The organism is Geopseudomonas aromaticivorans (assembly GCF_019097855.1).
Lineage (GTDB): Bacteria > Pseudomonadota > Gammaproteobacteria > Pseudomonadales > Pseudomonadaceae > Geopseudomonas > Geopseudomonas aromaticivorans.
On record NZ_JAHRGL010000011.1, the window covers coordinates 1 to 57,671 of the forward strand.

Consider the following 57,671-nt stretch of genomic DNA (forward strand, 5'->3'; position numbering starts at 1 on the left):
AATGCAGGGGAAGCCCCCGGCAAATGCTCTTCGGGGGCAGGAAACTGAGTCCAGGGGGATGAAGTAGCCCGATTTTGGCCTGCCGAGCAGGTCTGTCGCGAATGGGGAGGGCTATTTCAGACCTTCCTTAGAGTTGGTGGGGCGTTTGAAATTAAAGTCTAGCCTTAAATAGATTAATGCTGGAAGGTTAGGCGAAGAGAAGCGATGGTTTTTTCAAGTCGTGGCGTAAAATGCCAAGCAAAGTTGACCGTTGCATAGTTGCCTATACTCTCCCCCGCAAAGCTGCGACATATCAAAGGAGTGGTCAGGATGAAGCTGCGTCGAATTGCAGTGTGCGCGGGAATGTTACCCGCCTTTTTTATGCCCTTGGCGCAGGCCCAAGAAGGAGCCGGCGATCTGGATCGCAGCAGCTTGCCGATTGCCGAACCGGGAAGGCCGCTCTACACGGAGCTGGATGCCCGCAACGCCAAGGCGCCTGCGCCGTTCAAGATCGAGGCGCCGGCAGGTGCCCCCAACGTCATCGTCGTGCTGATCGACGACCTCGGTTTCGGCGCGACCAGCACCTTCGGCGGTCCGATCGCCACGCCGACCCTCGATCAGCTGGCCGAGAACGGCCTGCGCTACAACAACTTCCATACCACCGCGCTCTGCTCGCCGACCCGTGCTGCCCTCAAGTCCGGGCGCAACCACCATACGGTGAACATGGGCTTCATCACCGATATGGCCACTGCCTTCCCTGGCTATACCGGGCAGATCCCCAACGCCACCGCGCCGGTGGCCGAGATGCTACGCCTGAACGGCTACAGCACTGCTGCCTTCGGCAAGTGGCATGAAACCGCCGCCTGGGAAACCGGTTTGTCCGGTCCCTATGATCGCTGGCCGACCCAGCAGGGCTTCGACAAGTTCTACGGCTTCCTCGGTGGCGAAACCAACCAGTGGGCACCCTACCTCTACGACGGGGTGACCCCGGTGCGGGTGCCGGAAGATCCCAACTACCACTTCATGACCGACATGACCAACCAGGCCGCGTCGTGGATCAAGTACCAGAAGGCGCTGACGCCGAACAAGCCGTTCTTCGTCTACTTCGCGCCGGGCGCCACCCATGCGCCGCACCATGCGCCCAAGGAGTGGATCGCCAAGTGGAAGGGCAAGTTCGACCAGGGCTGGGACAAGATGCGCGAAGAGACGCTGGCCCGCCAGATCAAGCTGGGCGTGGTGCCTCCGGATACCCAACTGGCAGCCAAGCCCGCGGCCCTCAAGGATTGGGACAAGCTGTCGGCTGACGAGAAGCGCCTGTTCGCCCACCAGGCCGAAGTGTTCGCCGCCTTCCTCGACTACACCGACCACGAGATCGGTCGCATGCTCAAGGCGGTCGACGATGTCGGCCAGGCTGACAACACCATGGTCATCTATATCGCCGGCGACAATGGCGCCAGCGGCGAGGGTGGCGAGAATGGCATGTTCAACGAGTACACCTACTTTAATGGCGTGAAGGAAACTGTCCCCGACATGCTCAAGGTCATGGACAAGTGGGGCGGCCCGGAAACCTATCCGCACATGGCGGCTGGCTGGGCGCTGACTTTCGACGCCCCCTTCGGCTGGATGAAGCAGGTGGCTTCCGACTTCGGCGGTACCCGCAACGGCATGGTGGTGCACTGGCCGAAGGGCATCAAGGCGAAGAACGAGGTGCGTACCCAGTTCAGCCATGTCATCGACGTGGCGCCGACCATCCTCGAAGCCGCCGGCCTGCCTGAGCCCAAGGTGGTCAACGGCACGCCGCAGATCCCGATGGAAGGCACCAGCCTGGTCTACAGCTTCAACGACGGCAAGGCAGCGGAACGCCACACCACCCAGTATTTCGAGATCAGCGGCAACCGCGCCATCTATCACGACGGCTGGTTCGCCCGCACCATCCACCGCGCACCGTGGGAAGGCAAGCCGCGCGCAGCCCTGGCAGACGACGTCTGGGAGCTGTATGACGTGCGTAAGGACTTCAGCCTGGCCAACAACCTGGCCGCCCAGCACCCGGACAAGCTCAAGGAAATGCAGGCGCTGTTCCTCAAGGAAGCCAGCGAGCACCATGCACTGCCGCTGGATGACCGTACCTTCGAGCGCCTGTTGCCGGCCATGGCCGGCCGTCCGGACCTGATGGCGGGTCGTACCTCGCTGACGCTGGCCGGGGGCATGACCGGCATGGCGGAAAACGTATTCATCAACGTGAAGAACCGCTCGAAGACCGTCTCCGCCGAAGTGGAGATTCCGGCGGCAGGCGCCAACGGCACCATCCTGGCCCAGGGCGGGCGCTTCGGTGGCTGGTCGCTGTACGTCAAGGATGGCGTGCCGGCCTACACCTACAACTACCTCGGTCTGCAGCAGTTCTCGGTCGCGGGCAGCAAGCCGCTGCCGGCGGGCAAGGCGACCCTGCGCTTCGAGTTCGCCTATGACGGCGAAGGGCTTGGCAAGGGTGGCCTGGGTACCCTGTACGTCAATGACCAGAAGGTGGGCGAAGGCCGCATCGAACGCACCCAGCCGAGCGGCTTCTCCGCTGACGAAACTGCCGATGTCGGCATCGATCTGGGCACCCCGGTGGTCGAAGCCATCGGTGCCGAGCATCGCTCCGCTTTCACCGGCAAGATCGACAAGGTCACCGTGCAGTTGAAGTGAGCCGCAGGAGCCCGCCCTGCCTGAAAAGGGCGGGTCTCCACGCTTCTCTGGTTCGACGCTCCGGCGTCAGGCAGACTCCACCGCAAGGTGGAGTTTGTTTTTCACCGCATTGACGAGGCCGCGCAGCCGTCGCGGCTTCACCTGCCAGTTCTTGCAATGGATTGTCCGCATGTCCTCGTTCCCCTCCGACCGTCCCTCATCGAAGCCGGCCCGCTGGCTGTGGTTGCTGCTCGGCGCAGTACTGCTGCTGGGCAGCGCCGGCTTCGTCTGGTGGTGGACGCAAGGGCGAGCACCCGAACCGCTCGCCGCCGCGCACTGGGTGGACGAGCAGCAATGCCAGGGCTGTCATGCTGAGGCCTTCAAAAGCTGGCAGGGCTCCCATCATCAGCGGGCCATGCAGCCTGCCAACCCGCAGACGGTGCTGGCCGACTTCAACGCGCCGCCGCTGCAGAACGACGTGGAAACCACCGGCTTCGTGCGCAAGGGCGACGAGTTCTGGGTCAACCTGCCGGGGGCGGATGGCCAGCCCGCCGACTTCAAGGTGGCCTACACCTTCGGAGTGGAGCCCCTGCAGCAGTACCTGGTCGAGCTGGAGGGCGGCCGCCTGCAGGCGCTCGGCGCCGCCTGGGATGTCGAGAAGCAGGCCTGGTTCCACCTGTATCCCAATCAGGGTGTCGACCATCGCGATCCACTGCACTGGAGCGGCGCGCAGCAGAATGCCAACTTCATGTGCATCGAGTGCCACACCACTGGCTTCGAGCGCCGCTTCGACAGCGACAAGAACCAGTTCGCCAGCCACTGGCAGGCACTGGGGGTCGGCTGCCAGAGCTGTCATGGGCCTGCCTCCAACCATCTGGTCTGGACGCGCAAGCCGGAGCGTACCGACCTGCGCAATCATGGCCTGGTGGTCAATCTGCGCGATGGCGGCAATCGCAGCGAAGTGGAAACCTGCGCCCGCTGCCACAGCCGGCGCTCGCCGCTGGGCGACGGCTATCACGCCGAGCGACCGCTGTTCGACGACTACCTGCCGGCCACGCTGAACGCGGGCCTGTACGAGGTCGACGGCAAGATTCAGGACGAGGTGTTCGAGTACGGCTCCTTCACCCAGAGCCGCATGCATGCCGCCGGCGTGCGCTGCTCGGACTGCCACAATGCGCACAGCGGCGACCTGCGCCTGAGCGGCAACGCGGTCTGCACCCAGTGCCACAACCCGGCCGGCAAGGCGGTTCGCGGCGAGATCCGGGCTGGTGGTCTGCTGGCCAAGCAGTACGACTCGCCCGAGCACCATCGCCATCAGCAGGGATCGGCGGGGGCGCAGTGCACCAGTTGCCACATGCCCGGTCGATACTACATGGGCAATGACCTGCGCCACGACCACAGCTTCAGCGTGCCCAACCCCGCCCAGGCTGTGGAGCTTGGGCATGCTGACGCCTGCCTGGGTTGCCATGCCGACAAGGATGCCCGCCAGGTAGCCCAGCAGTTCCAGGACTGGTTCGGCCAGACGGCGCCGCGCGACGGTGGCTATGCCAAGGCCCTGAAGCAGGCGCGTGCCGGGCAGGCCGGGGCGGCGGAGGCCCTGTACGCGCAGCTGGCGCGCACCGACCTGCCGGCTCTGCGCAAGGCGGCGCTGCTGGCCGAGGTGCCGCGCTATCCGGGGCCGGCGGCTGGACAGGTGGTAGCGACCGCGCTGCAGCATCCCGAGGCAGTGGTGCGCCTGGCGGCGATTGAGGTCCTGTCGGTACTGGCTACGCCGGAGCAGCAGGCCCAGGCGCTGGCGCCCCTGCTTGGCGACGGTCGCCACGCGGTTCGCCTGGCCGCGACCTGGCAACTGGCGCAACTGCCGACCGAGCTGCGCCAGGGACTGCCGCGCTGGTCGGCGGCGCTGACCGAGTACGAACAGGCGCAGCGCAGCCAGCTGGACCGTGCCGAAGCGCTGACCAACCTGGCCACGCTCTACCAGCAGACCGGCCGCCCCGAGCAGGTCGAGGCCAGTCTGCGTCTGGCTTTGCAGCGCAACGGCCAGTTCCATCCCGCCCGCCTGCTGCTGGCGCAGTGGCTGGAAGGGCAGGGGCAGCGTAACGAAGCGTTGCAGTTCCTGCAGGACAGCAGCGCGGCCTACCCGCAGGAGGCCAGTCTGCTGCATGCCCTGGGCCTCACGCGGGTGCGTGCCGGCCAGCGCGACACGGCGCTCGAGGCACTGCGCAAGGCGCAGCAACTGGCGCCGGACAACGCCAGCTATGCCTATGTGCTGGCCGTGGCTCTGCACGATGCGGGACAGCAGCAGGCCGCGCAGCAACTGCTGCTGCAGCAACTGGCACGCGATCCGGCCAACCGCGAGGTGCGCATGGCGCTGGCCAGCTACCTGCAGGCGGCGGGCAAGACGCAGGAGGTGGCGCGCCTGCTGAGCGAGCTGCAGCTCATCAATCCGTTCGATCCGTTGCTGCGGGGGAGCCGCTAAGGACTGGCCGGCGGCGGGATGAGTCGCCCCGGGCTTTCTATACTGTGGTGCACCTGCGCGCGGGCGAGCAGGCAGGTGAAGGCATGACGGTCATTCGGACTCGAAGAGGGACTTGCTGGATGAAAGGATGCTCCGTTGCGGCACTCTGCGTGGTGGCGATCTGCACGCTGTTCAGCGGCTGCACGAGCATCGGCCCGGGCACGGTGAGCCGTGACCGCCTGGACTACTCGTCCGCCGTGGGCGATTCGTGGAAGCAGCAGATGCTGCTGAACCTGGTGAAGCTCCGCTACGGGGATGCGCCGGTGTTCCTCGACGTCGGCCAGATCGTCGCCGGCTACTCCTTCCCGCGCAGCTTCGGTGCGGCCGCGGCGGTCAATCAGACTGACGGCACCCCGGTCATCACCAGCTCCGTGGGCCTGACAGCTGGGGCCACCTTCAACGACAGCCCGACCGTCACCTACACGCCCATGAGCGGCGAGCGCTTCGCTCGCTCGCTGATGACGCCGATTCCGCCCTCGGTGATCCTCAACATCATCCAGGCCGGCAACCCGGTGGAGGAGGTGTTCCGCACCTCGGTCCAGTCGGTGAACGGCATCGACAACCGCCGGGTCGGCCGTCTGTTCGTGCGCCGGGCCAACCCCGAGTTCTACGCCCTGCTGCCGAACCTCGAGCGGCTGCAGTCGTCGGGCGACATCGGCATGCGCCTTCAACCCGGTGCAGGTGAGCCGAAGCTGCAGATGATCTTCCGCCCGCGGACCGCCGCCGCCGAGGAAAGCGCGCGGCGCAACGTGGCGCAGCTGCTGGGCCTGGACCCGGAGGCCCGGGAGTATCAGGTCACCTACGGCACCGTCGCCAGCCATGATCGGGAAATCGCCCTGCTGACCCGGTCGATCTACGAGATTCTCGTCGACATCGCCTCGTACATATCGGTACCCGAGGCGCACGTGGCGGAGAAGCGGGTTCGGCCGACCACGGAAGGGGATATCGGACCCGGCGGGGCGATTGCGCCGCTGATCCGGGTGGCGAACTCTGCCGAGCCACCGGCCGACGCCTTCGTGGCCGTGCCGTATCAGGGCTACTGGTTCTTCATCGACAACCGGGACATCCCGTCCAAGCAGATTTTCTCGTCGATCATGTTCCTCTTCACCTTCGTGGAGACCAGAAGCAATGAAGCAGCGCCAATCCTGACGATTCCGACCACGCGCTGACGCGGCCTGAAAGGAGAGCACACATGAGGCACAAGACTACGGTAGTGGTGCTGCTCATCCTGTTGCTGCTGCCAGGTCTGGGAGCGGTCCACGCCAGCCCCCCGTCAGCGCAGCGCAGCCCGCTGCCGATGACCATCGGTTTCCAGTCGAACACCGACTGGCTGCTGCTGGTGGCCAGGGACCTGCATCTGTTCGAGCAGGCTGGCCTGCGCCCGAGCTTCGTCAAGTTCGTCGCCGGACCGCCGATGATTGCCGCTGCCCGGGAGCGGAGCATCGATGTGGCTTCAATCGGCAGCGTGCCCTTCATCAGCGGACTGACCCAGGGTGTCGACTGGGTGGTGGTCGGGATCAACCCGGAGAATGCCTACGGCGAGGGCCTGGTCGCGCGCCGCGGCAGCGGCATCGAAACGGTCGCCGATCTGGCCGGCAAGCGCATAGGCTTCTACCGAGGGTCGACTGCCCACTTCGGGCTGATGATGGCGTTGCGCCAGCTGGGCATCCGCCGCGACCAGGTCGAGCTGCTCGACATGTCGCCCGCCGAGCAGCTGAGCGCGCTGGCCGGCAACCGGATCGACGCCGCCATGGTGTGGGAGCCCTGGATGCAGCGGATGGTGCATGAGACGCAAGGCCGGCTCATCGTCACCGAGGGTGCGATGGGCATCTACGCTTCGGTGTCGGTCTATGCTGCCCGCAGCGAATGGCTCAGCAACAACCGGGAAGCGGCGGTGCGCTTTCTGCGCGCGCTGCTGATGGCCAGCGAAGTCATGCAGAAAGCCCCCGAAGTCGGAATCAGGGCTCTGGCCCGGGAGATGAGCATCAAGGAGGAGTGGGCCGAGGCGATCTACGAAAACTCCCCGCCGCCCGACCTGTCCCTGTGGGTGGACCCCCGCTACCGGTATTCGCTGGTCAAGGGCGCGGAGTTCCATCGCCGCCTCGGCTATCTGGTGACCTTCCTGCTCGAGGAGGAAGTCATCAGCGAGGAAGTGGATGTGCGCAACATCCTCGATGTGTCGGTGATCGCCGAGGCCTTGAAGGCGCCGGAAGCCGGCCGCTGAGGCCTCGGTCGACGCGGTTGGTCGTGGCGAAGCACTACTCCTCCTCGATGAGGGCCTCCAACCGCCCAGCGTTCACGGCCTCCACCAGGGCCGCGTGGTCCTTTTCCGTCTGATCGGCATAGGCGAGGGCAAAGTCGCCCAGTGCCTCGTCGAAGGCATCCGACTTGCCCAGATAGCCACTGATGGTCGCGGCATCCCCGGACTTGGCGTGGGCGCGGGCCAGGACCAGGCCACAGATCCCGGCGTAGCGTTTGAGTGTTGTGGCGGAAACGCCCTCCATGGGGACGGCCATCTTCATGTCGCGCAATTGGCGCACGAAAAAGTCCCGTCCCTGCCGGCCCCGCACCCAGCCCAGGAAGATATCGCTGGAGGACTGCATCAGCCGTTGCCCCATCACCACGCGCTGGCCCTGGTTTTCATAGTGGCTTTTACCGGCATAGGGCTCGAGGACCGAGCGACAGGATTCCTTGAACTGGAGGATCAGCGGATGGTTTTCTTCAGAGAAAAACAGCCCGATGAAACAGCGGGTGCCGACGCTGCCGATACCGACCACTTTCAGGGCGGCATCCACCAGGTGATAGCGGTCCAGCAGCACGCGGCGCTCATCGGACAGCGTTGCACGATAGGCCTCCAGCCCCTCGCGAATCTTGTCCATGAAATCGGGTTCGGCCACGTGGTACAGGATCGGCGGCTGATCGACTATGCGCGGGAGCCCGGCAACCTGGGTGGCCAGCTTGGGGAACACGCTTTCGCCCACCCGCTCGCGGGCTCTGTCGGCGAGTTGCTGGCGTATCTTTCGGGCCTTTTCATCGGGGGCCGTCTCGAGCAGGGTTTCGATATCCAGGCGCGAGTACCAGACCTCAAGCGGGTTCATCTTCGAGTATTCGCGCAGGTTTTCCCGATAGGCGCGCACACACGCCACTGCGCCGTCCCGTGACTCGCTATCGGATAGCCGGTTATCGCGACCGGCGACGACAAAACTGGCGGCCAGCCGCTTGATGTCCCATTCCCAGGGGGCGGGGAGGGTTTCGTCGAAGTCGTTCAGATCGAAAACCAGGTTGCGCTCCGGGGTGGCGAACATGCCGAAATTCATCAGGTGGCAGTCGCCACAGGCCTGCACCCGGATGCCGGTGTCGGGCGTGGTAGCGAGATCGTAGGCCATGAGCGCCGCCGAGCCGCGCAAGAAGGCGAACGGACTGCGTAGCATGCGCCCGTAGCGGATCGGCACCAGTTCCTGCACCCGATCCTCGTTGGATTTTTCCAGGATGGCGATGGGGTCGCGGTGCTTGGCCGGTGGCGTCCAGGCGGCGTGGCTGGTGCGCGGCACCTTGTCGCGCAGCAGCCGTCCGGCGGCTATCCGCTCGTCACGGGAGCGGAATACCGGGGCGGCCTCGGCTTCCTTGGCGGCTTTGGTCTTGGTCTTGCTGGTGGTTTTCTTCCCGGTGGCCATGCTGTTCACCTGCTGGATTGCTGTCGCACAGTTGCCGCGCTGTAAGTGTCGTCAGCTGGATGTCGTGTCTGCCGTCAGAAGCTAAAACGGTCTGCCCAGATAGAAATAAAAGCTGCTGTTGCCGTCTTCCGCTCGCCCGTAGCCAAAATAAACCGGGCCGAGCGGGCTGTCTGCGGCGATGAAGATACTGGCTGACCTGAGCCAGTCCTCCGAGTTGCCCGGCACCAGCGGCTTGCCGATCTGGCTGGCCTCGAGGGAAAAGCCGCTGTAGGCGCCCTCGAAGATGCTGCCTTCCAGGATGCGGTGGTAGTACATCAGCCGGCCGAACTTGAGTTCCTCGCCCGCCAACTGGCCGGTGGAGTAGCCGGAGCCGGTCAGGAATCCGCCCCACTGGAACTGGTCATAGCGCGGCAGGGAGTTGCTGCCGATGTTGTCGCCGACCTTCATCGCCAGGCTCAGGGTGTGGTTACCGAACGAGTACGCCGCGTTGGCATCGCCGTCCCACTTGGTGTAGTCGTCATCCGCGCCGAGCGTGTCGGTCGAGTCGAATACGTTCAGCCCGGCGCGCCAGCCCGAGCGAGGGAAGTGCACGCTGTCGAGCTGGTCGAGCTTCAGGACGGCCCGGAATGCCCCCTGCGCGATGCGCGACTCGCCCGGCGATAGAATTTCCGGGCCAGTGTCCAGTCGCGGCTTGAGCTGGCCGCCTTCCATGCCAATGCGCAGTTCGCCATAGCGGTTGAAGTGGCTGCCCACGTCCACGCCGGCGAGCATGGAGGTCATCTCGTAGCTCGCCACGCGGTCGTCGTCCCGGTACAGGTCTGCCGTGCGCCGTTCGATGAGGGCGTGGGGGGCGACGAAGAAGCGGCTGTCGGCGCTGAACGGCTGGTAGAGTTCGGTGTACAGGCCGCTGGTGTGGCCGAGCTGCACGTCGGTGCGCCACTCGGCGCCGCGGTCGTTGAGCCAGGTCTTGCGATAGCTGCCGAGGATGTTGAAGAAGGCGTCGCCGCTGAAGTCGCTGGACAGGCCCAGGCCGAAGCGCAGGTAGTTCGGCCCCCAGGTTTTCTCCACGGCATCCACGGCGAGGATCCGTTTGCCTGGCTCCTCGATGAAGCGATAGTTCACGTGCTCGAAGTCGTCGGTGCCGTAGAGGCGGCGCATGTCGCGGTCGAGGGTCGTCTGGTCGATCAGCTCGCCAGCCTTGGTGGCCATGGCCGCCTGCGCGGTCTTCGGGTTGACGCGTTTGAGGTTCACGAAGCGGATCTCGTCGACCGGGCGCAGGTCGGGCTCGATGGCAACCAGCTGGCGCTGCCGCAGCGCGGCGTATTCAGCGGGCGGGATGGATAGCTGGGCGAGTCGATCCCCGACCTTGCGCGCTGCCGCTTCGCCGATGGGGGCAATCTGCTCCAGATGGTCGAAATCCCCGGTCGAGAAGTCGCCTAGATCCGGGGAGATCAGCACGTCGGAGGGCGTCAGCGTCGCCAGCGAGGCCTGCACGTTCTGCTCGGTCAGGATGCTGAGCATCTGCCCGGATACGCCGAAGATCCCGGTCAACTGCTCTCGTTTCAGCAGCGGTGTTCCGACGTTGACCGCGATGATGATGTCGGCGCCCATCTCGTTGCGGGTGGTCTGGACCGGCAGGTTGCTGGTGAGCATGCCGTCGACCAGGATCATGCCGCCGAACTCTGCCGGCGCCACCGCGCCGGGTACCGACATGCTGGCGCGCATGACGTTGGCCAGTTCGCCCTCGCTGAACACCACGGCCTTGCCGGTGACCAGGTCGGTGGCCACGGCGCGATAGGGAATCGGCAGCTTGTCGAACTGGTAGTGGCCCTTGGCCTTGCTGAGTCGGCGCAGCACGGTCTCGAGCTGCACCCCGGTCACGATGCCCTTGCCGAACTTCACCTCGCCATTGTCCAGGCCGACCTCGGGAGTGAACAGAATCCCGTAATCGTCCTCCTTGCGGCGCATGGCGCGCTCCTGGCGCGGGGGGGCCTCCTTGAACAGCAGTTCGGTCGAGATACCCTTGAGGATCGTCTCCATTTCCGCGACGGAAGTGCCCGTCGCGTAGGAGGCGCCGACCAGCGCGCCCATACTGGTGCCGGCGATGCAGTCGATCGGTACGCGGTACTCCTCGAGCACCTTGATCACGCCGACATGCGCGGCGCCCCGCGCCCCGCCGCCGGAGAGGACCAGGCAGATCTTCGGGCGCTTTGGGCTACCCTCCGCGCGGGATGGCTCGACGGTCGGGGCCGGCACGGCCATGGCCGGCGGCATGCTGGCCATCGCCAGCCATAAGGCTGCAAGGACGATCCGATAACGACATTGCATCCCCATTTCTCCCTGTTTGCGCTGGTCCTGAGTGGAGCCGTTCACGGCTTTGTATCGAGGTCGTCGCTCGCTACGCCGGCCGGCGACGGGGCAGTCTCCTCGCGGATGCGCCTGGAAAAGTCCGCTGCGCGATCCGCGGCTTGCGCCCGGGCGTTGACGTGGACCCGCTGCTGCAGCTCGGCGAATTGCAGGCCGCGGGTGTCCAGGCGCCCTTGCTCGTAGAGGAATTCCGGCAGGTAGCCACTGGCCAGGATCTTCCAGTCGAAGGGCAGGTGGTTGGCGTTGACGCGGGTATTCATCCAGATGGCGGTGGTGCAGTTGGTGGTCAGGGTGTTGTAGAACTCCGGGCGCTCGTGCAGCGCATTGATGCGCTTCATGTACTCGAGGAACAGGCGCCGGCCGTTGTCGAGGTCGCCCTGCAGCCGGTAGACATAGACGTCCTCCGGCGGGTCGCGTCGATAGTTGGTGCGCAGGCGGATCACGTCGCGCTCGTCGGCCACCACGTAGTACAGCTCGTACTGGCGGAAGAAGCCCTTGAGGGTGGAATAGCCTTCGCCCTTTTCCTTGCGCGTCTCGATAGACACTGCCAGGTGATCGCTGGCGCCGAAGTCGAAGCTGAGGAAGATGTGCGCGATGGCGGGGCCCATCCAGTACACGGCGACCAGATCCACCCCTTGCAGCTTGCGCAGGTCGAAACGCTTGTCGTACCAGGCGGGCGTGTAGTCGGTTTCGCTGCGGTACTCGAAGTTGCGGATGTTGTGCACCGTGATCAGGTCGCCTTCGATGCTGGCATGCGGCAGCTCGGCGACGTCCGCCAGCCAGTCGCGCTGGTTGGAGGGCTTGATGCCGCTCCACCAGACGCCCAGCACGACGAGCACGACGAGATAGCTGCCCAGGGTGCGCCCGCGCCAGCGGCGCGAGACCAGGGCTATCAACGTCGCCAGCGAGGCGAGGCCGAAGGCGGCAGCCAGGCCGTTGCGCAGTGTTTCGTCGTGGGGCCCCGAAAACAGGATGGCCAGCACGCCCCAGCCCCCGACGGCAACAATTAGCAAGCCGAGCAGCACCAGGCCGACGATGGTTACGCTGCGGGTCCGAGCTTTTCTCATGAACGGCCTCCGCCGTGATGGTAGGTGCATCATCCGCTGCTGGTGGTCTGTGCGGTTCCGGGGGGAATGCGCTGGCGTGCGCGCATGAATCGAAATGGACTAATCGAACCCACAGGACAGGCCGCTACTGACTATTGGAAGTCTGGCGGGTTTATGTGGCATGTCCAATCGCGGAGTGCTGTTTGCGTGCCTGCAGGCAGAGCGGCGGCCTCGGGGACACGATCGAAGGCAAGGCGAGCGGCGCAAATCGTCGTTCCCGTCCACAGCGGCGAGAAGATTCGCCTGAGCAAGTCGGGTTCCAAACGCCTGGACTATGCTTTCCCGATTGGGAGTTGGTCTCGCCAAACCCGCTACAACCGGAGTGGTGCCCGCCATGAAAACATTCTTCGCCCCCTGCATCGCCGCGCTCTGCTCGATGGTGTGCCTGTCCGCCATGGCCGAGACGGTGACACCACTCCAGGGGCAATCGCCCGAGACGATCCAGCAGGACATCAGCGCCTGTCAGGCCCAGGCTGGCAGCACGAGCAGCAGCACGACGAGCCCGCAGGCCGGCGGACGTGCCCGTGGCGCCGTTGCCGGCGCGGCGGCAGGTGCGGCTGCTGCTGAGGTTCGTGGTCGTCAGCACGAGGAGGTGTATGATCGCGTCGACGAGGACGTCCAGCAGGAGTATCGGCAGAATCAGGCCAAGGAGACGGCAGCGGCAGGGGCGGTAGTCGGCGGCTCCCGACAGCGTCAGGAGCGCCGCAGTACTCGGCAGAGCAGTGCGGCCTCTTCTTCTGCCTATACCAGTTGCATGCAGCAGCGCGGGTATCAGGTCACGCCCTGAGCCGAGATACCTGCGATGCGCCCTTGCGGGTTAGCGGGCCGGTCCAGGCGCAATCACGGTAGCACGGCCAATTGCTCGACCCAGACCAGTTCGCAGGCGCCATTGCCGGTGTCTTCCCGGCTCAGGGAGCTGACCCAGCGGAAGCCGTCATCGCCGTCGACGCGCACCAGTTGGCCGGATAGGCGGATGCGCGCGCCTTTCTGCAAGCTGTCCAGCATGGCGGCTACTGCAGCGCTGGCCGGGATCATGTGCATGTTGGTGCTGTGTCTCTCGATTTCCCGTCGCGGAATTGGCAACTCGTCGGCCCGCCAGTAGTACCAGCGGTTGCTCTGGCGGATCTCGATCTGCCGGGATATGCCCGGGTCGGCCATTGGACCCCAGCCCAGCGCCAGATCGGTGGGCGAGACCTGTGCGCCGCGGTCGAAGCGGTAGTCCTCGCGGCCCAGCACCATGGCCTCCTCAAGCTGGAAGGGCTGCAGTGCCTGCAAGCGATGGTTGCCGACCCGCAGCTGGCCGCCGGCCAGGTCGCCGATCACCTTGGGCGTTTGTGGCGACGGAGTCAGCACGATCCACGCCAGCCACAGGCCGGCCAGCCATACGTTCAGTTTGAAAAGGCGCTGCAGGTTCGTGGCTCGCGGTCGGCGTGGAAGAAGAGGCCGAGTTTAACCGCAGCAGCGGAGCTAGAGCTGCGGCTTCGTGCTATGTTCCGCGCCTTGCAACGTGCTCTGGAATCACCGATGAAATTCATTCACCAACGCGAGCAGCTCAACGAGGGCGACCTGATCGTCATCGAGAGCTCGCAACCCTGCAACATCCGCCTGATGAACGACTCCAACTTCCGCTCCTTCAAGAACGGCGCCCGGCACAACTACATCGGTGGTCACTTCGACCGCTTCCCGGCGAGGATCAATGTGCCGAGCAGCGGCTTCTGGAACATCACCCTCGACACCGTCACCCGCCGCCCGATCAGCGTGACGCGCAAGCCGAAGCTGGAGTATTCGATCAAGATCGTGCGGCGCTCGGGCTCGAAGTAGCGGTGTGATGCCAGGTATGCCTGAGGGCTTCCCCGGTTAGATACCAGCGGTTGCGCCCAGTCTGCTTGGCCTTCTGCACTTGCGCGCCCAGATGTGTCTAGCGAGCAGATTGCGCTCCCAAACTCCACTGCGGCGAACTGGCGGGCCCCGGCGTTGCCGGGGTTCCCACCGTGTTCCTTCTTCAGTGTAGGGACTGTTCCGTGGTCGTCACCACGGAGATTACATCGTCGGCCGACTCGCGCCATCAAGCTCGAAGGAAACCGGGTTGAGGACCTTGTCGGGGGCGGGGCCCCGTCTCGTGCCGGGATTGATGTAGTTGCGCTGGATGATCTTGATCGCCTCTCCGGGAGACAGCAGCGTTTTGGGAATCTCTTCGCACCACGGATACAGGCCGCTGCAGTCCCGCGCAAAGTAGTACACGTAGAAATTCGTGTATGAGGTCGAAAGTCTGTCCTGAAACTTCTTCGCACTCTCTTCCAGGGCCGGATCGTCACGGTTCAGGAGGCCGACAAGAGCAGGGAACCAGTTGACCGAGAGGCTGGTGTAGGTGGCGTTCCCGGTTTTGGTGCCGAGAGTTCCCACTACCGCAATGACTTCGCCTCCGTCGATATGGTGTGTCGAGCTGATCTGGTAATCGGCATCTTGGGTATCGCCGAGGCAGTTCATCGGGCCTCGGGGCAGAGTGATCGGTGGCACAGGCGCTGGGGGGCCGTCATGCCCGAGGCAGTGCTGGCCGATGAGATCGATCCACAGGGACAAGCTCTGGAAGTCCGATGAAGCGACGTCCTGCCCCCAGTCTTCCTTTACGGCTGCCACCAGCTTCGCAAGGTCAGCCTCGAGGGTGTGTTCGTCGGTGTTCGCCGTCTTGGGCTCGTATTCCGGGATATCGAACGGCTTGTTCGCCGAGTCATACCGGGTGTCCCGGACTCGAAGGACAGTGAGCGGAAGCTGTTTGCGCCACTGTTCGCCAAGTGTGTCGTCATTCGGCATCGAATAGCGGATGTAGGTGATCAAGTCGTCCGCCTCGGACCCGTATCCCAGGCGGACCAGGCTCGGGGCGACCGGCTCCGTGAACACCTGGTTCGCCTCGACACCCTCCAGTCCGGCGAGCGCTTCGGTCATTGCGTTTGCCATATCCTCATCGGCAGTGATCACGAAGTAGCGCTGTTGTCCCCAGCTCTGCGTGCTCTGCTCCTCAATGACGACGTTGTTGGTACTGTCGCCGACGCTTGCGACCATCATCATCCGGTTGGGATTCGGCGATGCCCCGAAGACGATCGCCTGCAGATCCGGCGCGGGGCTCAGTATCTGATAGACCGGATCATCTTTGTTGAGGCTCGCCTCCCGGGTGAAGACGTTGGTCCCGATCCCGAAGTAGCGGGCCGGCGGGGGAAGCTCGGCGAGCACCACCAGCGCTTCCCGTTCACCCAGTCGGTAGTTGGGGGTCATGTTGCGCTGCCCTGCGGCGAGCGCATGGTGCAGGCTCTGGTCGACGAATTCGTCGCGCCAATGCGGGAGGAAGGCCAGGACGTAGGGGGCGGTCGGGTTGTTGCCGTAGCAGTTCCCGATCGTCTGCAGGGAAAACTTGCAGTCATCGGCCGACCACAGCTGCCAATAGCCCCGTGCAACCTCGTAGCCTCTCGCTTTGAGGGCGCCCTGAAAGTCCTGAACCTTCTGCTCGAGCGAAGGCGGGAGACGATTGGCTTTGCTTAACGGGTCCGTCGCGGCAGTGCCGGCTCCGGAAAACACGCCGAGGAGAATCGCGGCGCATACGGTAATGCATTTCATCTAACACCTCATTTCATTGTTCGAGGGCGTCTGAAATACATCCTTGTCTGAGGGCGGCTGAAACACCCCTTGCGTGAGTCCCAGCAAATTATGGGTCATAGCCCTGATTCTGCCGGATAGGTACGTGTCTTTTTCTCGAACGTTTCGATTGAAGACAACCATGAAATATTCGAAAAGGATCGTGCGCCGCTTGGAGGCGAGTGGCGGTTCGAGCCACAGGCCACACCTGTAGATACGACAAGGCCCGCTTCCGCGGGCCTTGTCACTTACGCTGTCACCATTTAGCTGTCATAGCCCAGGTTCGGCGCCAGCCAGCGCTCGGTCACGCTGAGATCCTGCTTCTTGCGCTTGCTGTAGCTCTCCACCTGATCCTTGTCGACCTTGCCGACGGCGAAGTACTGCGCCTGCGGATGGGCGAAGTACCAGCCGCTGACGGCGGCGGCGGGGAACATGGCGTAGTGCTCGGTGAGGGTCACGCCGCTGGTGCCTTGCGGGTCGAGCAGCTGGAACAGGGTGCCTTTCTCGGTATGGTCCGGGCAGGCCGGGTAGCCGGGGGCGGGGCGGATACCCTTGTACTGTTCCTTGATCAGCTCCTCGTTGCTCAGCTGCTCGTCACTGGCGTAGCCCCAGTATTCCTTGCGCACGCGCTCGTGCAGCCACTCGGCGCAGGCTTCGGCGAGGCGGTCGGCCAGCGCCTTGACCATGATGCTGTTGTAGTCGTCGCCCTTGTCCTGGTAGGCCTTGGCCAGCTCCTCGGCGCCGATGCCGGCGGTGACGATGAAGCCGCCCACATAATCGGTGACGCCCGATTCCTTCGGCGCGACGAAGTCGGCCAGCGACAGGTTCGGTTTGCCGTCGGGCTTGATGGTCTGCTGGCGCAGGTGGTGCAGGCTGGCCAGCGTCTCGCCGTTGGCGCCGTAGACCTCCAGGTCGTCGTCCTGCACCTGGTTGGCCGGCCAGAAGCCGAACACCGCCTTGGCGCGGATCAGCTTCTCGTCGATCAGCTTCTTGAGCATGGCCTGGGCGTCGGCGTAGAGCGCGGTGGCCGCTTCGCCGACCACCTCGTCGGTGAGGATGCGCGGGAACTTGCCGGCCAGGTCCCAGGAGATGAAGAACGGCGTCCAGTCGATGTACTCGGCCAGGGTGGCGAGGTCGATGTCGTCCAGCTCCTTGACGCCGGTGAAGGAGGGCACCGGGGCCTGGTAGCCGGCCCAGTCAAACTGCGGCTTGTTGGCTACTGACTTTTCGTAGCTGAGACGCTCGGTGCGCGAGCTGCGCGCGGCGGTGCGCTCGCGCACCTCTGCGTATTCCGTCTTCAGCTTGGCCACGTAGTCGGGCTTGAGTTCCTTGGACAGCAGGGTGGTGGCCACGCCCACGGCGCGCGAGGCGTCGGTGACGTAGATCACCGCGTCGTTGCTGTACTGCGGCTCGATCTTCACCGCGGTGTGCGCCTTGGAGGTGGTGGCGCCGCCGATCATCAGCGGCAGCGAGAAGCCCTGGCGCTGCATTTCCTTGGCGACGTGGACCATCTCGTCCAGCGACGGGGTGATCAGCCCGGACAGGCCGATGATGTCGCACTTCTCCTCGCGGGCGACCTGGAGGATCTTCTCCGCCGGCACCATCACGCCCAGGTCGACGATGTCGTAGCCGTTGCAGCCGAGCACCACGCCGACGATGTTCTTGCCGATGTCGTGCACGTCGCCCTTGACCGTGGCCATGAGGATCTTGCCCTTGGCTTCCGGCTTGTCGCCCTTTTCCGCCTCGATGAATGGGATCAGGTGGGCCACCGCCTGCTTCATGACGCGGGCGGACTTGACCACCTGGGGCAGGAACATCTTGCCGGCGCCGAACAGGTCGCCGACCACGTTCATGCCGCTCATCAGCGGGCCTTCGATGACCTCGATGGGCCGCGCGCACTGCTGGCGGAATTCCTCGGTGTCCTCGACGATAAAGGCGGTGATGCCTTTGACCAGCGCATGCTCCAGGCGCTTGCCGACCGGCAGGCTGCGCCACTCCTCGGTTTCGGCTTCCTTGACCGAGCCGTCGCCCCTGTACTGGTCGGCGATGGCCAGTAGCGCTTCGGTGCTGCCGGCGTGGCGGTTGAGCACCACGTCCTCGACGGCGTCGCGCAGCTGCTTGGGGATCTCGTCGTAGATCTCCAGCTGGCCGGCGTTGACGATACCCATGGTCAGGCCGTTCTGGATGGCGTGGTAGAGGAATACCGAGTGGATCGCCTCGCGCACCGGGTTGTTGCCGCGGAACGAGAAGGACACGTTGGACACCCCGCCCGAACTCAGCGCGTAGGGCAGGTGGTCGCGGATGTAGGCGCAGGCCTCGATGAAGTCGACCGCGTAGTTGTTGTGCTCGTCGATGCCGGTGGCCACGGCGAAGATGTTCGGGTCGAAGATGATGTCTTCCGGCGGGAAGCCGACTTCGTTGACCAAGATGTCGTAGCTGCGCTGGCAGATCTCGCGCTTGCGCGCGGCGGTGTCGGCCTGGCCGGCCTCGTCGAAGGCCATCACCACCACGGCGGCGCCGTAGCGCTTGCACAGGCGGGCGTGGTGCTTGAACGCCTCGACGCCTTCCTTCATGGAGATCGAGTTGACGATGCCCTTGCCCTGGATGCACTTCAGGCCGGCCTCGATCACTTCCCACTTGGAGGAGTCGATCATGATCGGCACGCGCGAGATGTCCGGTTCGCCGGCGATCAGGTTGAGGAAGGTGACCATGGCCGCCTTGGAGTCGAGCATGCCCTCGTCCATGTTGATGTCGATCACCTGGGCGCCGGCTTCCACCTGCTGCAGGGCGACTTCGAGGGCTTCGGTGTAGTTCTCCTCGCGGATCAGGCGGGCAAACTTGGCCGAACCGGTGATGTTGGTGCGCTCGCCGACGTTAACAAAGAGGCTGTTGCGGTCGATGGTGAACGGCTCGAGGCCGGACAGACGGCAGGCCTTGGGGATGTCCGGGATGGCGCGCGGCGGGTACTTGGCCACCGCCTCGGCAATCGCCTGGATGTGCGGCGGGGTGGTGCCGCAGCAGCCGCCGATGATGTTGAGGAAGCCACTGGCGGCGAACTCCTCGACCACCGCGGCCATCTGCGCCGGGGTTTCGTCGTACTCGCCGAAGGCGTTGGGCAGGCCGGCGTTGGGGTGGGCGGACACGAAGGTGTCGGCCTTGGTGGCCAGCTCTTCCAGGTACGGGCGCAGGTCCTTGGCGCCGAGGGCGCAGTTGAGGCCCACGGAGATCGGCTTGGCGTGGCGCACCGAGTTCCAGAACGCCTCTGTGGTCTGCCCGGACAGGGTGCGACCGGAGGCGTCGGTGATGGTGCCGGAGATCATGATCGGCAGTTCGACACCTTCCTCTTCGAACACCTGCTGCACGGCGAAGATCGCTGCCTTGGCGTTGAGGGTGTCGAAGATGGTCTCGATCAGGATCAGGTCGGCGCCGCCGGCGATCAGGCCGCGGGTGGCCTCGGTGTAGTTCTCCACCAGCTCGTCGAAGGTGACGTTGCGGTAGCCCGGGTTGTTGACGTCCGGGGAGATCGAGCAGGTGCGGCTGGTCGGGCCGACCACGCCGGCGACGAAGCGCGGCTTGGCCGGGTTCTCGGCGGTCTTGGCGTCGGCCACTTCACGGGCCAGGCGGGCGCCTGCCACGTTCAGCTCGTAGGCCAGCGCTTCCATGCCGTAGTCGGCCTGGGACACGCGGGTGGCGTTGAAGGTGTTGGTCTCGAGGATGTCGGCGCCGGCGTCCAGGTAGGCCTTCTCGATGGCCTGGATCACGTCCGGGCGGCTGAGCAGCAGCAGGTCGTTGTTGCCCTTGACGTCGCTCGGCCAGTCCGCAAAGCGTTCGCCACGGTAGTCCTCTTCCTGCAGCTTGTAGCTCTGGATCATGGTGCCCATGCCGCCATCGAGGATCAGGATGCGTTCCTTGAGGGCGTTCTGGAGGGCCTGGAGGCGGGCGGCGCGATCGGACATGGGGACTACCTGGAGAGGGTGGATCGTAAAGGCGGGAATGATAGCAAAGCTGCAGGGGATTGGCGTCGCAGCGGGATTTGCATGAATTTAGTTCATGCAGGCGGGCTTCCGGTGGCACCTGTCGGCCCTTCGGGTAGTGAAGGGCCGTAGATGTGCAGGTCGGGTGGCAGCGGTGTCGAGCGGGCCGTGGAGATGAAGGAGGCTTCTACTGGCGGAGCTGCTGTTCCTGCTGAGCTTCCAGGCGCGTGGCGGCCAGTACCGGCAGCGTGGCAGGCAGCAGGCGGGCGATGTTGCGTGCATCATCGAGGCCTCGGTGCTGGGTGCCGAGAAAGGTCAGGCCGGTCATCTCCAGGGCCCTGTTCAGGCCGACCCGCTTGCGGCCGATCACGCCCTTGAACTGGCGGTGGAACAGCTTCTTCAGGTTGTAGTGCGGCAGGCTGGCCAGGCAGCTGTCGATCTGTTGCTTGCGCCATTCGATCTCGAACTGCTGGCGATCGTAGTCGCCCCAGCTGAGCCAGCCTTGCAGGTTGTCCCGATGCTGTTGCAGCCAGGGCCCGAAGGTCGTTTGCAGCTGTTTGAGTGTCGGCGCACTGTCCACGTCGGACTGGCGGATGTGGGTCAGCTCGCGGCAGAAGGCGGTCAGCTGCGGGCGGCGGGTCGGCTGGACGAAACTCTGGAAGTGAGCCAGCTCGCGTCCCTGCTCGTCGACTATCGAGGCGCCGATCTCGATGATCTCCATCTCCTCGACCGGCCAGCCGTTCTTGTCCGTGGTGGCTTCCAGGTCGATCACCAGCCAGTGTTTCATGCTCCGCTCCTTGGTCTGTGCACGCCGAGTATGGCCGCAGCCTACTGTGGCGGCAAACCCCTGTGCTAGGCTCGGGAACTCGCTCACTGGAGGTGAATGATGGCGAAGGTCGCGTTTCTGGGGTTGGGGGTGATGGGCTATCCGATGGCCGGGCATCTGGCGCGCCACGGGCATGAGCTGTGCGTATACAACCGCACCGCGCAGACGGCGCAGCGTTGGGTGACCGAACATGGCGGGCGCAGTGCACCGACACCGCGTGAGGCGGTGGCAGGGGCCGAGTTCGTGATGAGCTGCGTGGGCAACGACGACGACCTGCGTTCGGTGGTGCTGGGCGCAGACGGCGCCTTTGCCGGCATGGCGCCGGGCAGTGTGCTGGTCGATCACACCACCGCCTCGGCCAGCGTGGCCCGCGAGCTGGCGGCCCTGGCGGCCGAACGCGAGCTGGAGTTTCTCGATGCGCCGGTCTCCGGCGGCCAGGCCGGGGCACAGAACGGCGTGCTGACGGTGATGGTCGGTGGCGAGTCGGCGGTGTTCGACCGCGCCGAGCCGGTGATCCAGAGCTATGCGCGCATGGTGCGCCTGATGGGACACGCCGGCAGCGGCCAGCTGACCAAGATGGTCAACCAGATCTGCATCGGCGGCCTGCTGCAGGGCCTGTCCGAGGCGCTGCATTTCGCCCAGTGCGCCGGCCTCGACGGCAATGCGGCGATGGAGGTGATCAGCAAGGGGGCGGCGCAGTCCTGGCAGCTGGATAATCGTCACGCCAGCATGCTGGAAGGGCGCTTCGACTTCGGTTTCGCGGTGGACTGGATGCGCAAGGATCTGGGCATCCTGCTCGACGAGGCGCGCAGCAACGGTGCGCAGCTGCCGGTCACCGCGCTGGTCGATCAGTTCTATGCCGACGTGCAGTCCGCCGGCGGTGGGCGTTGGGATACCTCGAGTCTGATCACGCGTCTGAAGCCACGCGTCCGCTCCTGATCCATCCGGGCCGGTACGCTCAGGCGCTTCGGAAGATGAAGTACACCGCGCCGAGCAGGCACAGGCCGGCCCACAAATAGTCGAGTTTCAGCGGCTGCTGCATGTAAAGAACGCTGAACGGCACGAAGATGCTCAGGGTGATGACTTCCTGCATGATCTTCAGCTGGCCGACCGACAGCTCGCTGTAGCCGATGCGGTTGGCCGGCACCATGAAGGCGTACTCGAACAGGGCGATACCCCAGCTGATCAGCGCGGCGATGATCCACGGCTTGCCGTTGAGGGTCTTCAGGTGGCCGTACCAGGCGAAGGTCATGAAGATGTTGGACAGGCTGAGCAGGGCGGCGGTCTGCATCCAAACCGGCATGGGTCTGACTCCACAGGGTGACGATGGGCTGCTCTTGGCGAGTGCCGGAGCGGCGGCTATGCTCGCGCGCCTGGCGGCCGATGTCACGCGCCGCTCCTGTGTCATGGACTTTTCGGGTAAGTAGTCGTCATGCAATGTCGAGCCGGTTGTGGGGCCTGCTGCGTCGCCCCGTCGATTTCCTCGCCGATCCCCGGCATGCCGCAGGGCAAACCGGCCGGTGTGCGCTGTGTGCAGCTGGATGAGGGCAATCTCTGCCGGTTGTTTGGCCAGCCCGAGCGGCCGGCGGTCTGCTCGCGATTCTCCGCCGATCCCGAGGTGTGCGGCGCTACGAATATTCAGGCGCTTCAGCTGCTCACCGAGCTGGAGCAACTGACCGCTTGATTGGGCGCGGTCAGCTGTGGCTGGCGCGCCAGAGAATCAGATAGCCCAGCCCCATCAGCAGCCAGCCGCCCAGCGGGTGGAAGATCGTGCGCCACAGGCGGCTGTAGGGGTCGAAGCCGACGCCGTGGATGAAACCGCAGGAAACGCCCCACATCACCAGCATCAGCAGGCCGTGGCTGTAGCGGCCTTCGCTGTCGAGCATGGCCGCCGGGTGGATGAGCAGGACCAGGGCCAGCGGCGTGGCCAGCAGCAATGAAAGAGCGCGGCTCCCGCCGCGTTGCAGTCGCGGGTGCGCGTCACTGCTCACCCGCGGACTCCTCGTCGAGGTTCTGGGTGGTTTCCAGCCACAGTGCGTTGACGATGCCGAAGCTGCAGGCCAGCAGCACGCCGAGAATCCAGGTGAAGTACCACATGTGTCGATCTCCTTGCTCAGGCGCGGCTCAGTACAGTCCGTGCGGGTTGGCCTCGATGGTCTTGTCGCTCAGCCGGCCCCACATGCGCACGTAGCTCCACAGGGTGTAGGCGAGGATCAGCGGCACGAAAATGGCCGCCACCACCAGCATGATGCCCAGAGTCTTGCGGCTGGACACCGCGTCCCACAGGGTCAGGCTGGAGGCCGGGTCGAGGGTCGAGGGCAGGATGAACGGGAACAGGGCGAAGCCGGCGGTGCAGATCGTGCCGACGATGGCCAGGCTGCTGCCGAGGAAGGCCAGGCCGCCGCGGTTGAGTTGCGCGCCGAGCATGGCCAGCAGGCCGCCGGCCAGGCCCGCCAGTGGGGCGATCTGGGTCAGCGGGTAGCGGTCGTAATTGGCCAGCCAGCCGCTGTTGTCCAGGCTGACCTGCTTGTGCAGCGGGTTGAGCGCTGCGCCGAAATCCACGTTGCCGACCAGGCTGAAGCCCTGGATGCCCAGTGCCAGCCACAGGCCGGCGCCGGCGAAGGCCAGCAGGTAGACCAGCGCGCACAGCCGGGTGGCCTGGCGCGAACGGGCGTGCAGGTCGGCATCGGTGCGCAGCATCAGCCAGGCGCCGCCGTGGGCGCAGAGCATGCTCAGGCTGACCACCCCGGCGAGCAGGGCGAAGGGATGCAGCAGGGCGAAGAACGAACCTTCGTAGGACGAGCGCATCAGCCCGTCGAGGCGGAACGGCAGGCCGAGGAACAGGTTGCCGAAGGCCACGCCGAACAGCAGCGCAGGCAGGGCGCCACCGGCGAACAGCGCCCAGTCCCAAGCGCTGCGCCACTGGGTATTTTCCAGCTTGCTGCGGTAGTCGAAACCGACCGGGCGACAGAACAGGCCGAACAGCACCAGCAGCATGGCCCAGTACAGCCCGGAGAAGGCGGTGGCGTAGACCATCGGCCAGGCGGCGAACAGCGCACCGCCGGCGGTGATGAACCATACCTGGTTGCCGTCCCAGTGCGGGGCGATGGTGTTGATCGCCACGCGCCGCTCGCTGTCGGTCCTGCCGACGAAGGGCATCAGCGCCATGGCGCCCATGTCGAAGCCGTCGGTGAGGGCAAAGCCGATCAGCAACACGCCGATCAGCACCCACCACACCAGCTTCAGGGTTTCGTAGTCGAACATGGCGGTCTCCTCAGGCCTTGGCCGGTTGCGCGGCGGCAAGGCGTTCGAAGTGGTAGCGCCCGGTATGCAGGCTGGACGGGCCGAGGCGGGCGAACTTGATCATCAGGTACATTTCCACCGCCAGCAGCAGACTGTAGAAGGCCACCAGCGCGATCAGCGAGCCCCACACGTCGCCGGTCGACAGGCTGGAGGCGGACAGATGGGTGGGCAGCACCTCGCCGATCGACCACGGCTGGCGGCCATGCTCGGCGACGTACCAGCCGGTCTGCGCGGCGATCCACGGCAGCGGCAGGCTGAGCAAGGCCCAGCGCAGCAGCCAGGGCTTGCGCTCCTCGTTGCGGCGCGCCGAGGCCCAGAAGGCGCAGACGAACAGCGCCAGCATCAGGAAGCCGGAGACGACCATGGCGCGGAAGCTCCAGAACAGGCTGGGCACGTCGGGGATGGTATCCAGCGCCGCCCGCTTGATCTGCTGCTCGCTGGCGTCGACCACGGCGGGGGCGTACTTCTTCAGCAGCAGGCCATAGCCGAGATCCTGCTTCACGGCATTGAACGCGGCGATGTTCGCGGCGCTCTTGTCGCCGGCGCGCAGTTGCTCCAGCAGGGCGTAGGCGTTCATGCCGTTGCGGATCCGTACCTCGTGCTGGGCAATCAGCTCCTTGAGGCCGGTGACCTGCCGGTCCAGCGACCGGGTGGCGATGATGCCCATCACGTAGGGAATCTTCACCGCGTAGTCGGTGCGCTGCGCTTCCTGGTTGGGCAGGCCGAACAGGGTGAAGGCGGCCGGCGCCTCCTCGGTTTCCCATTCGGCCTCGATGGCCGCCAGCTTGGTCTTCTGCACGTCGCCGATCTCGTAGCCGGACTCGTCGCCGAGGATGATCACCGATAACACCGAGGCCAGGCCGAACGCCGAGGCGATGGCGAAGGAGCGCCGGGCAAAGCCCAGGTCGCGCTTGTTCAGCAGGTACCAGCTGGAGATCGCCAGGACGAACACCGCGCCGGTGACATAGCCGGCCGACACGGTATGCACGAACTTGACCTGGGCCACCGGGTTGAACAGCAGCGCACCGAAGTCGACCAGCTCCATGCGCATGGTTTCGTAGTTGAACTCGGCGCCCACCGGGTTCTGCATCCAGCCGTTGGCGATCAGGATCCACAGCGCCGACAGGTTGGAGCCCAGCGCCACCAGCCAGGTCACCGCCAGGTGCTGCACCTTGCTCAGGCGGTCCCAGCCGAAGAAGAACAGGCCGATGAAGGTCGATTCGAGGAAGAACGCCATCAGCCCCTCGATGGCCAGCGGCGCGCCGAAGATATCGCCGACGTAGTGGCTGTAGTAGGCCCAGTTGGTACCGAACTGGAACTCCATGGTCAGCCCGGTGGTGACGCCGAGGGCGAAGTTGATGCCGAACAGCTTGCCCCAGAACTTGACCATGTCCTGGTAGACCTGCTTGCCGGTCATCACGTAGACCGACTCCATGATCGCCAAGAGGAAGGCCAGCCCGAGGGTCAGCGGCACGAACAGGAAGTGGTACATCGCGGTCATGGCGAATTGCAGGCGCGATAGGTCGACGACGGCTTCCGAGATCATCTCGGCTTCTCCTCGTTCAGGAACAAAGGTTGCGCGGGTGGGGTGCCGAGCAGGTGGGCGCCGACACGCTGGCTGCCATTTGCCGGCACGGTCGGCTCGCTGAACCAGACCGCCTTGATGGTCAGTAGGATGACCAGCTTGAGCAGCAGGATGATGCCGATCTCGCGGACCAGCGGGATGCGCCAGGGCGATTGGCGTGCTTTGGGCATACAGTCGGTTTCCGGTATGCAGGTTGCGGTTACTGGTTGTTGGTATCTATGAGGCGCCGATTGCGCCGGGGCTGCCAGTGACGGGGAGTCGCAGAATGACAATCGATGCGCCAAGTGTAGATGGTGTGGCGGCAGGACGGCGTCGGCGTGATTGCGCTTGATCGAGGCTGTGCCCCGTGCGTCTGCGTGCGGAGGAGAGGGTAGTGCGGAGTTAATCGTGCGGAAAAGCAAAAGGGCTGCCGAAGCAGCCCTTTTGTGTTTGCGCAGTTCTTACTTGCGGCTGTCCAGCGGCGCGTAGTCGCGGGCCGGGTAGCCGGTGTAGATCTGACGCGGACGGCCGATCTTGTACGGAGTGGAGAGCATCTCCTTCCACTGGGAGATCCAGCCGGCGGTGCGCGCCAGAGCGAAGATCACGGTGAACATGCTGGTCGGAATGCCGATGGCCTTGAGGATGATACCCGAGTAGAAGTCGACGTTCGGGTACAGGTTGCGCTCCTTGAAGTACGGATCGTTGCGCGCAATCTCATCCAGCTTCATGGCCAGTTCGAGCTTCGGATCGTTGATGCCCAGTTCGGACAGCACTTCGTCGCAGGTCTTCTTCATGACCTTGGCGCGCGGGTCGAAGTTCTTGTACACGCGGTGACCGAAGCCCATCAGCTTGAACGGGTCGTTCTTGTCCTTGGCCTTGGCGATGAACTTGTCGATGTTCTCAACGCTGCCGATCTCGTCGAGCATGGTCAGCACGGCTTCGTTGGCGCCGCCGTGAGCCGGTCCCCACAGGGCCGCGATGCCCGCGGCGATACAGGCGAACGGGTTGGCGCCGGTGGAGCCAGCCAGACGCACGGTGGAGGTGGACGCATTCTGCTCGTGGTCGGCGTGCAGAACGAAGATGCGGTCCATGGCGCGGGCCAGTACCGGGTTGACCGGCTTGTCCTCGCACGGGGTGTTGAACATCATGTGCAGGAAGTTTTCCGCATAGCCCATGTCATTGCGCGGATACATGATCGGCTGGCCGGCGGAATACTTGTACGCCATGGCAGCAATGGTCGGCATCTTGGCGATCAGGCGGATCGCAGAGATTTCGCGGTGCTGCGGATTGTTGTTGTCCAGCGAGTCATGGTAGAAGGCGGACAGGGCGCCAACCATGCCGCACATCACGGCCATCGGGTGGGCGTCGCGACGGAAGCCGTTGAGGAACGACTTCATCTGCTCGTGAACCATGGTGTGGTTCTTCACCAGGCCGGTGAAGTGAGCCTTCTGCTCTGCATTCGGCAGTTCGCCGTTCAGCAGCAGATAGCAGGTCTCGAGATAGTCGGACTTCTCGGCCAGTTGCTCGATCGGGTAGCCACGGTGCAGCAGAACACCCTTGTCACCGTCGATGAAGGTGATCTTCGACTCGCAAGCAGCGGTGGACATGAAGCCAGGATCATAGGTGAAGACGCCCTGGTTGGTCAGGCTCCGGACGTCGATCACGTCGGGGCCCATGGTGCCAGAGAGGATGGGCAGCTCGACGGGGGCAGCGCCCTCGATGATCAACTGTGCTTTCTTGTCAGCCATACCGGCCTCCTAAAAATTATGCGTGAAATCATCATCTATACAGCAGCCCCCCAGGCAGGGCCGGTGCCACTATAGAGCGATAAAATCGAATGTCAATTTGTCCAAAAGGATGTTTCTCCGGGCCGCGAGCCGGCACTTTTGGCCTTGAAGTGCGCCTGTTTACGCCCTTTTTACCCCTGCGACAATCCGTCCTTTAGGCTAGGGGGGCGCGTTGTCATCGATACCCTAACTGTCTATACTTCACAGCCGACCGCCAGAGGCTATGCCAGTCCTTGGTTCTGGCTGTTGTCACTCCCTGGTGATGGGTACCTGACAAGTGCACTTCCCGACAACTTGCCCTGCTGGTTGGGGCTCTCAGTGTGAAAAGAAGCCGTGAATAGCAAACGACCCGTAAACCTAGACCTTAGGACCATCCAACTCCCAGTCACTGCTTACACGTCCATCGCTCACCGCATTTCCGGCGTCATTCTGTTCTTGGGCATCGCAGTGCTGCTGTACGCACTCGACCTGTCCCTGACGTCCGAGGAAGGCTTCGAGCAGGTGAAGGCGTGTCTGACCAGCCCTCTGGCCAAGCTCGTGATTTGGGGCCTGTTGTCCGCGCTGCTGTACCATCTGGTAGCCGGTATTCGCCATCTGATCATGGATATGGGCATTGGTGAAACGCTGGAAGGCGGAAAGCTGGGCTCCAAAATTGTCATCGCCGTTGCCGCGGTGCTGATCGTTCTTGCAGGGGTGTGGGTATGGTAACCAACGTCACTAACTTCTCCCGTTCGGGTCTGTACGACTGGATGGCGCAGCGGGTTTCCGCTGTGGTTCTCGCGGCTTATTTCCTATTTCTGTTGGGATATCTCGTAGCCAGCCCAGGTCTGACCTTCTCTGACTGGCATGGCCTGTTCTCCCAGAACTGGATGCGCATCTTCAGCCTGCTGGGCATCGTTGCCCTGAGCGTGCATGCGTGGGTCGGCATGTGGACTATCTCCACCGACTACCTGACGCCGATGGCGCTGGGCAAGGCGGCCACCACTGTGCGTTTCCTGTTCCAGGCAGTCTGCGGCATCGCCATGTTCGCGTTCTTCGTCTGGGGTGTGCAGATTCTTTGGGGTATCTGATCCATGGCTAACATTCCTACTCTTTCCTTCGACGCCATCATCATCGGTGGCGGCGGCGCCGGCATGCGCGCTGCGCTGCAGCTGTCCCAGTCGGGGCACAAGACTGCCGTAGTGACCAAGGTCTTCCCGACCCGTTCGCACACCGTGTCCGCCCAGGGTGGCATCACCTGCGCCATCGCTTCGGCCGACCCGAACGACGATTGGCGCTGGCACATGTACGATACCGTCAAGGGTTCCGACTACATCGGTGACCAGGACGCTATCGAATACATGTGCTCCGTCGGCCCGGAAGCCGTGTTCGAACTCGAGCACATGGGTCTGCCGTTCTCCCGTACCGAACAGGGCCGCATCTACCAGCGTCCGTTCGGCGGTCAGTCCAAGGGTCCGGATAATCCGACTCAGGCCGCGCGTACCTGTGCTGCCGCCGACCGTACCGGTCACGCCCTGCTGCACACCCTGTACCAGGCCAACCTGAAAAACGGCACCACTTTCCTCAACGAGTGGTTTGCGGTTGATCTGGTGAAGAACCAGGACGGCGCCATCGTCGGCATCATCGCCATCTGCATCGAGACCGGCGAGACAGCGTACATCCGCTCCAAGGCCACCGTGCTGGCCACCGGCGGTGCCGGTCGCATCTACGCGTCCACCACCAACGCCCTGATCAACACCGGTGACGGCGTGGGCATGGCCCTGCGTGCCGGCGTGCCGGTGCAAGACATCGAAATGTGGCAGTTCCACCCGACCGGTATTGCCGGTGCCGGCGTGCTGGTGACCGAAGGTTGCCGCGGCGAGGGTGGCTACCTGATCAACAAGCACGGCGAACGCTTCATGGAGCGTTATGCGCCGAACGCCAAGGACCTGGCCGGTCGCGACGTGGTTGCGCGCTCCATGGTCAAGGAAATCATCGCCGGCAACGGCTGTGGTCCGGATGGCGATCACGTGCTGCTGAAGCTCGATCACCTGGGCGAGGAAGTGCTGCACAGCCGCCTGCCGGGTATCTGCGAACTGTCCAAGACCTTTGCTCACGTCGATCCGGTGACTGCTCCGGTTCCGGTCGTGCCGACCTGCCACTACATGATGGGTGGCGTGGCCACCAACATTCATGGCCAGGCCATCACCCAGGATGCCAACGGCAACGACAAGGTCATCGACGGTCTGTTCGCCGTAGGTGAAGTCGCCTGCGTATCCGTACACGGCGCCAACCGTCTGGGCGGCAACTCGCTGCTCGACCTGGTGGTGTTCGGTCGTGCCGCCGGTCTGCACCTGGAAAAAGCCCTCAAGGAAGGCATCGAGCACCGCGGTGCCACCGAGTCCGACCTCGAGGCTTCGCTCAAGCGCCTGTCCGGCGTCAACGAGCGCACCACTGGCGAAGACGTGGCTCCGCTGCGTAAAGAGCTGCAAAACTGCATGCAGAACTACTTCGGTGTATTCCGTACCGGCGAATACATGCAGAAGGGTATTGCCCAACTGGCCGAACTGCGGGAACGCATCGCGAACGTCAAGATCGCGGACAAGAGCCAGGCTTTCAACACTGCGCGTACTGAAGCGCTGGAACTGCAAAACCTCCTCGAAGTGGCCGAAGCCACGGCGATCGCTGCCGAGGCTCGCAAAGAGTCCCGCGGCGCGCATGCCCGCGAAGACTTCGAGGATCGCGACGACGAGAACTGGCTGTGCCACTCCCTGTACTTCCCGGGTGAGAAGCGCGTGACCAAGCGTGGTGTCAACTTCTCGCCGAAGACCGTTCCGGCCTTTGAACCCAAGGTTCGTACTTATTAAGGGTAGCCGCCATGTTGCAAGTGAGTGTTTATCGCTATAACCCGGAGAAAGACGCAGCTCCGTTCATGCAGGACTTCCAGGTCAACACCGATGGCAAGGACCTGATGGTGCTGGACGTGCTGGCGTTGATCAAGGAGCAGGACGTTACCTTCTCCTACCGTCGCTCCTGCCGCGAAGGCGTGTGCGGTTCCGACGGCATGAACATCAGCGGCAAGAACGGCCTGGCCTGCATCACCCCGCTGTCGGCGGTGGTGAAGGGTGGCAAGCTGGTCATTCGTCCGCTGCCTGGTCTGCCGGTCATCCGTGACCTGGTAGTCGACATGAGCATCTTCTACAAGCAGTACGAGAAGGTGCAGCCGTTCCTGCAGAACGATACTCCGGCTCCGGCCATCGAGCGTCTGCAGTCGCCGGAACAGCGCGAGAAGCTGGACGGCCTGTACGAGTGCATCTTGTGCGCTTGCTGCTCGACCTCCTGCCCGTCCTTCTGGTGGAACCCGGACAAGTTCCTCGGTCCGGCTGCACTGCTGCAGGCCTATCGTTTCCTGGCCGACAGCCGCGACACCAAGACCGAAGAGCGTCTGGCCTCGCTGGACGATCCGTTCAGCGTGTTCCGTTGCCGCGGCATCATGAACTGCGTGAACGTATGCCCGAAGGGTCTGAACCCGACCAAGGCTATCGGCCACGTGCGTAACATGCTGCTGCAAAGCGGTACCTGATGATCCGCTTCTGGCGGTGATTCAACGAAACCTGCGCTGGCTGGATGGCCGGCCAGCGCAGTTGCAAAGCCAGCCGTAGCCCACAAAGCCGCGGTTTCTGATTAAAAAACGACCAGCAGGGGCGATCGGGTTAAAACCCGAACCATCTGCGGGATCCGTAGTGGCTTTACCGAAGTCGCTGCTCAGGACTTTCGAGCCATGGTGCGGTTCTCCACGCCAGGTGGTGTCCCCTTACCGAGGGTGACCTAGCATGCATGAAAGCGTAATGCAGCGGATGTGGAACAGTGCCCACCTGTCCGGTGGTAACGCTGCCTACGTCGAAGAACTCTACGAGCTCTTCCTGCACGATCCCAACGCTGTGCCCGAAGAGTGGCGCACCTACTTCCAGAAGCTGCCAACCGGTGGCAACCAGTCTCCCGACGTTTCGCATGCCACGGTCCGCGATCACTTCGTCCTGCTGGCCAAGAATCAGCGTCGCGCCCAGCCGGTGTCCGCCGGTGCTGTGAGCAGCGAGCACGAGAAGAAGCAGGTCGAAGTTCTGCGTCTGATTCAGGCCTTCCGCATGCGCGGCCATCAGGCTTCCCGCCTCGATCCTCTGGGCCTCTGGCAGCGCCAGGCTCCGGCTGATCTGTCGATCCATCACTACGGTCTGACCGACGCTGATCTCGACACCGTCTTCCGCACGGGTGATCTGTACATCGGCAAGCAGGAAGCTACCCTGCGCGAAATCCGCGATGGCCTGCAGGCTACCTATTGCGGCACCATCGGCGCGGAATTTACCCACATCGTCGATGCCGAGCAGCGCAACTGGTTCGCCCAGCGCCTGGAAAGCGTGCGTGGTCGTCCGGAGTTCTCCGTCGAAGCCAAGAGCCACCTGCTCGAGCGTCTGACTGCCGCCGAAGGCCTGGAGAAGTACCTGGGTACCAAGTTCCCGGGTACCAAGCGCTTCGGTCTGGAAGGTGGCGAGAGCATGGTGCCGATGGTCGACGAGATCATCCAGCGCTCCGGCTCCTACGGCGCCAAGGAAATCGTCATTGGCATGGCCCACCGCGGCCGCCTGAACCTGCTGGTCAACGCGCTGGGCAAGAACCCGCGTGACCTGTTCGACGAGTTCGAAGGCAAGCGTGTCGAAGGCCTCAGCTCCGGTGACGTGAAGTACCACCAGGGCTTCTCCTCGAACGTGATGACCCCGGGCGGCGAAGTGCACCTGGCCATGTCGTTCAACCCGTCGCACCTAGAAATCGTTTCCCCGGTGGTCGAGGGCTCCGTGCGTGCCCGTCAGGACCGCCGTGGCGATGCCGTGGGCGACAAGGTGGTACCGATTTCCATCCACGGCGACGCGGCCTTCGCCGGTCAGGGCGTGGTGATGGAAACCTTCCAGATGTCGCAGATCCGCGGCTTCAAGACTGGTGGCACGATCCATATCGTGGTCAACAACCAGGTCGGTTTCACCATCAGCAATACCGAAGATTCGCGCTCCACCGAGTACTGCACCGATCCGGCGAAGATGATTCAGGCGCCGATCCTGCACGTCAACGGCGACGATCCGGAAGCCGTGCTGTTCGTGACCCAGATGGCCGTCGACTACCGCATGCAGTTCAAGCGTGACGTGGTCATCGATCTGGTCTGCTACCGTCGTCGCGGCCACAACGAGGCCGACGAGCCGAGCGGCACCCAGCCGCTGATGTACCAGAAGATCGCCAAGCAGCGCACCACCCGTGAGCTGTACGCCGATGCCCTGGTGCAGGCCGGTGCCCTGAGCACTGCTCAGGTCGAAGCCAAGGTCGAGGAGTACCGTACCGCGCTGGATAACGGCCAGCACGTGGTCAAGAGCCTGGTCAAGGAACCCAACGCCGAGCTGTTCGTCAACTGGACGCCGTATCTGGGCCACGCCTGGACTGCCCAGCACGACACTAGCTTCGACCTGAAGACCCTGCAGGAACTGAACAGCAAGCTGCTGAACATTCCGGAAGGCTTCGTGGTCCAGCGCCAGGTTGCCAAGATCTACGAAGATCGCGGTCGCATGGGCGTCGGTGCCATGCCGATCAACTGGGGCTGCGCGGAAACCCTGGCCTACGCCACCCTGCTGAAGGAAGGCCATCCGGTGCGCATCACCGGTCAGGACGTCGGCCGTGGCACCTTCTCGCACCGCCATGCCGCGCTGCACAGCCAGAAGGACGCCAGCCGCCACATTCCGCTGCAGCACCTGTTCGAAGGTCAGCCGAAGTTCGAGCTGTACGACTCCTTCCTCTCCGAGGAAGCCGTGCTGGCGTTCGAATACGGCTACGCGACCACCCAGCCGAATGCGCTGGTGATCTGGGAAGCCCAGTTCGGTGACTTCGCCAACGGTGCCCAGGTGGTGATCGACCAGTTCATCACCAGCGGCGAGCACAAGTGGGGCCGTCTGTGCGGTCTGACCATGCTGCTGCCGCACGGCTACGAAGGCCAGGGGCCGGAGCACTCCTCCGCCCGTCTGGAGCGCTACCTGCAACTGTGCGCGGAGCAGAACATCCAGGTCTGCGTGCCGACCACTCCGGCTCAGGTCTACCACATGCTGCGCCGCCAGGTGATCCGCCCGCTGCGCAAGCCGCTGGTGGCTCTGACTCCGAAGTCGCTGCTGCGCCACAAGCTGGCCATCTCGACCCTGGAAGATCTGGCTCAAGGCTCGTTCCAGCCGGTACTGCCGGAAATCGACAGCCTCGATCCGAAGAAGGTCGAGCGTCTGATCCTGTGCAGCGGCAAGGTCTACTACGACCTGCTGGAGAAGCGCCGTGCCGAAGGTCGCGAGGACACTGCCATCGTCCGCATCGAGCAGCTCTATCCGTTCCCGGAAGAAGAGCTGGCCGAAGTCATGGCTGCGTACAAGAACCTCAAGCACGTGGTTTGGTGCCAGGAAGAGCCGATGAACCAGGGCGCCTGGTACTGCAGCCAGCATCACATGCGCCGCGTCATCACCGCGTACAAGAAGACCCTCGGTCTGGCTTACGCCGGTCGCGATGCTTCGGCATCTCCGGCTTGTGGCTACGCATCGATGCACGCCGAACAGCAGGAAAAACTGCTGCAGGACGCCTTCACCATTTAATGCCTTCAGGCAAGTGGCCCTGCCGGACGCGGTCCGGCAGGTGCCCCCATGAAGACCCCGAATCAATAGGAAATGCAGATAATGGCTATCGAGATCAAAGCCCCGACTTTCCCGGAATCCGTCGCTGACGGTACCGTTGCTACCTGGCACAAGAAGCCGGGTGATGCGGTCAAGCGTGACGAGCTGATTGTCGACATCGAAACCGACAAAGTGGTCATGGAAGTCCTGGCCGAAGTCGATGGCGTTCTCGCCGAGATCGTCGCCAACGAGGGTGACACCGTCCTCAGCGGTCAGCTGCTCGGCAAACTGAACGAAGGTGCTGTCGCCGCCGCGCCGGCTGCTGCCGCTGCCGCCCCGGCTGCCGCTGCTCCGGCCGCCGCCGAAGAAGCCATCCTGTCGCCGGCTGCACGCAAGATCGCCGCCGAGAACGATCTGGATCGCAACGCCATCCCGGGTACCGGCAAGGGCGGTCGCGTCACCAAGGAAGACGCCGTTGCTGCGGTCGATGCCAAGAAAGCTGCTCCGGCCCCGGCGGCCAAGCCGGCCGCTCCGGCTGCCGACGCCCCGATCTTCGCCGTCGGTGACCGCGTCGAGAAGCGCGTGCCGATGACCCGCCTGCGCGCCAAGATCGCCGAGCGTCTGGTCGAAGCCCAGTCCTCCATGGCCATGCTGACTACCTACAACGAAGTCAACATGAAGCCGATCATGGACCTGCGCGCCAAGTACAAGGACCTGTTCGAGAAGAAGCACAACGGTGTGCGTCTGGGCTTCATGTCCTTCTTCGTCAAGGCCGCCACCGAAGCGCTGAAGCGTTTCCCGGGCGTCAACGCCTCGATCGACGGCGGCGACATCGTCTACCACGGCTACTCGGACGTCGGCGTGGCCGTGTCCAGCGACCGCGGCCTGGTGGTTCCGGTACTGCGCAACGCCGAGCTGATGAGCCTGGCCGAGATCGAGGGCACTATCGGTGCCTACGGCCGCAAGGCCAAGGAAGGCAAGCTGACCATCGAAGAGATGACCGGCGGCACCTTCACCATCTCCAACGGTGGCGTGTTCGGCTCCCTGCTGTCCAGCCCGATCGTCAACCCGCCGCAGACCGCCATCCTCGGCATGCACAAGATCCAGGACCGCCCGATGGCCGTCAACGGTCAGGTCGTGATCCTGCCGATGATGTACCTGGCGCTGTCCTACGACCACCGTCTGATCGACGGCAAGGAAGCGGTGAGCTTCCTGGTGGCCATCAAGGACCTGCTGGAAGATCCGGCTCGCCTGCTGCTGGACGTCTGATCCCGCGTTTCTCCCACGGCGGTCTCCGACACGGAGGCCGCCCGGCTTATCCCAAAAGGATTGAGAGTTATGACCCAGAAATACGACGTAGTGGTGATTGGCGGTGGCCCCGGTGGCTATGTTGCGGCCATCCGTGCAGCTCAGCTCGGCCTGAAGACTGCCTGCATCGAGAAGTACAAGGGCAAGGAAGGCAAGGTCGTCCTGGGCGGTACCTGCCTGAACGTCGGCTGCATCCCGTCCAAGGCGCTGCTGGACAGCTCCTGGAAATACCACGAAGCCAAGGAGAGCTTCGGCGTCCATGGCATCGAGGTCAAGGGCGTGAGCATGGACGTGCCGGCGATGGTCGAGCGCAAGGCGTCCATCGTGAAGAACCTGAACACCGGCGTTGCCGGCCTGTTCAAGGCCAATGGCGTGACCCTGGTTGAAGGTCACGGCAAGCTGCTGGCCGGCAAGCAGGTGGAAGTCACCGCCGAGGACGGTTCGGTCCAGGTGCTGGAAGCCACCCACGTGATCATCGCCTCCGGCTCCAAGCCGATCGACATTCCGCCGGCTCCGGCTGACCACGACATCATCGTCGACTCCACTGGCGCCCTGGAATTCCAGAGCGTACCGAAGAAGCTGGGCGTGATCGGCGCCGGCGTCATCGGCCTGGAGCTGGGTTCGGTGTGGGCCCGTCTGGGTGCCGAAGTGACCGTGCTCGAAGCCCAGGACAAGTTCCTCTCGGCTGTCGACGAGCAGATCGCCAAGGAAGCCCTGAAGCTGCTGACCAAGCAGGGTCTGGACATCCGTCTGAATGCCCGTGTGACCGGTTCGGAAGTGAAGAAGAAGCAGGTTACCGTGCACTTCACCGACGCTGCCGGCGAGCAGCAGCTGACCTTCGACAAGCTGATCGTCGCGGTCGGCCGTCGCCCGGTGACCCAGGACGTGCTGGCTGCCGACAGCGGCGTGACCCTGGACGAGCGCGGCTTCATCTTCGTCGACGACCAGTGCGCCACCAGCGTACCGGGCGTATACGCCATCGGTGACGTGGTGCGTGGCCCGATGCTGGCCCACAAGGCCTCGGAAGAGGGCGTGATGGTTGCCGAGCGCATCGCCGGCCACAAGGCGCAGGTGAACTACGACCTGATCCCGTCGGTCATCTACACCCACCCGGAAATCGCCTCGGTCGGCAAGACCGAGCAGCAGCTGAAGGCCGAAGGCGTTGCCATCAACGTCGGCACCTTCCCATTCGCCGCCAGCGGCCGTGCCATGGCTGCCAACGACACCCACGGTCTGGTCAAGGTCATCGCCGATGCCAACACCGACCGCGTACTGGGTGTGCATGTGATCGGCCCGGCAGCTGCCGAGCTGGTCCAGCAGGGCGCCATCGGCATGGAATTCGGCACCAGTGCCGAAGACCTGGGCATGATGGTGTTCTCGCACCCGACTCTGTCGGAGGCGCTGCACGAAGCTGCCCTGGCTGTGAATGGCCACGCCATTCACGTTGCCAACCGCAAGAAGCGCTAATCTGCGCCGGCTGCACGGCTGAAGCCGTGCAGCCCCAGCGGCCCCGGTCGAGGGAGTCTTGGACTCCCCGCGACCGGGGCCGTTGTCGTTTCCGCCATTGGTGGTGCCGGATGCCTGTCGCAACGCGGCTCCGCTCTCGACTTGACTGTCTGCCCAGACAGGCTACCCCTGCAGGCTTTTCCCGATTAAGATCCGTGGTGCCAATACTTACAACTAAAGTGGTATGGAAACATGAATCTTCACGAATATCAGGGTAAGCAGTTGTTTGCCGAGTATGGGCTGCCGGTTTCCCGGGGCTATGCAGTTGATACTCCGAAAGAGGCAGCCGAAGCCTGTGACAAGATCGGTGGCACTGCCTGGGTGGTCAAAGCCCAGGTGCATGCCGGCGGTCGTGGCAAGGCTGGCGGCGTCAAGCTGGTACGTAGCAAGGATGAGGCCAAGGCCTTTGCCCAGCAGTGGTTGGATCAGCGTCTGGTGACCTACCAGACCGACGCCAATGGGCAGCCGGTCAGCAAGATTCTGGTCGAAGCCTGCACCGATATCGCCAAGGAGCTGTATCTGGGTGCAGTGGTCGATCGCTCCTCGCGGCGCATCGTGTTCATGGCTTCCACCGAGGGTGGTGTGGACATCGAGAAGGTCGCCCACGAAACCCCCGAGAAGATCCTCAAGGTCAGCATCGATCCGCTGGTCGGTGCCCAGCCGTTCCAGGGCCGCGAGCTGGCCTTCCAGCTTGGCCTCCAGGGTGACCAGATCAAGCAGTTCGCGCAGATCTTCGTCGGCCTTGCCCAGCTGTTCGAGGACTATGACCTGGCGCTGCTCGAGGTCAATCCGCTGGTGATCAAGACCGATGGCAACCTGCACTGCCTGGATGCCAAGCTCAACATCGACGGCAATGCCCTGTATCGCCAGCCCAGGCTGCGCGACATGCAGGACCCGTCGCAAGACGATCCGCGCGAGGCCCATGCGGCCAAGTGGGAACTCAACTATGTGGCGCTGGATGGCAACATCGGCTGCATGGTCAACGGCGCGGGCCTGGCCATGGGCACCATGGACATCGTCAACCTGCATGGCGGCAAGCCGGCCAACTTCCTTGACGTCGGTGGCGGCGCGACCAAGGAGCGGGTCGTCGAGGCGTTCAAGATCATCCTCTCCGACAGCAACGTGAAGGCGGTGCTGGTCAATATCTTCGGTGGCATTGTGCGCTGCGACATGATCGCCGAGGGCATCATCGGTGCGGTACGCGAAGTCGGTGTGCAGGTGCCGGTGGTGGTACGTCTGGAAGGCAACAACGCCGAACTGGGTGCCGGGGTACTGGCGGAAAGCGGTCTGAACATCATGGCGGCAACCAGTCTGACCGACGCCGCGCAGAAGGTCGTCAAGGCCGCGGAGGGCAAGTAATGAGCATCCTGATCGACAAGGACACCAAGGTCATCTGCCAGGGCTTCACCGGCAGTCAGGGTACCTTCCATTCGGAACAGGCCCTCGAATACGGTACCCGCATGGTCGGCGGCGTGACTCCCGGCAAGGGCGGCACCACCCATCTCGGCCTGCCGGTGTTCGATACCGTCAAGGACGCCGTGGCCGCCACTGGCGCCACCGCCTCGGTGATCTATGTGCCGGCGCCGTTCTGCAAGGACTCGATCCTCGAGGCGGCCTTCGGCGGCATCAAGCTGATCATCTGCATCACCGAGGGTATCCCGACCCTGGACATGCTCGAGGTCAAGGTGAAGTGCGACGAGCTGGGCGTGCGCCTGATCGGTCCGAACTGCCCCGGGGTGATCACTCCGGGCCAGTGCAAGATCGGCATCATGCCTGGCCATATTCACCTGCCGGGCAAGGTCGGCATCGTGTCGCGCTCCGGCACCCTGACCTACGAGGCGGTCAAGCAGACCACCGACGCCGGCTTCGGCCAGTCCACCTGCGTGGGCATCGGTGGTGACCCGATCCCGGGTTCGAGCTTCATTGATATCCTCAAGTTGTTCGAGCAGGATCCGCAGACCGAAGCCATCGTGATGATCGGCGAGATCGGCGGCAGTGCCGAGGAAGAGGCGGCGGCCTTCATCAAGGCCAACGTGAGCAAGCCGGTGGTGTCCTATATCGCTGGCGTGACCGCACCGTCCGGCAAACGCATGGGCCACGCCGGGGCGATCATTTCCGGCGGCAAGGGCACCGCGGAAGAGAAGTTCGCCGCGCTGCAGGACGCCGGGGTGAAGACGGTGCGCTCGCTGGCCGACATCAGCAAGGCGCTGGCCGAAGCGACTGGCTGGACCATGAAATAAGCTCCGCCGGCACACGCCTGACGGAAGGAGCCACCTGCGGGTGGCTCCTTCCGTTTCCGGCCCTTGCCGGGTTACGACTTCTCTGTCTGGTTGAGTGCATGAATCATCTGAAAACCGCCGACGTCCTGGGGCTCGGCTTCATGACCTTCGCGCTGTTCCTCGGGGCGGGCAACATCATCTTTCCACCGAGTGTCGGCATGGCTGCCGGCGCATCGGTGTGGAGTGCGGCGCTGGGCTTCCTGCTCACGGCGGTTGGCCTGCCGCTGCTTACCGTGGTGGCACTCGCGCGCGTGGGTGGCGGCATGGCGCGGCTCACCGCGCCATTGGGACGGCGCGTCGGACTGGTATTTGCCGTCGCGGTGTATCTGGCTATCGGTCCGCTGTTCGCCACCCCGCGGACTGCGGTGGTGTCCTTCGAGATGGGCATGGCGGCCTTCACCGGCAACGCCCCCCTGCCGCTGGGGCTGTATACGCTGGCGTATTTTGCCGCCGTGCTGTTTCTCGTCCTCAATCCGGGGCGGCTGCTCGAACGCGTCGGCAAGCTGATCACCCCGGTACTGATTGTCGGCCTGTTGTTGCTGGGCGGCGCGGCGGTGTTCGCTCCCGCCGGCGAGGTCGGCAGCAGCATTGCTCCTGCCTATCAGCAGGCGCCGCTGCTGCAGGGCTTCCTCCAGGGCTACCTGACCATGGATACCCTGGGTGCGCTGGTGTTCGGCATCGTGATCGCCACGGCAATCCGCGATCATGGCGTCGACATGGCGCATCGGGTCACGCGCTACTCGATCATGGCTGCGCTGATCGCCGCTACCGGCCTGGCGCTGGTGTATCTGGCGCTGTTCCGTCTCGGTGCTACCAGCCAGGGCATCGCCGCCGATGCGCAGAACGGTGTGCAGATTCTCACCACCTATGTACAGCACACCTTCGGCATGCCCGGCGAGTTGCTGCTGGCACTGGTCATCACCCTGGCTTGTCTGACCACTGCCGTGGGGCTGATCGCCGCGTGCGGCGAGTTCTTTCGCAGCCAGTTCGGCTTGCCCTACCGCACGGTGGTGGTGCTGGCCAGCGTGTTCAGCCTGCTGCTGGCCAACCAGGGCCTGACCCAGTTGATCAGCGTGTCGCTGCCGGTATTGGTCAGTCTCTACCCGCTGGCCATCGTGCTGGTGCTGCTCAGTCTCGCCGATCGGCTGTGGTGTCACCCCCCGAGGGTGTTCGTGCCGGTGATGGCGGTGACCCTGCTGTTCGGGGCGAGCGACGGGTTGGTTGCGGCAGGCTTCACGGCGGCAATGCCGGCCTTCCTCGCTCGCCTGCCCCTGGCCGAGTACAGCTTGGGCTGGCTGTTGCCTGTGCTGGTCACGTTGCTGGTAGTGGCTGTGATCGACCGGGCCAAGGGCAGGCCGCAGGCCTGAGATCCACTTGTGGTTGCTTCGGGCACTGACCGCGGTATTTCGGCCAGATATAATTGGCCGGACTTTCAAGGAGTTGTCATGCCATACGAGCAACACTTGCCTCATCTCATCGCGGTTTCCTGGTTCGTCCTGTGCTGGTGGGGGTACACCCGCTACGCGATCTGGAAGGGCGGGAGTACGCCCTGCCTGGCCAGCGTCCTGCACCTGTATCGGCATGACTGGATGTGCCGCCTGCTGATGCGCGACAACCGCATTGCCGACGCCAACGTGATCGGCAATCTGGAGCGCAATGCCTCGTTCTTCGCCTCCAGCACCCTGATCATCCTGGCTGGTGTCCTGACCGTGCTCGGCTCTACCGAGCGGGCGGTGTCGGTGCTGGCCGAATTGCCGTTCGTGCAGGCGGTCAGTCGCGAGGTCGCCGAGGTCAAGATCATTGCCGTGGCGATGGTGTTCATCTACTCCTTCTTCACCTTCACCTGGTGCATGCGCCAGTACAACTTTGCGGCAATGATGGTCGGGGCGGCACCGATGCTCACCGAGGAGCAGGTCACCGAGCAGGAGCGCAAGTCCTATGCCGAGCGCACGGCACGGGTGATCTCGATGGCGGCCAACCAGTTCAACTTTGGTCTGCGTTCCTACTATTTCGGTTTGGCGACCCTGGCCTGGTTCATCAATCCCTGGTTCTACATGCTAGCCACCGCCGGAGTGGTGTTTGTCCTGTATCGCCGCGAATTTCACTCCGACGTGCTGGCTGTGATGGTCTATAGCCCGCTCGAGTTAGGTCAGTCGAGGCAGGGGCAGGGGGAGTAGGAAGCGGTGGGGGCCGGGAGCGAGTACTACTCCCGAGCGTGTGCCGAGATCGGCCGGCTTTTTCAGCAGGCAAAAAAAACCGCCCTGCCGCTACACCGTTTCTTCGGGTAGGGCAGGGCGGTTTTGTGTCAGGCCTTACTTCTTCTCTTCTTCGACCTTGCCAGCCTCCTGCTGGACTTCAGCAGCTTTCTGCTCGACGGCAGCGCCGGCGTCTTTCACGGCGCCCGCTGCTTGCTCGGTCACTTCGGCAGCCTTCTGCTCGACGACGGCACCGGCCTCCTTCGCGGCATCGGTGGCCTTCTTGGCAGCCTCGCCTATCGACTGGGTAGGTTGCGGGGCCGAGCCAGCTGCCGATTCCGCTTTCTTGTCGGCTTGGTCGCCGCAGGCGGCCAGACCGAGGGTGGCGGCGAGCAGCAGGGCGTAGGTCAGCGGTTTTTGCATTTTGTTGCTCCTAGGGAGTGTCCATGTCATGAGAGTTGCGAGTACCGATTAAGTATGTAGCGCAGCATTGGTGCTTTTGCAAAACCGGTAATCCAACGGCCAGTCACCCGATGGAGATTCATGCCGTTCATGAACCACGTCGGATTTCACTGAATACTTCAATCAAACTATTTGAGCGCCATGACAGATAAAAGTTCAGCGAGTCGAGCATTTGTGAGTAATGGTCACTTTGGACTGTGGAGGCTGGCGGGTATCATCCGTCACCATCAATGACTCAAGGTGGAAGAGTCGTGATGCGCTCCCTCCTTTGTTTTCGTCGTTTGTGGATGTTTGTCTGATGGATGCTCTGCTGATCGTCGGTGGCCTGCTGCTGATCCTGTTCGGGATGGTCTGGTTGGTGGTGCAGGCTTTTTCCACCAGCCTGCTGTGGGGCGTGGGCAGCCTGCTGCCGCCATTGCCCTTGCTGTTCATCGTGCGGCACTGGCAGCGTGCGCGCAGCTCGGTGACGCTGATGGGCATGGGCTGCATTCCTCTGGTGGTCGGCCTGACTCTGCTGGCCAGCCACGACGCCGACCGCCTCGCCGCCATCCTCAGCCTGCGCTGGCTGGAGCCGGAGGCCAAAGTGGCCCGCGAGCTGGACATCCAGCTGCGCGGCGAATTCAACGGCAAGCCCTTCGCTCCCGAACTGGGCGAGTTGATCGACGGCACCCTGATCCTGCGCGAAGGCGACGATTTCTTCGCCCGCCGCGAGCTGAGCATCCGTCTGCCCAGCCAGCCGAGCGGCGATCTGCAGCTCAACGTGCTACCCGATGATCGCGACAACCTGCCGGCGATCGAACTCAGCTGGTTGCTGCCTGACCACGATCTGCCCGAGACGCGACGGGTCATCAGTGGCTACACCCTGCACCTGGATCTCAAGAGTGCCGAGCCGAACCTGCTGCGTGGCGACTTCCATCTGGTGCTGCCGTCCGGCTACCGCACCTCGCTGAGTGGCAAGGTGGAGCTCTATACCAGTGACCTGCGTTATCGCAACGGACGTGTCGACACCCGGCACAACTCGCAGGCAACCCTCGAGTGGCTGATCGTCGACTATCTGCAGCGCAATACGCGGACCCGGGCCGTCGAACTCGCCCCGCTACCGCCCATGGATCTGGACAGCCACCAGCTCGATCTCGACGTGGAGGCGCGCATTGCCGGGGTGGCCAGGCGGATGCCACTGACCCTCGTGCGCAGCGACCTGCAGGGCTGGCGGGTCCAGGGCGATCAGGCGCCGGCCCTGCCGCCGCCCAGCGAGGACGACCTGCTGCGCACGGCGCCGGTGCCGACCACGGTGGTGCGTGGCGAGGAGCGGCCGCTCGACCGGCGCATCGGTTTTTCCCTCGAGAGCCTGCTGGATCGCCCGGGGCGTTACCTGGGCGCGCGGGTGCGGGTGATGACCGAGCGTGGCCGCAGCGCGGAGGGGCGCTTCGACGGCATCAATGCGGAGGGGCGGCTGGTGATCCAGCATGCCCTCGGCGGGCAGGGCGAGGCCAGCTTCCTGCTGCGCTCGAGCGAAGTGACGCAGATCGAGCTGTTGGAGCCCTGATTTTCCGGCCGCGGGTGCCAAGCCCTTGAAATCCCGGACGAAGTCTCCATATCCATGGCATTCGCCGCACACGCGGCCTGTCATCCGTGGAGTTCGCATTCATGAGCGTGGAGACTCGCAAAGAGACCCTGGGTTTTCAGACTGAAGTGAAGCAGCTGCTTCAGCTGATGATCCATTCCCTGTATTCGAACAAGGAGATCTTCCTGCGGGAACTGATCTCCAACGCCTCCGACGCCGCCGACAAGCTGCGTTTCGAGGCGCTGGCCCAGCCGGAACTGCTCGAAGGTGGCGACCCGCTGAAGATCCGCGTCAGCTTCGACAAGGACGCCCGCACCGTCACCCTCGAGGACAACGGCATCGGCATGAGCCGCGACGATGTCATCTCGCACCTCGGCACCATCGCCAAGTCCGGCACTGCCGACTTCCTCAAGAACCTCTCCGGCGACCAGAAGAAGGATTCGCAGCTGATCGGCCAGTTCGGCGTCGGCTTCTATTCGGCGTTCATCGTCGCTGACCAGGTCGACGTCTACAGCCGCCGCGCCGGCCTGCCGGCCAGCGAGGGTGTGCACTGGAGCTCAAAGGGCGAGGGCGAGTTCGACATCGCCGCCATCGACAAGGCCGAGCGCGGTACCCGCATCGTCCTGCACCTGAAGGCCGACGAAACCGAGTTCGCCGACGGCTGGCGCCTGCGCAACATCATCAAGAAGTACTCCGACCACATCGCCCTGCCGATCGAGCTGCCGAAAGAGCAGTTCGGTGAAGAAAAGCCGGCCGACGTGGAGTGGGAAACCGTCAACCGCGCCAGCGCGCTGTGGACTCGTCCGCGCAGCGAGGTGAAGGACGAGGAATACCAGGAGTTCTACAAGCACGTCGCCCACGACTTCGAGAACCCGCTGTCCTGGAGCCACAACAAGGTCGAGGGCAAGCTCGAGTACACCTCGCTGCTCTACGTGCCGGGCAAGGCGCCGTTCGACCTGTACCAGCGCGAAGCGCCCAAGGGCCTCAAGCTCTACGTGCAGCGCGTGTTCATCATGGACCAGGCCGACCAGTTCCTGCCGCTGTACCTGCGCTTCATCAAGGGTGTGGTCGACTCCAACGACCTGTCGCTGAACGTCTCCCGCGAGATCCTGCAGTCCGGCCCGGTGATCGACTCGATGAAGTCGGCGCTGACCAAGCGCGTGCTGGACATGCTGGAGAAGCTGGCCAAGGACAAGCCGGACGACTACAAGACCTTCTGGAAGGCCTTCGGCCAGGTGCTCAAGGAAGGTCCGGCGGAAGACTTCGCCAACAAGGAGAAGATCGCCGGCCTGCTGCGCTTCGCGTCGACTTCCGATGCCAGCGGCGAGCAGAGCGTGGCGCTGGCCGACTACCTCGGCCGCCTGAAGGAAGGCCAGGACAAGATCTACTACCTCACCGGCGAGTCCTATGCCCAGGTCAAGAACAGCCCTCACCTGGAGGTGTTCCGCAAGAAGGGCATCGAGGTGCTGCTGCTCACCGACCGCATCGACGAGTGGCTGATGAGCTACCTCACCGAGTTCGACGGCAAGCAGCTGGTCGACGTCGCCCGCGGCGACCTGGACCTGGGCAAGCTGGACTCGGAAGAGGACAAGAAGGCCCAGGAAGAGGTGGCCAAGGCCAAGGAAGGGCTGGTCGAGCGGCTGAAGAGTGCGCTGGGCGAGCAGGTGGCCGAGGTGCGCGTGTCCCACCGCCTGACCGACTCGCCGGCGATCCTCGCCATCGGCGAGCAGGATCTCGGCCTGCAGATGCGTCAGATCCTCGAGGCCAGCGGGCAGAAGGTGCCCGAATCCAAGCCGATCTTCGAGATCAACCCGGCCCACCCGCTGATCGAGAAGCTGGATGCCGAGGCCGACGAGAACCGCTTTGCCGACCTGTCGCACATCCTCTTCGACCAGGCGGCGCTGGCTGCCGGCGACAGCCTGAAGGATCCGGCCGCCTACGTGCAGCGCCTGAACAAGCTGCTGGTGGAGCTGTCGGCCTGATGGCCTGACCGCACACTTGCGCATGTAGCGAGAATGCCGCTCACCTGTTCCGGGTGAGCGGCATTTTTCATGGCGCAGCGCGCAGGCCGAGGGGCGGTGTCAGCGCTTGAGCCAGCGGCGCAGCTCCGCCAATGGTCGGGTGTTCAGCACGTCCTTCGCCTCCAGCCAGCCGCGGCGGGCCTGGCCGATGCCGAAGCGCAGGCCGGCGAAATCCAGCGTGCGGTGGGCGTCGGAGCTGATGGCGATGGGCACACCGGCATCCCGGGCCTCGCGGCAGTGCAGGTCGTCGAGATCGAGGCGTTCGGCTTGCGCGTTGAGCTCCAGCGCGCAGCCGCGCTGGCGAGCGGCGGCGATCAGGGCCGTGAAATCGCAGTTGATCGGTGGTCGCTCGCCCAGCAGCCGCCCGCTGGGGTGGGCGAGGATGCTGAAATGCCGGTGCTCCATGGCGCGCAGCAGGCGGCGCGTCTGCTGCTCCTTGGCGAGATTGAAGGCACTGTGCACGGCGCCGACCACCAGGTCGAGGCGGCCGAGGATGGCGTCCGGCAGATCCAGGCTGCCGTCCTCAAGGATGTCCACCTCGATGCCCTTGAGCAGGGTGATGCCGACGAGCTGCTCGTTTAGCGCGTCGATCTGTTCGATCTGCCGGGCCAGCCCGTCGGCATCCAGGCCGTGGGTGATGGCCAGGCGGTGGGAGTGGTCGGTGATCGCCAGGTATTCCAGCCCGGCGGATTGGGCGGCGGTGGCCATTTCCTCGAGGGTGTTGCGTCCGTCGCTGGCGCGGGTATGGGCGTGCAGGTCGCCACGCAGATCGCCCAGCTCCACCAGCGTGGGCAGCGTGCCGGCCAACGCTGCCTCGATCTCGCCGCGGCCTTCGCGCAGCTCCGGGGCGATCCACGGTAGGCCGAGGGCCTGGTACATCGCCTCCTCGCTGTCGCCGGCGATGCGCTGCTTGCCGCGATAGACGCCGTATTCGCTGATCTTCAGCCCGCGCCCCTGGGCCATGCGCCGCAGGGCGATGTTGTGCGCCTTGCTGCCGGTCAGGTAGAGCAGCCCTGCCCCCCAGGACGGCGGCGCGAGCAGGCGCAGGTCGACCTGCAGGCCGGAATGCAGCAGCACGCTGGCGCGGGTGGTGCCGGCGGCCAGCACGCGGCCGACCTCGGTATCGCCGGTCAGGCGCTGGATCGCCGGGCTGCCGCGCCGTGCGCTGACCAGGATGTCCAGATCGCCGACCGTGTCGCGGCACCGGCGGAAGCTGCCGGCGGTCGCTACCTCGATCACCCCGGGCACCTTGCCCAGCTCGGCGACCAGGCGTTCGGCAATCGGCGCGACCCGGTTCAGCAGCCAGCGCTGCGGGGTGTGCAGCAGCAGTTCGACCGCTTGCAGCAGGCGCTCCTCGGTCTGCTCGCCGAAGCCGTGCAGCTGGCGGATGCGTCCTGCGCGGGCGGCCTGCTGCAGCTCGGCCGGGGTCTGGATGCCCAGTTCGTGCCACAGGCGGGCGACTCGTCGCGGCCCCAGGGTAGACACCTTGAGCAGTTCGCGCAGACCGGCCGGCACCTCGCCGCGCAGGCGCTGCAGGATGGCGCAACTTCCGGTGCTGGCAATTTCGCCGATCTTGCCCGCCAGGTCCTCGCCGATGCCAGGCAGCTTGGGCAGCGCCTGGCCACTGGCAAGCAGGCCGGCGATGTCCGGGGCGAAGGCCTGCAGGGTGCGCGCGGCGTTGCGGTAGGCACGGATGCGGAACGGGTTGGCTTCTTCCAGTTCGAGAATGTCGGCGATCTCCTCGAGCACGGCGGCGATCTCGGCGTTGCTCACGCTCATGGCGCGCCCCGTGGCCAAGTCAGGGCGAAGCTGCCGTCGATCTGCTGACGGATGCCGCAGCCGAAGGTGGCGCATTCGCGGGCGAGGGTGTCGAACAGCCAGCGGCGATCGGCGCCTTCGGCCAGGTTGATGCGCAGGCGCTGCAGGCGCGTCGGCACCATGTCCAGGCCAAGCAGGCGGCCGTCGTCGTGCAGGCGGACGAAATACAGCAGCCCCAGTTCGCCGCGAAAGGCGTCATGGCCCTCGATGCCTTCGTAGTCGTTGAGGCGGTCGCCGCAGCCATAGAGGATCAGTCGCTGACGGTGTACCTCGATACCCTTGATATGGTGCGAGGAGTGGCCGTTGACCAGGTCGACACCGGCCTGCTCGATCAGGCCGTGGGCGAAGGCGCGCTGTTCGGCGGGGACGGCAAAGTCCCAGTTGTCGCCCCAGTGCAGCGATACCAGCACGCGGTCGCCACTCTGCCGCGCGGCGCGGATCAAGCCGGCCACATGGGCCAGGCTGCGCGGCGACAGGTCGTCCAGTCGCGCCACCCCCGGCTGATGCGGGCCGGCCGCCCACCACGAGGGAATGCCGCTGTCCGGTAGACCGAAGGCGAACACCAGCAGGCGCCGCCCCTCCGGCAGCGCCAGCACCGCCGGTGCTTCGGCACTGGCTCGGTCGAAACCGGCGCCGGCCCAGGGCATGCCATGGGCCGTGAGGGTGTCCAGGGTGTCGCGCAAGCCGACCTCGCCCCAGTCCAGCACATGGTTGTTGGCCAGGGTGCAGCAGTTGATTCCGGCAGCGCGCAGCAGCGGGAAGTTCTCCGGGGTCATGCGGTAGTTGATGCCCTTGGGCTCCGGTCGGCCGTGGCGGGTCACTGCGGTTTCCAGATTGATCAGGCGTATCTGTGGCTGGCGGCGCTGCAGCTCGGCCAAGGCGTCGCCCCAGACATAGGCGAAGTCCACCGGCCGCTCGATGGGGCCGCAGCGCTGCTCGGCCAGCACCACGTAGTCGCGGGCGTCGTGCACGTAGTCCTCGTACAGCCGCGGATCGCCGGGGTGCGGCAGGATCTGGTCGATGCCACGGGCCGGCATGACATCGCCGAGGAGGAACAGGCTGAGCGGGTTTTCCACGCTGGCCATGGCTGCCTACCTTGCGGCGGTAAGCCCGCCGCCGGACTTCGGAGTGGGTATCTCCCTCGGTTCACTTATCGGCCTGCCCGTTGCCGGCAGGGCCGTCTGACTGTGGATGAGCATAGCGCTGACGCAGCTCGCTCAACTCGCGCAGCCGCCGCTGCACTGCGCCGTTGATCGTCCCGGCGGGGAACTGGCCCTGGGCGTCGGCGACGCCGGCGGGCAGGCCGGTGAGCAGCGCCATGGCCTGCTCGGCGTGCTCCACCGCATGTACGTGGAAGCGCCCGCCGGCCACCGCGTCCACCACCTCGCGGCGCAGCATCAGGTGTTTGATGTTGCCTTGCGGAATGATCACTCCCTGGCTGCCGGAGAGGCCGCGGGCGGCGCACAGATCGAAGAAGCCCTCGATCTTCTCGTTGACCCCGCCGATCACCTGCATGCGCCCGTGCTGGTCCACCGAGCCGGTGATGGCCAGGTCCTGGCGCAGCGGCAGGTCGGCCAGCGCCGACTGCAGCACGCACAGCTCGGCGGCCGAGGCGCTGTCGCCATCGATGCCGCCATAGGACTGCTCGAACACCAGACTGGCCGAAAACGACAGTGGCTGGCTGCCGCCGAAGCGGCTGGCCAAGTAGGCGCAAAGTATCAGCACGCCCTTGGAGTGCAGCGCGCCGCCCAGCTCCACCTCGCGCTCGATGTCGATCACCTTACCGTCGCCCAGGCGCGCCGTGGCGCTGATTCGCGCCGGATGGCCGAAGGCGTGGGCGCCCAGTTGCAGCACCGCCAAGCCGTTGATCTGCGCCACGCACTGGCCGGTGCTGTCGATGTGGCGCAGGTCGCGCAGGGCGGCCTCGAGCAGACGCTCACGCAGCTGGTCGGCGCGGTACAGGCGTTCGCGCACCGCCCGCTCGACGTCCTCGCGGCGCACCTGCGCCCGCTGCTGCTGGCCGGCCCAGTAGTCGGCTTCGCGCATCAGGTCGAGCAGGTCCTGCAGGTGCAGCGACAGCTTCTCGCCGTCGGCCGCCGCGCGCGCGGCCTGCTCGATCAGCCGCGCCACTGCGGGGCCGTCCAGCGGGCGCAGTTGCTCGCGGCGCTGCAGGGTGGCGATCAGCTGCGCGTACAGCCGGGTGTTGTCCGCGCTGCGCGGCAGGTCCTCGGCGAAATCGGCCTCGACCTTGAACAGCAGGGGGAACTCGGGATCGTACTGGGTCAGCAGGTAGTAGAGCAGGCGGTCGCCGATCAGCACGACCTTCACCTCCAGCGGGATCGGGTCGGGCTCCAGGGAGATGGTGCTGGCCAGGCTGAGGATCTGCTCCAGCGACTGGATGCGCAGCTCGCGGGCCTGCAGCGCGCGCTTGAGCGCCTCCCAGGCGAACGGCGTGGTCAGCAGCTTGCGCGCGTCGAGCAGCAGGTAGCCGCCGTTGGCGCGGTGCAGGGCGCCGCCCTTGATCAGGGTGAAGTCGGTATGCAGGGTGCCCATCTGCGCCTGGTGCTCGATGCGCCCGATCAGGTTCTGGTAGCTCGGGTAGTCCTCGTAGACCAGCGGCGCGCCCTGGCTGCCGCCGTTGTCCACCAGCACGTTGACGAAGTAGCGGTTGAACGGGGTCAGGCGCTGGCGGTCGAGCAGTTTCTCCGCCGGCGCCGAGCCGAAGATCTCCAGCCCCTTCTCGACGATGTCGAGCTTGACCTCGGCGAGGAAGGCGGCGACTTCGGCGAGTCTGGAGTAGCGCGCTTCCAGATCGATGAACTGGCGCTCGACCGTGGCACGGGTGACCGCCTCGTTGAGCTGCTCGACCTGCTGGTCGTGCTCGCGGCTGGCGGCGGCGCCCTGCTGCAGGGCCTGGCGCAGTACCTGGCGGATGCGCTCGGTGTGCTCCTCGATCTGCTGCTTCTCCTCGGCCGGCAGCTTGTCGAAGGCCTCGGCATCCAGCACCTCGCCGTCCTTCAGCGGCGCCAGGGTGAAGCCGGCCGGGGTGCGCAGCAGGATGATCCCGGCGGCGCGGGCCTGGCTGTCGACGCTGCCGAACAGTTCCTCCTCGCGGGCCTTGAACTTGTCCTTGAGGCCCTGCATGGCGTTACGGTACTCGTCGCTGTCGAACGCTGCCGGCAGCGCCACCAGCAGGCTGCGTACCAGCGTGCGCATGTCGGCCTGCAGGTCAGTGCCGGTGCCGGCCGGCAGGCGCAGCACGCGGGGCTTGTGCGGGGCACGGAAATTGTTGATGTAGCACCAGTCGCTGGGCGGCGCGATCTGGGCGGCCTGCTGACTGAGCAGGTGACGGACGATGGCGTGCTTGCCCAGCCCCGGCGAGCCCATCACATACAGGTTGTAGCCCTCGTGCTGGATGCCGACGCCGAAGTTCAACGCCGCCAGGGCCCGCTCCTGGCCGAGGCTGGCCTCCAGGTCGGGCAGGTCGCTGGTGCTGTCGCAGCCCAGCTCCGCCACGTCGCAGGCGTGGTAGAGCTGTTGGGCGGTCAGTTCATGCGGGGGCGGCACGGTGGGCCTCCTTTGCCTTGGGCTTTCCGATGGTCGTCACTGATTGATTAAAGATCACCGGCGGCATTTCGATAGGCGTCCAGCCGCAAGCGCTCAGTGCCGCGTGACCGGCTGTCCGCGCTGGCGACGGGCGCGGCCGGTGGGGTGCTGGTGGTGCCGGTAGAAGTAGTGCTTGAACAGCTCCGAGGCGCCTGCGTACAGCAGGCAGATACCGAGCAGGGCCAGCAGCAGCATGGGGGGCAGCGGCACCAGGCCGAACCAGACCGCCAGCGGGCTGTAGGGCAGGGCGATGGTGACGGCGATGATCGCCAGCGAGGTGCCCAGCAACAGGCGGCCGGGACGGCTGCGCCAGCAGGGCTTCCAGGTGCGTACCACGAAGATGATCAGGATTTCGGTGAGCAGCGACTCGACGAACCAGCCGGTGCGGAACAGCTCGGCAACCTCGCCGGCGAACCACAGCAGCACGCCGAAGGTGAGCAGGTCGAACAGGCTGCTGACCAGGCCGAAGCCGATCATGAAGTTGCGCACCATGCGCAGGTCCCAGCGGTGTGGCGTGCGCTCCCACTCGCGGTCGACCCGATCACTGGCGATGCCCACTGCCGGGATGTCGGAGAGGAAGTTGTTGAGCAGGACCTGCTTGGCCAGCAGTGGCAGGAACGGCAGGAACAGCGAGGCCACCGCCATGCTGATCATGTTGCCGAAATTGGCGCTGGTGGTGATGAAGATGTACTTGAGGGTGTTGGCGAAGGTGTGCCGGCCCTCGTCGATGCCCTGGCGCAGCACGTCAAGGTCGTGCTTGAGCAGCACGAAGTCGGCGGCTTCCTTGGCCACATCCACCGCATTGTCGACCGAGATGCCGACATCGGCACAGTGCAGGGCCGGTGCGTCGTTGATGCCGTCGCCGAGGAAGCCGACCACATGGCCGGTCTTCTGCAGGGCGAGAATGATGCGCTCCTTCTGGTTCGGGTCGACCTCGGCGAACAGTGACACCCGCGGCGCCAGGTTGAGCAGCGCCTCGTCCTTCATCTGCGTCAGCTCGGCGCCGGTGACGATGCGCTCGACGTCAAGGCCCACCGCTTCGGCGACATGTCGCGCCACCAGCTGGTTGTCGCCGGTGATGACCTTCACCTGTACGCCCAGGTGGTGCAGGGCGGTCAGGGTCTGTTGCACGCCGGGTTCGGGCGGATCGAAGAACAGCAGAAAGCCGACGAAAGTCAGGCCGCTTTCCTCGGCCTTCTGGGCGTCGCTGGCCATCGTCTTGCAGGCCAGGCCGAGCACCCGATAGCCCTTGGCGCTCCACTGCGCATAGCGCTCGCGAATGGCGGTCAGGGCGGTGTCGTCGAGCGGCTTCTCCGGCGAGCCGTTGCGCACCCAGCTGCAGATGTCGAGCACGCTGTCCAGCGCGCCCTTGGTGATGGTCTGCAGCGGGCCGGCGTCGCCCACGCGGACCAGTACGCTGAGGCGCTTGCGGGTGAAGTCGTAGGGGGTCTCGTCGATCTTGCGGTAATCGTTCGGCTGCGTGCCCGCGGCGGCGACTATGGCCTCGTCCAGCGGGTTGCGCAGGCCGCTCTGCAGATGGGCATTCAGCCAGGCCAGATGCAGCACGCCGGCGTCGGGATTGCCGGTGGCATCCAGCGCGCCGTCCAGCTGCACCACGCCACGGGTCAGGGTGCCGGTCTTGTCGGTGCACAGCACGTCCATCGACCCCAGGTTCTCGATGGCGTTGAGGTGGCGCACGATCACCCCGGCCTGAGCCATGCGCTGCGCGCCCTTGGCCAGGGTGATGCTGAGGATCGCCGGCAGCAGCTCCGGCGACAGGCCCACCGCCAGGGCGATGGTGAACAACAGAGTGTCGATGGTCGGGCGCTGCAGCAGGATGTTGGCCCCCAGCACCAGCACGGTCATCACCAGCATCACGCGCAGGAGCAGGGTGCCGAAGTGGCGCAGCCCGCGCTCGAACTCGGTTTCCGGCGGGCGCAGGGCCAGGCTGGCGGAAATGCGGCCGAACTCGCTGTCTGCAGTGCTGCGGACCACCAGCAGGCTGGCGCTGCCGCTGCGCAGCGAAGTGCCCATGAACAGGCAGTTGTTGCGCTCGGCGAGGGCGGCGCCGGCAGCGACCGTGCCCGGCTGCTTCTCCACCGGGAAGGTTTCCCCGGTCAGCAGGCCCTGGCTGACGAAACAGTTGCGCGCCTCCAGCAACACGCCATCGGCCGGGATCAGGCTGCCGGCCGACAGCTCGACGACATCGCCCGGCACCACTTCGGTGGCGGGAATCTCCCGAACTTGACCGTCGCGGCGCACCTGCGCGCGCACGGCGATGCGCTGGCGCAGTTGTTCGATGGCATGGGAGGCGCGACGTTCGTGCCAGGCGCCGAGCGCGGCACTGCACAGCACGATGGCGAGGATGATCACGGCATCCAGCCAGTCCCGGACCACCAGTGCGACGACGGCGCCAAAGATCAGGATCAGCACCAGCGGGCTGCGCAACTGCTCCAGCAGCAGGCGCGGGAAGCCGGGCGCTCGTTCGGCCAGTGGCGGGCGATTGTCGGCCAGGCGCCGGGCCGCCAGCGCCGCGCTCAGACCCTGGTCGGAGCTGCCCAGTTCGGCCAGCAATTCGCTGGCTGGCCGACTCCAGTAGGTCGGGTGATCTGCCCCGTCAGGCGAGCTCGCTGCTGCACGGAAAGGGTGTAGCGCTGACATGGCGGCGATACCCGAAAGGTCGAAGGGGGCGATAAAGCAAGCCCTGCGCTAGGCAGGGCTTGCGGGACCGATCAACTGGTCTTGATCGGGATGGTCTTTTCCGGCTTCTGCGCTTCGGGCTTCTTGGGCAGATGCAGGGTCAGCACGCCCTTGCTGAAGTGCGCCTCGATCTTCTCGGGATCCACGCCCTCGGGCAGTCCGAAGGTGCGCTGGAAGGAGCCGTAGTGGCGCTCGGAGAGGTAGTAGTCCTTCTTCTTCTCCTCGCGCTCGTCCTTCTTCTCGCCCTTGATGGTGAGGGTGCCGTTGCTCAGCTTGAGCTCGATGTTCTTTTCGTCCATGCCCGGCAGTTCGGCGGTGATCTCGAAGGCATCCTCCTTCTCGACGATGTCCACCGCCGGCATGCCGCTGAAGCTCAGTTCACGGCGCCAGAAGGGGTCCCGGTCGAAGGCGCTGCTGCGGACAAACGGCAGATGCCAGCCGCGGTCGAAATCCTCGAACAAGCGGTCGACCTGGCGGCGCAGGTTCTCCAGCGGGCGCAGGGCGGTGGCGAGGGGATTTTGCGTGGTCGCCTTGCCTTCGGTCTGCACCGGGATCTGGTTTTCGGTTTTGTTTTCGCTTTGAGCCATCTTGGTTTTCTCCCTATTGGGTCCGACATGGACGGTGCGTAGAACTTTAGTAGCTAGTAGCGCCGGGAGTGGCACATTGACATTGATCAAGCCTCATGCCGCCGGGTCATCTGCCAGCTCGGCCGCGCCCAGTCCGCACAGCTGCTGCAGGCGGCGGATGTCGGTGAGCCGCACTTCGCGGCCGCTGATGGCCACCAGCTCGCGGTCGCGGTAGCGGGCGAGCAGGCGGCTGACGGTTTCGCTGGTCAGGCCCAGGTAGTTGGCGATCTCGCAGCGGCTCATCGGCAGGATGAAGTTCTGCGCGGAATAGCCGCGCTGGCGAAAGCGCTGTGACAGCTCGAGCAGAAAGGTGCCCAGGCGCTCCTCGGCGCCCTTGCGGGTCAGGCGAAGTTGCTCGTGCTCGGCATGGATGGCTGCGCTCATGACCCGCAGCAACTCGGCGCGCAGGCGCGGGATGCTGCCGGCCAGCTCCTCCAGGCGCGACAGCGGGATGCTGCAGACCATGCTGGTTTCCAGGGCGACGGCGAAGCTCGGGTGGCTGAAGGCGCCCAGGCCGTCGAGGCCGAGCACATCGCCGGGCAGGTGAAAGCCGGTGATCTGCTCTTCGCCCTCGCTGCTCAGCAGATAGGTCTTGAGGGTGCCGGTGCGCACGGCATGTAGTTGCTGCAAGGACTCGCCAGCAGCGAACAGGTGCTCGCCTTTTTGCAGCGGCCGGCTGCGCTGGATGATGTCGTCCAGCTGCTGCAGCTCGCTGCCGTGCAGGTTGGCCGGAAAACAATGCGAGCGGACCGCACAGTCGCGGCAGCTGATGCGCTCGCGTGAGCACCGAGCGGAAAGCGACGGCGCGCTGTTTTCGGGTATCAAAAGAAGCTCTCCCGGATGCCAGGTGGGTGGTGAGCAATTTCCAGTCTAGGTCATCGGCGAAAAACGGCTGCTTCCTGACCATGATCAAGTTCGCCGCTGGTCTGGCGATCTAGCTTGATAGGGATTTCATGGCAGGAGTGCCGGCGATGCAGGTGGTTCCGAGCATTTGCACGTTCTGCGGGGTGGGCTGCGGCATAGGGCTGCGGGTGGAGGGTCGTCGGGTGATCGGCGTCGAGCCGCAGCCGGGCCATCCGGTCAGCCAGGGCCAGCTGTGCAGCAAGGGCTGGTCTACCAGCTTCGCCATCGACACCGCCGACCGTCTGACCCGTCCACTGATCCGCGAAGCCGGCGGCTTCCGCCCGGCCAGCTGGGACGAGGCGCTGGGGCGGGTGGCCGGTGCCTTCCGCCAGGCGCTGGCGGAGAGCGGACCGGAGGCGGTGGGGGTGATCAGCTGCGCGCGGGCGACCAACGAGGACAACTACGCCGCGCAGAAATTCGCCCGCGCGGTGCTCGGCACCCACAACATCGACCACTGCGCGCGCATCTGCCACAGCCCTTCGGTGGCCGGCCTGTCGCTGACCCTCGGCTCCGGCGCGATGACTGGCAGCATCGCCGATATCGACGCGGCCGACCTGATCCTGCTGATCGGCACCGACACCACGGAAAACCACGCGATGATCGGCGCGCGCATCCTCCGCGCGCAGGCCCGCGGTGCCCGGTTGGTGGTGGTCGATCCGCGCCGCACGCGGCTCGCCCGGCTGGCCGACCAGCACATCCAGCTCAGGCTGGGCAGCAACATCGCCCTGCTCAACGGCCTGCTGCAGATCATCTTCGCCAACGGCTGGGAAAACCGCGCGTTCCTCGACGAACGCTGCGAGAACGTCGAGATCCTGCGCCAGCATGTCGCCGGCCTCACCCCTGAGCTGACCAGCGCACAGACTGGCGTGCCGGTGGCCGAGCTGGAGCGGCTGGCGCAGGCGGTGAGTCATGCCCAGGCGGCCTTCATTGCCTACGGGATGGGCATCACCCAGTTCCAGAGCGGCACCAACAACGTGGTGGCGGTTTCCAACCTGGCGCTGGTGTGCGGCCAGGTCGGCCGTCCCGGCGCAGGGATCTACCCGCTGCGCGGGCAGAACAACGTGCAGGGCGCCTGCGACATGGGTTGCCTGCCCAACGTCTATCCCGGCTATCAGCCGGCCACGAGCGCAGAGGTGCAGGCCAGGTTCGCCCAGGCCTGGGGCGTGCCGCTGCCGCAGGCGCCCGGCCTGACTTCGCTGGGCATGACCACGGCGGCGCTCGCCGGCGACTTCAAGGCGCTGATGATTATGGGCGAGGAGCCGGTGCTCACGGACCCGGACCAGCACCACGTCGAGCGCGCCCTGCGCGCCCTGGATTTCCTGGTGGTGGTCGAGCTGACGATGACCGAGACGGCCAAGCTGGCCGACGTGGTGCTGCCGGCGGCGTCCTTTGCCGAGAAGGACGGCACCTTCACCAATTGCGAGCGGCGGGTGCAGCGCATCCGCCGCGCAGTCGGCCCGCCCGGCGAGGCCTGGACCGACTGGCAGATCCTCGGCGCGCTGGCAGCGCGCATGGGCTATCTGGGGATGATCTGGGCCGATGCCCAGGCCATCTTCGATGAAATGGCCGCGCTGACGCCGCTCTTCTGCGCCATGAGCTATCCGGCGCTGGATATCCACCACGGCCTGCACTGGCCGTGCGATGCGGCCCATCCGCAAGGTTCGCCGCTGCTGCATGCACAGGGTTTCCCGCGCGGGCGCGGGCGGCTGCTGCCGGTGAGCCAGGTCGATCCGGACGAATGCCCGGATGCCGACTATCCGTTCTTCTTCACCACCCAGCGCCTGCACTTCCACTACGGCGGCGGCTCGATGACCCGCAAGTCGCCACTGCTGGAGCGGGAAACCCCGGCGGGGCTGCTGTTCATCCACCCACAGGACGCCGCCGACCTGCGCCTGCAGGACGGCCAGGGTGTGCGCCTGCGCTCGCGGCGCGGCACGCTGGAAACCCGCGCGCAGATCACCGACGACGTGCCACCCGGCACCCTGTCGATGCCGTATCACTTCCGCGAGGCGCCCTGCAACATCCTCACCAACAGCGCCCAGGACCCGCAGAGCAAGATGCCGGAGTTGAAGGCCTGCGCGGTGGCCATCGAGCCGCTGCCGCCGGGCGTGGCACCGCGTCTGGCAACTGCACTGGACCAGGAGGTTGGTGATGACCGCCTTTGAGCCTGTCTGTTACGCGCTGGACAGCGTCGAGCGCCTGCGTGCCCATCTGGCAGGCGGGCGCAACCTGTACGAGGTACGCGAGGACGGCCAGGGCGGGCGGCACTGGCAGTGCCTGGCGGCGGACGACGCGCAGCTTTTCGTGCCCCAGCGCGAGCCGCCACCGTTCTCGGCCAAGGCGTTCTTCTTCGCCGAGCGCGAGGCGATATTCCGCTTCGAGGGCGAGCGTTTCGTCGCCTGCACCCCCGCGGTGCCGGCGCAGGTGCTGTTCGGCCTGCATGCCTGCGACCTGGCCGCCATCGCCTATCAGGACCAGTTCTTCGCCGCCGATGGGCATTACCAGACGCGCCGTGCGGCGACCTTGCTGGTCGGCCTCGACTGTCGCAGCAGCTGCAGCCAAGGCTTCTGCACGCTGGTCGACAGCGGCCCGGATGTGCGCGCCGGCACGGTCGACCTGATTCTGCTGCCGA

Annotated in this window: 43 protein-coding genes and 1 pseudogene (1 of these 44 running past the window's edge); 23 read left to right on the forward strand and 21 right to left on the reverse strand. The window is 65.0% G+C overall.

Annotation, left to right across the window (positions count from 1 at the left end):
* The first annotated feature begins 411 nt into the window (after positions 1-411).
* The 4 genes from KRX52_RS03875 (at position 412) to KRX52_RS03890 (ending at position 7,385) form a co-directional block, all read left to right on the forward strand.
* The gene (locus KRX52_RS03875; RefSeq protein ID WP_217679851.1) at positions 412-2,664 is read left to right on the forward strand and encodes an arylsulfatase; all 2,253 of its coding nucleotides are present in this window, start codon (positions 412-414) and stop codon (positions 2,662-2,664) included.
* Positions 2,665-2,833: 169 nt separating this feature from the next.
* Complete coding sequence (locus KRX52_RS03880; protein WP_217679852.1) at positions 2,834-5,122, forward strand: multiheme c-type cytochrome; 2,289 nt, start codon at positions 2,834-2,836, stop codon at positions 5,120-5,122.
* A 119-nt stretch (positions 5,123-5,241) separates the two neighbouring features.
* Positions 5,242-6,330: a hypothetical protein gene (locus KRX52_RS03885; protein ID WP_217679853.1), complete on the forward strand. Its 1,089-nt coding sequence runs from the start codon at positions 5,242-5,244 to the stop codon at positions 6,328-6,330.
* A 23-nt stretch (positions 6,331-6,353) separates the two neighbouring features.
* Positions 6,354-7,385: an ABC transporter substrate-binding protein gene (locus tag KRX52_RS03890; protein ID WP_217679854.1), complete on the forward strand. Its 1,032-nt coding sequence runs from the start codon at positions 6,354-6,356 to the stop codon at positions 7,383-7,385.
* 34 nt (positions 7,386-7,419) lie between these two features.
* Here KRX52_RS03890 and KRX52_RS03895 read toward each other — a convergent pair whose 3' ends face one another.
* The 3 genes from KRX52_RS03895 to KRX52_RS03905 all read right to left on the reverse strand — a co-directional run bounded on the left by KRX52_RS03895 (position 7,420) and on the right by KRX52_RS03905 (position 12,269).
* Positions 7,420-8,835, reverse strand: coding sequence for a DUF2252 domain-containing protein (locus KRX52_RS03895; protein ID WP_217679855.1), 1,416 nt, complete (start codon positions 8,833-8,835; stop codon positions 7,420-7,422).
* An 81-nt stretch (positions 8,836-8,916) separates the two neighbouring features.
* Positions 8,917-11,163: a patatin-like phospholipase family protein gene (locus KRX52_RS03900; protein ID WP_217679856.1), complete on the reverse strand. Its 2,247-nt coding sequence runs from the start codon at positions 11,161-11,163 to the stop codon at positions 8,917-8,919.
* Between the two features lie 41 nt (positions 11,164-11,204).
* The gene (locus KRX52_RS03905) at positions 11,205-12,269 is read right to left on the reverse strand and encodes an Lnb N-terminal periplasmic domain-containing protein (RefSeq protein WP_217679857.1); all 1,065 of its coding nucleotides are present in this window, start codon (positions 12,267-12,269) and stop codon (positions 11,205-11,207) included.
* Between the two features lie 373 nt (positions 12,270-12,642).
* Here KRX52_RS03905 and KRX52_RS03910 point away from each other — a divergent pair, with 373 nt between their 5' ends.
* Positions 12,643-13,095, forward strand: a complete 453-nt coding sequence (locus tag KRX52_RS03910) for a YMGG-like glycine zipper-containing protein (protein ID WP_217679858.1) — start codon at positions 12,643-12,645, stop codon at positions 13,093-13,095.
* Between the two features lie 53 nt (positions 13,096-13,148).
* On the opposite strand, the gene KRX52_RS03915 is transcribed toward KRX52_RS03910, so the two are convergent.
* Positions 13,149-13,661, reverse strand: coding sequence for a hypothetical protein (locus KRX52_RS03915; RefSeq protein WP_217679859.1), 513 nt, complete (start codon positions 13,659-13,661; stop codon positions 13,149-13,151).
* A gap of 171 nt (positions 13,662-13,832) precedes the next feature.
* On the opposite strand from KRX52_RS03915, the gene KRX52_RS03920 reads away from it, so the two are divergent.
* Complete coding sequence (locus tag KRX52_RS03920) at positions 13,833-14,129, forward strand: DUF1883 domain-containing protein (RefSeq protein WP_217679860.1); 297 nt, start codon at positions 13,833-13,835, stop codon at positions 14,127-14,129.
* A gap of 219 nt (positions 14,130-14,348) precedes the next feature.
* Here the strand turns inward: KRX52_RS03920 and KRX52_RS03925 are convergent, their stop codons facing one another.
* The 3 genes from KRX52_RS03925 to KRX52_RS03935 all read right to left on the reverse strand — a co-directional run bounded on the left by KRX52_RS03925 (position 14,349) and on the right by KRX52_RS03935 (position 20,696).
* Positions 14,349-15,917, reverse strand: a complete 1,569-nt coding sequence (locus KRX52_RS03925; protein ID WP_217679861.1) for a hypothetical protein — start codon at positions 15,915-15,917, stop codon at positions 14,349-14,351.
* A 281-nt stretch (positions 15,918-16,198) separates the two neighbouring features.
* Complete coding sequence (gene metH / locus KRX52_RS03930; protein WP_217679862.1) at positions 16,199-19,891, reverse strand: methionine synthase; 3,693 nt, start codon at positions 19,889-19,891, stop codon at positions 16,199-16,201.
* Between the two features lie 205 nt (positions 19,892-20,096).
* Positions 20,097-20,696 carry a 3'-5' exonuclease gene (locus tag KRX52_RS03935; protein ID WP_217679863.1) on the reverse strand — a complete coding sequence of 200 codons (600 nt, stop codon included), beginning with the start codon at positions 20,694-20,696 and terminating at the stop codon, positions 20,097-20,099.
* A gap of 99 nt (positions 20,697-20,795) precedes the next feature.
* On the opposite strand from KRX52_RS03935, the gene KRX52_RS03940 reads away from it, so the two are divergent.
* Positions 20,796-21,674, forward strand: a complete 879-nt coding sequence (locus tag KRX52_RS03940; RefSeq protein ID WP_217679984.1) for an NAD(P)-dependent oxidoreductase — start codon at positions 20,796-20,798, stop codon at positions 21,672-21,674.
* Between the two features lie 19 nt (positions 21,675-21,693).
* On the opposite strand, the gene KRX52_RS03945 is transcribed toward KRX52_RS03940, so the two are convergent.
* Entirely contained in the window at positions 21,694-22,038 is a 345-nt protein-coding gene (locus tag KRX52_RS03945) for a DMT family protein (RefSeq protein ID WP_217679864.1), read from the reverse strand.
* 129 nt (positions 22,039-22,167) lie between these two features.
* Between KRX52_RS03945 and KRX52_RS03950 the strand changes: the two genes are divergently transcribed.
* A complete protein-coding gene (locus tag KRX52_RS03950; RefSeq protein ID WP_217679865.1) occupies positions 22,168-22,419 on the forward strand; it encodes a YkgJ family cysteine cluster protein in 252 nt (83 codons plus the stop codon).
* A 10-nt stretch (positions 22,420-22,429) separates the two neighbouring features.
* On the opposite strand, the gene KRX52_RS03955 is transcribed toward KRX52_RS03950, so the two are convergent.
* The 6 genes from KRX52_RS03955 to gltA all read right to left on the reverse strand — a co-directional run bounded on the left by KRX52_RS03955 (position 22,430) and on the right by gltA (position 27,350).
* The gene (locus KRX52_RS03955) at positions 22,430-22,726 is read right to left on the reverse strand and encodes a cyd operon YbgE family protein (RefSeq protein ID WP_217679866.1); all 297 of its coding nucleotides are present in this window, start codon (positions 22,724-22,726) and stop codon (positions 22,430-22,432) included.
* Positions 22,716-22,832 (reverse strand): cytochrome bd-I oxidase subunit CydX, encoded by a 117-nt coding sequence (gene cydX / locus KRX52_RS03960; RefSeq protein ID WP_217679867.1) that lies wholly within the window; start codon positions 22,830-22,832, stop codon positions 22,716-22,718. Before cydX ends, KRX52_RS03955 begins: the two co-directional genes overlap by 11 nt.
* Before the next feature lie 27 nt (positions 22,833-22,859).
* On the reverse strand, positions 22,860-23,999 hold the full coding sequence (cydB, locus tag KRX52_RS03965) for a cytochrome d ubiquinol oxidase subunit II (RefSeq protein WP_217679868.1): 1,140 nt from the start codon (positions 23,997-23,999) through the stop codon (positions 22,860-22,862).
* A 10-nt stretch (positions 24,000-24,009) separates the two neighbouring features.
* Complete coding sequence (locus KRX52_RS03970; protein ID WP_217679869.1) at positions 24,010-25,584, reverse strand: cytochrome ubiquinol oxidase subunit I; 1,575 nt, start codon at positions 25,582-25,584, stop codon at positions 24,010-24,012.
* Positions 25,581-25,793, reverse strand: coding sequence for a cytochrome oxidase putative small subunit CydP (cydP, locus tag KRX52_RS03975; protein WP_217679870.1), 213 nt, complete (start codon positions 25,791-25,793; stop codon positions 25,581-25,583). Before cydP ends, KRX52_RS03970 begins: the two co-directional genes overlap by 4 nt.
* A 270-nt stretch (positions 25,794-26,063) precedes the next feature.
* The gene (gene gltA, locus KRX52_RS03980; protein WP_217679871.1) at positions 26,064-27,350 is read right to left on the reverse strand and encodes a citrate synthase; all 1,287 of its coding nucleotides are present in this window, start codon (positions 27,348-27,350) and stop codon (positions 26,064-26,066) included.
* 372 nt (positions 27,351-27,722) lie between these two features.
* Between gltA and sdhC the strand changes: the two genes are divergently transcribed.
* The 11 genes from sdhC to KRX52_RS04035 all read left to right on the forward strand — a co-directional run bounded on the left by sdhC (position 27,723) and on the right by KRX52_RS04035 (position 41,321).
* The gene (gene sdhC / locus KRX52_RS03985; protein ID WP_217679872.1) at positions 27,723-28,097 is read left to right on the forward strand and encodes a succinate dehydrogenase, cytochrome b556 subunit; all 375 of its coding nucleotides are present in this window, start codon (positions 27,723-27,725) and stop codon (positions 28,095-28,097) included.
* Positions 28,091-28,459 carry a succinate dehydrogenase, hydrophobic membrane anchor protein gene (gene sdhD / locus KRX52_RS03990; protein ID WP_217679873.1) on the forward strand — a complete coding sequence of 123 codons (369 nt, stop codon included), beginning with the start codon at positions 28,091-28,093 and terminating at the stop codon, positions 28,457-28,459. The genes sdhC and sdhD overlap by 7 nt, the downstream gene beginning before the upstream one ends.
* Before the next feature lie 3 nt (positions 28,460-28,462).
* Positions 28,463-30,235: a succinate dehydrogenase flavoprotein subunit gene (sdhA, locus tag KRX52_RS03995; protein ID WP_217679874.1), complete on the forward strand. Its 1,773-nt coding sequence runs from the start codon at positions 28,463-28,465 to the stop codon at positions 30,233-30,235.
* A gap of 11 nt (positions 30,236-30,246) precedes the next feature.
* Complete coding sequence (locus KRX52_RS04000; protein ID WP_217679875.1) at positions 30,247-30,951, forward strand: succinate dehydrogenase iron-sulfur subunit; 705 nt, start codon at positions 30,247-30,249, stop codon at positions 30,949-30,951.
* Between the two features lie 250 nt (positions 30,952-31,201).
* Entirely contained in the window at positions 31,202-34,033 is a 2,832-nt protein-coding gene (locus KRX52_RS04005; RefSeq protein WP_217679876.1) for a 2-oxoglutarate dehydrogenase E1 component, read from the forward strand.
* 81 nt (positions 34,034-34,114) lie between these two features.
* Positions 34,115-35,320 (forward strand): 2-oxoglutarate dehydrogenase complex dihydrolipoyllysine-residue succinyltransferase, encoded by a 1,206-nt coding sequence (odhB, locus tag KRX52_RS04010; protein WP_217679877.1) that lies wholly within the window; start codon positions 34,115-34,117, stop codon positions 35,318-35,320.
* A gap of 69 nt (positions 35,321-35,389) precedes the next feature.
* Entirely contained in the window at positions 35,390-36,826 is a 1,437-nt protein-coding gene (gene lpdA / locus KRX52_RS04015) for a dihydrolipoyl dehydrogenase (RefSeq protein ID WP_217679878.1), read from the forward strand.
* A gap of 231 nt (positions 36,827-37,057) precedes the next feature.
* Positions 37,058-38,224 (forward strand): ADP-forming succinate--CoA ligase subunit beta, encoded by a 1,167-nt coding sequence (gene sucC, locus KRX52_RS04020; protein ID WP_217679879.1) that lies wholly within the window; start codon positions 37,058-37,060, stop codon positions 38,222-38,224.
* Entirely contained in the window at positions 38,224-39,105 is an 882-nt protein-coding gene (gene sucD / locus KRX52_RS04025) for a succinate--CoA ligase subunit alpha (RefSeq protein ID WP_217679880.1), read from the forward strand. The genes sucC and sucD overlap by 1 nt, the downstream gene beginning before the upstream one ends.
* A gap of 98 nt (positions 39,106-39,203) precedes the next feature.
* On the forward strand, positions 39,204-40,511 hold the full coding sequence (gene brnQ / locus KRX52_RS04030) for a branched-chain amino acid transport system II carrier protein (RefSeq protein WP_217679881.1): 1,308 nt from the start codon (positions 39,204-39,206) through the stop codon (positions 40,509-40,511).
* A gap of 78 nt (positions 40,512-40,589) precedes the next feature.
* Entirely contained in the window at positions 40,590-41,321 is a 732-nt protein-coding gene (locus KRX52_RS04035) for a DUF599 domain-containing protein (RefSeq protein ID WP_217679882.1), read from the forward strand.
* 135 nt (positions 41,322-41,456) lie between these two features.
* Here KRX52_RS04035 and KRX52_RS04040 read toward each other — a convergent pair whose 3' ends face one another.
* Positions 41,457-41,762: a hypothetical protein gene (locus KRX52_RS04040; protein WP_217679883.1), complete on the reverse strand. Its 306-nt coding sequence runs from the start codon at positions 41,760-41,762 to the stop codon at positions 41,457-41,459.
* Between the two features lie 337 nt (positions 41,763-42,099).
* Here KRX52_RS04040 and KRX52_RS04045 point away from each other — a divergent pair, with 337 nt between their 5' ends.
* Together KRX52_RS04045 and htpG are read left to right on the forward strand one after the other, a co-directional pair.
* A complete protein-coding gene (locus tag KRX52_RS04045; protein ID WP_217679884.1) occupies positions 42,100-43,347 on the forward strand; it encodes an MFS transporter in 1,248 nt (415 codons plus the stop codon).
* A gap of 101 nt (positions 43,348-43,448) precedes the next feature.
* Positions 43,449-45,347 (forward strand): molecular chaperone HtpG, encoded by a 1,899-nt coding sequence (gene htpG / locus KRX52_RS04050; protein WP_217679885.1) that lies wholly within the window; start codon positions 43,449-43,451, stop codon positions 45,345-45,347.
* Positions 45,348-45,446: 99 nt separating this feature from the next.
* Here htpG and polX read toward each other — a convergent pair whose 3' ends face one another.
* The 6 genes and pseudogenes from polX to fnr all read right to left on the reverse strand — a co-directional run bounded on the left by polX (position 45,447) and on the right by fnr (position 54,961).
* Complete coding sequence (gene polX, locus KRX52_RS04055) at positions 45,447-47,165, reverse strand: DNA polymerase/3'-5' exonuclease PolX (protein ID WP_254797386.1); 1,719 nt, start codon at positions 47,163-47,165, stop codon at positions 45,447-45,449.
* Entirely contained in the window at positions 47,162-48,289 is a 1,128-nt protein-coding gene (locus tag KRX52_RS04060) for a CapA family protein (RefSeq protein ID WP_217679887.1), read from the reverse strand. Before KRX52_RS04060 ends, polX begins: the two co-directional genes overlap by 4 nt.
* 61 nt (positions 48,290-48,350) lie before the next feature.
* Positions 48,351-50,771, reverse strand: a complete 2,421-nt coding sequence (locus KRX52_RS04065; protein WP_217679888.1) for a Lon protease family protein — start codon at positions 50,769-50,771, stop codon at positions 48,351-48,353.
* Between the two features lie 93 nt (positions 50,772-50,864).
* Positions 50,865-53,450 (reverse strand): annotated as a pseudogene (gene mgtA, locus KRX52_RS04070) (magnesium-translocating P-type ATPase); the annotation flags it as partial.
* Positions 53,451-53,542: 92 nt separating this feature from the next.
* Complete coding sequence (locus tag KRX52_RS04075) at positions 53,543-54,097, reverse strand: Hsp20/alpha crystallin family protein (protein WP_217679890.1); 555 nt, start codon at positions 54,095-54,097, stop codon at positions 53,543-53,545.
* 93 nt (positions 54,098-54,190) lie between these two features.
* Positions 54,191-54,961 (reverse strand): fumarate/nitrate reduction transcriptional regulator Fnr, encoded by a 771-nt coding sequence (fnr, locus tag KRX52_RS04080; protein ID WP_254797387.1) that lies wholly within the window; start codon positions 54,959-54,961, stop codon positions 54,191-54,193.
* Between the two features lie 146 nt (positions 54,962-55,107).
* Here fnr and fdhF point away from each other — a divergent pair, with 146 nt between their 5' ends.
* Together fdhF and KRX52_RS04090 are read left to right on the forward strand one after the other, a co-directional pair.
* Entirely contained in the window at positions 55,108-57,204 is a 2,097-nt protein-coding gene (fdhF, locus tag KRX52_RS04085; RefSeq protein ID WP_217679891.1) for a formate dehydrogenase subunit alpha, read from the forward strand.
* On the forward strand, positions 57,191-57,671 hold the 5' portion of the coding sequence (locus KRX52_RS04090; protein WP_217679892.1) for a 4Fe-4S dicluster domain-containing protein. The gene runs 554 nt beyond the window's last position; the window shows 481 of its 1,035 coding nt (coding positions 1-481); the start codon lies at positions 57,191-57,193; its stop codon lies off the right edge, out of view. Before fdhF ends, KRX52_RS04090 begins: the two co-directional genes overlap by 14 nt.

What these genes read in the sequence shown, in the direction of transcription:
- KRX52_RS03880 (WP_217679852.1), top strand. Translation starts at nt 2,834, where the DNA reads ATGTCCTCGTTCCCCTCCGACCGTCCCTCATCGAAGCCGGCCCGCTGG.
- KRX52_RS03885 (WP_217679853.1), top strand. Translation starts at nt 5,242, where the DNA reads ATGAAAGGATGCTCCGTTGCGGCACTCTGCGTGGTGGCGATCTGCACG.
- KRX52_RS03890 (WP_217679854.1), top strand. Translation starts at nt 6,354, where the DNA reads ATGAGGCACAAGACTACGGTAGTGGTGCTGCTCATCCTGTTGCTGCTG.
- KRX52_RS03895 (WP_217679855.1), bottom strand. Translation starts at nt 8,835, where the DNA reads ATGGCCACCGGGAAGAAAACCACCAGCAAGACCAAGACCAAAGCCGCC.
- KRX52_RS03900 (WP_217679856.1), bottom strand. Translation starts at nt 11,163, where the DNA reads ATGCAATGTCGTTATCGGATCGTCCTTGCAGCCTTATGGCTGGCGATG.
- KRX52_RS03905 (WP_217679857.1), bottom strand. Translation starts at nt 12,269, where the DNA reads ATGAGAAAAGCTCGGACCCGCAGCGTAACCATCGTCGGCCTGGTGCTG.
- KRX52_RS03910 (WP_217679858.1), top strand. Translation starts at nt 12,643, where the DNA reads ATGAAAACATTCTTCGCCCCCTGCATCGCCGCGCTCTGCTCGATGGTG.
- KRX52_RS03920 (WP_217679860.1), top strand. Translation starts at nt 13,833, where the DNA reads ATGAAATTCATTCACCAACGCGAGCAGCTCAACGAGGGCGACCTGATC.
- KRX52_RS03925 (WP_217679861.1), bottom strand. Translation starts at nt 15,917, where the DNA reads ATGAAATGCATTACCGTATGCGCCGCGATTCTCCTCGGCGTGTTTTCC.
- metH (WP_217679862.1), bottom strand. Translation starts at nt 19,891, where the DNA reads ATGTCCGATCGCGCCGCCCGCCTCCAGGCCCTCCAGAACGCCCTCAAG.
- KRX52_RS03935 (WP_217679863.1), bottom strand. Translation starts at nt 20,696, where the DNA reads ATGAAACACTGGCTGGTGATCGACCTGGAAGCCACCACGGACAAGAAC.
- KRX52_RS03940 (WP_217679984.1), top strand. Translation starts at nt 20,796, where the DNA reads ATGGCGAAGGTCGCGTTTCTGGGGTTGGGGGTGATGGGCTATCCGATG.
- KRX52_RS03945 (WP_217679864.1), bottom strand. Translation starts at nt 22,038, where the DNA reads ATGCCGGTTTGGATGCAGACCGCCGCCCTGCTCAGCCTGTCCAACATC.
- KRX52_RS03950 (WP_217679865.1), top strand. Translation starts at nt 22,168, where the DNA reads ATGCAATGTCGAGCCGGTTGTGGGGCCTGCTGCGTCGCCCCGTCGATT.
- cydX (WP_217679867.1), bottom strand. Translation starts at nt 22,832, where the DNA reads ATGTGGTACTTCACCTGGATTCTCGGCGTGCTGCTGGCCTGCAGCTTC.
- cydB (WP_217679868.1), bottom strand. Translation starts at nt 23,999, where the DNA reads ATGTTCGACTACGAAACCCTGAAGCTGGTGTGGTGGGTGCTGATCGGC.
- KRX52_RS03970 (WP_217679869.1), bottom strand. Translation starts at nt 25,584, where the DNA reads ATGATCTCGGAAGCCGTCGTCGACCTATCGCGCCTGCAATTCGCCATG.
- cydP (WP_217679870.1), bottom strand. Translation starts at nt 25,793, where the DNA reads ATGCCCAAAGCACGCCAATCGCCCTGGCGCATCCCGCTGGTCCGCGAG.
- gltA (WP_217679871.1), bottom strand. Translation starts at nt 27,350, where the DNA reads ATGGCTGACAAGAAAGCACAGTTGATCATCGAGGGCGCTGCCCCCGTC.
- sdhD (WP_217679873.1), top strand. Translation starts at nt 28,091, where the DNA reads ATGGTAACCAACGTCACTAACTTCTCCCGTTCGGGTCTGTACGACTGG.
- sdhA (WP_217679874.1), top strand. Translation starts at nt 28,463, where the DNA reads ATGGCTAACATTCCTACTCTTTCCTTCGACGCCATCATCATCGGTGGC.
- KRX52_RS04000 (WP_217679875.1), top strand. Translation starts at nt 30,247, where the DNA reads ATGTTGCAAGTGAGTGTTTATCGCTATAACCCGGAGAAAGACGCAGCT.
- KRX52_RS04005 (WP_217679876.1), top strand. Translation starts at nt 31,202, where the DNA reads ATGCATGAAAGCGTAATGCAGCGGATGTGGAACAGTGCCCACCTGTCC.
- odhB (WP_217679877.1), top strand. Translation starts at nt 34,115, where the DNA reads ATGGCTATCGAGATCAAAGCCCCGACTTTCCCGGAATCCGTCGCTGAC.
- lpdA (WP_217679878.1), top strand. Translation starts at nt 35,390, where the DNA reads ATGACCCAGAAATACGACGTAGTGGTGATTGGCGGTGGCCCCGGTGGC.
- sucC (WP_217679879.1), top strand. Translation starts at nt 37,058, where the DNA reads ATGAATCTTCACGAATATCAGGGTAAGCAGTTGTTTGCCGAGTATGGG.
- sucD (WP_217679880.1), top strand. Translation starts at nt 38,224, where the DNA reads ATGAGCATCCTGATCGACAAGGACACCAAGGTCATCTGCCAGGGCTTC.
- brnQ (WP_217679881.1), top strand. Translation starts at nt 39,204, where the DNA reads ATGAATCATCTGAAAACCGCCGACGTCCTGGGGCTCGGCTTCATGACC.
- KRX52_RS04035 (WP_217679882.1), top strand. Translation starts at nt 40,590, where the DNA reads ATGCCATACGAGCAACACTTGCCTCATCTCATCGCGGTTTCCTGGTTC.
- KRX52_RS04040 (WP_217679883.1), bottom strand. Translation starts at nt 41,762, where the DNA reads ATGCAAAAACCGCTGACCTACGCCCTGCTGCTCGCCGCCACCCTCGGT.
- KRX52_RS04045 (WP_217679884.1), top strand. Translation starts at nt 42,100, where the DNA reads ATGGATGCTCTGCTGATCGTCGGTGGCCTGCTGCTGATCCTGTTCGGG.
- htpG (WP_217679885.1), top strand. Translation starts at nt 43,449, where the DNA reads ATGAGCGTGGAGACTCGCAAAGAGACCCTGGGTTTTCAGACTGAAGTG.
- polX (WP_254797386.1), bottom strand. Translation starts at nt 47,165, where the DNA reads ATGAGCGTGAGCAACGCCGAGATCGCCGCCGTGCTCGAGGAGATCGCC.
- KRX52_RS04060 (WP_217679887.1), bottom strand. Translation starts at nt 48,289, where the DNA reads ATGGCCAGCGTGGAAAACCCGCTCAGCCTGTTCCTCCTCGGCGATGTC.
- KRX52_RS04075 (WP_217679890.1), bottom strand. Translation starts at nt 54,097, where the DNA reads ATGGCTCAAAGCGAAAACAAAACCGAAAACCAGATCCCGGTGCAGACC.
- fdhF (WP_217679891.1), top strand. Translation starts at nt 55,108, where the DNA reads ATGCAGGTGGTTCCGAGCATTTGCACGTTCTGCGGGGTGGGCTGCGGC.